Here is a 57,671-nt window from a genome sequence, read left to right as displayed (position 1 = left end):
GGACCGGTATTGGGGCTGGCCGGCGCGGCCTCGGCCCAGTTCCGGTGGTTCGACTACCTCGCCGTCCTGGGCTTCCTCCTCGAGCCTGTCCTAGCAGGGCTCGTCCCAGGCAGTTCCTACCTACCCCGCACCACGACCATCCCTGGGTACTTCGCCGCTGCGACTCTCTGGCTCATCGGTGCGGGCCTCTTTTTCTGGCTGCGCCGTCTTTCCCGCTGAGTGCTTCTTCGGCGGCCCACCACCCCGGCATACCGTGCACGCCAGCACCGGGAGCGGCGGAGCTAGAGGCCATAAATACTCCCGGCGCGAGACGATGCAGATGGGGTGAAAGGCGTGGCCGCAGCAGAGTTTGCAGCCCGGTCATGGCCCCGCCGGCAATATCGCCGCCCACCAAGTTGGGATTCCACCGCTCCAGTTCGGCCGGGCTAGTGGCGTGGGTAGCCAAGATGGTATCCCGAAAACCGGGGGCAAAGCGTTCGATCTGAGCGCTAATCAATTCGGTTACCTCGCCCGGATAGCGCTCCACATAACCATGTGGGACGTGCGCATAAGTCCACAGCGTAAGCCCCCGGGAAGGGTCGGCCACGTATTGTTGGCAGGCCAATACTAGGGGTCGCTCGGGCATGCGCTGCTTGCCGACGTCCCCCTCTGCCCTACAGATCTCCTCCACTGTGCCTCCCACATGCACGGTGCCGGCCTGGCCCACGCGCGGGTCGGTCCACGGCACGGGCTCGCTGAGGTGGAAATCCACTTTGAAGACGGCGCTGCCATAGCGCCAGCGCGCCAGGCTCCGGCGAACATGACTGGGAAGCTCTAGCCCTCCGAGGCTCAGAAGCTGGCGCGGGGTCAGATTCACAATAGTCGCCTCGGCCTCAGGTAATTCCCGCAGGTCGCGAACCTCGCAACCGGTATGGAGGCGGGCATGGTGGGAGCGGAGGAGGCTCAGTAGGGCGTCGATAAGAGCACCGGTGCCGCCCTCCACTACGGGCCAACCGCGGGTCATGCCTAGCCCGCCAAAGAGCAGGCCGAACGCGGAGGTAAAAGGCTTGGTGGGCGAAGTAATAGCATGCACCGCGCTGCCGGAAAAGAGCGCGCGGGCCTGTGGGGTGCGAAATGCCGCCCGGGCGAGCTGACTGGCGGGCAAAATGCCGGCCGCACCGAACTGTGCCAAGCGCACGGAGCGATCGGGCCAGCGCACCAGCGGAGTAAGCGCGTTTTCCACATGCTCATCGATGTGGCGGACAATGTGTCCGTGCAACCGTGTCCACGCCCGAGCATCAACGCCCAACTCCGCTACCGTATTCGCCAGCGAATTGTGCAGGATCCCGGCCGGGGCACCCTCTAAGGGGTGGGCCATGGGATAAGGAGCGTTTCGCCACCGCAGGCCATGGGATTCCAAATCAAGGGAACGGAAAGCCGGACTCGCTATGCCAAAAGGGTGACCAGCCGCCCCGAGATCCACAATCGTGCCCGGGAAAATCTCCGCCGAGGAGGCCGCCGCACCACCGGCCCAGCCGGCCCGCTCATAGATATCCACACTCCAGCCAGCCATGGCCAAACGCGCCGCGGCTGTGAGCCCATTAGGTCCTGCGCCGACAATCACAGCGCGGGGTTGGTAATCCACAATGCTCCTTATGCAGGTCAGTACCCAAATTTATCAGTCTTGTTAACACAATGGGTAGAAAGTTATCCACAGGCTGTGGAGAAAACCTGTGAAATGTGAATTTCACACAATTATTAACACCCTGTGGATAACTGTTTTCACGGGCTTCCACAGGTGGATTTTCCCACTTTCACACGCCCTAGACCAGCGTGATCAGGGAAACCTCCGGAAAGACGTTCGGTAAATTACAAAAATGTAGTTATCCACAATGTGGATAAACATTGTGGAAATTTTTCGCACATGCTTTCCGGTGATCAAATTCCACAGTTATCCCCAAACCCCAGCTTGTTGGGCTAAGAACGCGAGGAGCACCGCGGTCACCGCAACAACACCGCTCCAGCGAAAAACTGGGCTTTTTCGATAGAGGAAAAGGCTCAACACGATGCCTGTGCACAACCCGCCGAGGTGCCCCCACAGAGATACGCCATCGGCCAGGAAGGTATAGGCCACATTCGCCACAACGAGGGCGATGGGCGCGCGGAGATTGAGTCCGCGCTGCCGGTAAGCGCCCACAAGCATGACCATGAGAGCGAAGAGAGCACCGGAGGCGCCAACAGTGGGGGTATTGAAGTCGAATTTCAAGATCATGGCGGACGCACCCAGACAAGAGGTGAAATAAGCGGCGAGATACAACCCAGTACCAAGCGTCCGCTCCACCTCCTTGCCTATGAGCAAGAGCATGATCATATTCACCGCTAAGTGGCCTGCGTCTAGGTGCATGAACTCCGAAGACAGCGCAGCCTGAGGGCGGAAGGGATAATCCGGTCCCCACAGTCCCCAATCCGCTGCAAGCGGGGAATCATAGAAGGTGGCACCTAGCGTGCGCGCCTGCACCGCGGTAATCAGCCAAGCAATAATGCAGACGGCGGCGATGAGCGCGGTCGCCGGGGTAGCGCGGACATAGTTTCTCACCATGGTCATGAAGTTGTCAGTCCTTTAGGCGGGGTCTAGCTGTGGATAGCTCGGGGAAAACTGCAACGAGCCCGCCGCCGCACGAAAATGCGGTGACGGGCTCGAAGGAAAAGGCGATTACGCGATATCGATGGACTCGATAACGACGTCCTCGTGCGGACGGTCCATGCGGTCGGTATCAACCTTGGCGATCTTGGACACAACCTCCTGAGAGGCGGCATCGGTAACCTCACCAAAGATGGTGTGGTGGTTATTCAAGTGCGGGGTTGGCGCCACGGTGATGAAGAACTGAGAGCCGTTGGTGCCTGGGCCGGCATTGGCCATAGCCAGCAGGAATGGGCGGTCGAACTGCAGCTCCGGGTGGAACTCATCCTGGAACTGGTAGCCCGGGCCACCGCGGCCGGTGCCGGTCGGGTCGCCGCCCTGGATCATGAAGTTATCGATAATGCGGTGGAAGATTGCGCCGTCATAGAACGGGCCGGACTGCTCGCCCTTTGCGTTCTGGGTGGAGTAGTCCTTCTCGCCCTTGGCCAGGCCGATGAAGTTTTCAACGGTTACCGGTGCATGGTTACCGAAGAGATCGATAACAATGTCACCGTAGTTGGTATGCATCGTTGCAGTTGCGGTCTTCTGAGTCATGCCAGCCATTGTAAAGAATTTAGCGCGCGCCTGCCGTACATGACATAACGCTGTCAGCGATCGCGCTAACCTGAAGGCATGATTCGCGCGTTGCTTTTTGATCTGGATGACACTTTGCTCGATCACACCGGCGCGGCCCGAGACGCGGTGGATCAGTGGTGCCGCGAACTCGGCCTGCCCGAGGGCCAGCATGCGCGTTTCGCGGCCATTGAACGAAAGTGGTTTCAAGCCTATGAGCGCGGCGAGGTCTCGCACCACGGCCAGCGCGCGGCGCGCTGCCGCGAATTCCTCGGCCGGAACATGAGCGATGCCGAGGCCCTGACCGCCTACGACGGCTATCTTTCCGCCTACCGGGAGCAATGGCGCGCTTTTGCCGACGCCCTGCCCACCCTCACCTGGGCCCTCGAATCCGGTTTTCAGGTAGGCGTGCTCACCAACGGCGAGCGAGAGATGCAGCAGGCGAAGCTGGAAGCAACGGGCCTTGCGCTTGCCGACGTCCACCTCATCCCCACCGTTGACCTCGGCTGCCCCAAACCACAACGGGAGGCCTACCTCGCTGCTTGCCGCCAGCTGGAAGTGGACCCCGCGAACACGCTCATGGTGGGCGATTCCCTGGCCAATGATGTGCAGGGTGCGTGCAAAGCGGGGCTGCGCGCCCTCCACCTCGACCGTGCTGGTGAGGGAGATCTGCGCTCGCTTAGCGCACTGAGAGAGGTTCTCCCCCAAAGAGCCAGCTGACCACGATCGCGCCCGGATCGATAACGCCCTTGCTGCGATCGCCCAGGTAGGAGGCGCGGCCCTTCTTTGCCGCGAGGTCTTCGGTGTCGAGGGCGCCGGCATGGGCGGCTTCGAAAAGCGCCTGCAAGGTTTCCGCGTCCGGGTTCTTCGCTCCTAGTTCGCGGGCCTTTTCTGCGGCCGGGATAAGAGCATCGAGCATGGTGCGATCCCCGCGCTGGGCGCCGCCGAGCTCGTGGATGAGGTCAGCCGCTGCATTGAGTCCGTCGTCCAGCGACTCCGCCCGGGCCAGCTCGTTGAAGAGCGTGCCGAAGACGGCGCCGGAAGTGCCACCTGCGAGGACGAGCAGGCGCTTAGCCAGCCCGGTGAGGATCTCGGTATCGGTGCCACGCAGGGGAAGCTCGATGCCCCCGAAAGCCGCCTCCATGTTCTGGCCAAAGTCGCCGTCGCCGGCCTTGCGGTCCAGCTCCGTAAGCGCCTCGAAGGAGGCTTGGAGACGCTCCACAAAGGCGGTGAGCCACTGATTCTCCTCGCCCTCGGTGGGAAGTTCATCCTGGAAGGTGATGGTGGCGGGTTCCACCGCCTTCGCGCGGCCCAGGGTGTGTGGCCAGGCGGGGGCGGCAGTGGGGGCGTCGATAAGCTTGAGCAGCTCCGCATCGGCTTTGAGCAGAGTAAAGGAAGCACCGTGCATATTGACCGCGGTGACATAGGATCCCACCAAAGACCGAGCGACGGTGACGCCACGCTGGGCCAGCTGCGCGGAGGCCTCACCAAAGAGCAAACTCAGCTCCAGCGGGGTGGTGCCGCCTAGGCCGTTGACCAGGCACACCACTTCATCGCCTTGGCCCAGGTCAAGGGCTGGCACGATCTTATCTAGGACCTGATTCACGATGGCGCTCGCGCTATCTACCTGCTCGGTGTGCGTGCCCGGCTCACCGTGAATACCCACTCCCACCTCCATCTGACCGGCTGCAAGGTCAAAGGTCTCGCGGCCGGTAGTCGGCATGAATCCGGCGCCCAAGGCCACGGACATGCTGCGGGAATTATCCGCGGCACGCTGCCCTAATTCAGCAACCTTATCCACGTCGTCGCCGCGATATGCAGCAGCGCCGGCGACCTTTTCAACCAAGATCGTTGCGCCCGTGCCGTGTCGGCCGGGGCCATCTTCATGGCCATCAGTGGCAAGATCATCGGCTACCAACACCGTGCGCGTGGTTACCGCCTCGGCAGCGTTGCGGGCGACGGTGAAATTCATGACGTCCCCGGTGTAGTTTTTCACTACGTGCACTACTCCCCTGCCCTGGTCCGCCCACTGGGTGGCCTCACTGACTTGCACCGCGTTGGGGGAGGTAAAGAGCAGTCCCGGACAGGCCGCAGCGAGCATGCCTTGACCGACGAACCCGGCGTGCATCGGTTCATGACCGGAACCACCACCGGAAATCACCGCCACTGCTGGATCACCGTCCGCGGTGTGCAGTGATGTGGTGCGGCCGATGAATCCCACGTCGTGCCAGCAGGCATCGGGGTGGTTTGCGATGAGCCCGGCAAGGGCATCGGAAAGGAAGGTATCTTGACTATTGCGGAATGCGGAGTGCTTCATACTCCCACGCTAGTGATGTTCCTAACCTAGAAGCTAGAACGAGCAAAGAAACATACCGATTCCATTCGGACACCCAGCTGATTCGCAGCAAGTTCGCAATGTGCAGAGGATACTAAAGAAATCGCTACGAAAGGATCCACACATGGATTTCTTGTCCTCCCTGCACAACCTTATGGACGCAGGCTCGCTGCTCCAAAGTTTCGGCCCCTATATTCTACTCGGCGTAGCCGTGGTCATCTTCATCGAATCCGGCGTGCTTTTCCCCTTCCTGCCGGGTGATTCGCTGCTCGTTACCGCCGCAATCCTGCGCCACGAGCTAGACATCATTGCCTGGCTGCTCTTTGTCGTAGCAGCAGTGGCTGCCTTCGCGGGCGACCAAGTGGGCTTCTATTTGGGTCGCCGCTTCGGGCGCAAACTCTTCAAGGACGATGCCCGCATCCTGCGCACTGAGCACCTCGATAGCGCGGAAGACTTCTTCCAGCGTCACGGTCCTTTGGCCCTGGTATTAGGCCGCTTCGTACCAATCGTGCGCACTTTCGTCCCCTTCGCCGCCGGCACCACGGAAATGGGCTACAACTCCTTCTTGCGCTGGAATATCCTCGGCGGCATCGGCTGGGTAGGCTCCATGCTGCTGGTCGGCGTACTGTTGGGCGGCATCCCGGGCATCGCCCACTCCATCGACATCATTATGCTCATCGTCGTGGCAATTTCCGTGCTGCCGATGATAATCGGGTGGATCAACAAGCGGTATAAAGCAAAGCACGAAATCCCGGCCAGTTAAGGACTTTTTGCCCATTTCCCCGCCGGGATTCCGTGTGATTATGAGGTTTTAGAGGGATTCACGTACCTCATCGCGGGCCAGCACCATATTGCGCAGGGAGGCCTCGGTCTCCTCGTAGCCGCGAGTCTTAAGGCCGCAGTCCGGGTTAACCCACAGGCGCTCAACCGGTACGTGCTTGAGCGCAGCACGGATAAGCTCGGCCATCTCCGCTACAGATGGCACGCGCGGCGAGTGGATATCATAGATTCCCGGTCCGATCTCGGAGTGGAAGGTCTCGTCGATATCCTCCAGCAGCTCCATGCGGGAACGGGCCGCCTCGATAGAGGTGACATCGGCGTCCAGACCAGCAACGGCATCGATGATCTGGCCGAACTCCGAGTAGCACAGGTGGGTGTGGATCTGAGTGGTCGGCTTGGCCTCGAGCGCTACCAGGCGGAAGGAGCGCACGGCCCAATCCAGATAGGCCTTGCGATCTTCTTCACGTAGCGGCAGCAGCTCGCGCAGAGCGGGCTCATCGATCTGAATGATATCGATGCCGGCCTCCTCCAAGTCACGGACCTCATCCGCCAGCGCAACGCCAAGTTGATCAGCGGAGACGGACTGGTGCACATCATCGCGGACGAAGGACCAGGCCAGGATAGTCACCGGGCCGGTGAGCATACCCTTGACGTGGTGCTCCGAGAGCGATTGCGCGTACTTGGACCACTCGGTGGTCATCGCAGCCGGGCGTGAGATGTCGCCTACGACTATTGGCGGGCGGGTGCAGCGGGAGCCATAGGACTGGACCCAGCCGTTTTCGGTAACCACAAAGCCTTCGAGCAGCTCGGCAAAGTACTGAACCATGTCATTGCGCTCTGGCTCGCCGTGTACGAGTACATCGAGGCCGAGACGCTCTTGCAGCTCGATGACGGACTTGACCTCATCCTTGAGGGCGGCGTTGTAGTCGGCGTCGGAAAGCTCGCCCTTGCGGTGCGCCGCACGCGCCTGCCGGATCTCCTTGGTCTGTGGGAAGGAACCGATGGTGGTAGTCGGCAGCTGCGGGAGGCCGAGTTCCTTCTGCGCCTCGTTGCGCTCGGCAAAGGCAGGCTCGCGCTTGACCTCGCCGGCCGGCAGCTTCTCGATGCGCGCCTTCACCGCCGCATTGTGGATGCGCTCGGAATCAGCACGGGTGCGCACCGCGCGGTCGCTGATGCTATACGCCTCCGGTACCTCCAGCGGGCCCTGGGACAGGGCGACGACTTCCTTGACCTTCTCGTTGGCGAAGGAGAACCAAGTAGCAACGTCGGCAGGCAGCTTGGTTTCTGCCTCCACGGTGTGCGGCACATGCTGTAGGGATACGGAGGTAGATACGGAGGGGGAGTCGAGGCTTGTCTCTAGATCCTCGTACTTGGAGCGCAGGTCACGCAGGTTGGCGGCCCAGACATTGCGACCGTCGATAAGCCCGGCAACCACGTGGGTGTTCAGGTTCTTCACGCGCTCAAGGTAGCCCTCATCGAGTGCCAGGGTGCCCACGGAAAGGTCCACCTGGACGGCCTCTGGCTTAAGTTCCGCCAGAACGTCAAGACCCTTGCGCGCAGAGCCGTAAGGCGTGGTGAGATATACCTGCGGGCGGTTGTCCGCACTCAAAATGGCCTCATAGGCTCGCTTGGTGTGGGCGGCTAGCTCCTCATCGGTGGCAACGGTCAGGTCTGCTACCAGGGCAGGCTCAGCCAGCTGTACCCACTTCACGCCGGACTTATCCAGCTCGGCCAGTATCTCCTGGTAGGCCTTTACGGCATCATTCAGGCGGTCGAGCGGAGATTTAGTAGCACCCTCAGCCTGCTTGGATAGCGCCAGCAGGGTGACTGGACCGACGAGGTACGGGCGCACGGTATGGCCTGCTGCGCGGGCCTCTTCCACCAGCTTGATAACGCGCTGTGGATGCGCCGTGAAGTCCTGGTCATCGGAGATTTCTGGGACGATGTAGTGGTAGTTGGTATCGAACCACTTGGTCATCTCCAGCGGCGCGGTGTCCTTATTGCCGCGAGCCAAGGTGAACTCATCATCCAGGGTTTCGCCAGCCACCGCGCCAACGGTCAGTGCGGTCTCGAGCACCTGGTCGTAGTAAGCGACGTCGGCTGGAATGGCATAGTCCTCAGTAAGACCGAGGTCGCGCAAGCGGTTATAGGTATCCAAGCGCAGGGAGTGCGCGGCAGACTCGAAGGTCTCCGCATCGATGCGGCCGGCCCAGTAGGATTCCAGCGCGCGCTTGAGTTCGCGATTAGCACCGACGCGCGGATAGCCCTCAATCGTCGCCTTGGGGAAGTTAGTGTTCGTCATTGTCTACTCCGATTCGAGATAACAGGTCTTGGGTAATGTCCGGATTGTTGTGGGTATAGATATGGAGGCCGTCCGCGCCGCCGGCCACGATGGTGCGGGCCAATTGGGCGGTAAGCTCCATGCCGATTTCGTATTCCTCTTCTGGGGTTTTCGCTGCCGCGAGCTGAGTGCGCACCCTTTCGGGTACGGTCAGCCCGGACAGCTGGCCCATTCGCTCCAACCGGCGCAGGCTGGTCATGGGCATAATCCCCGGAATAAGGGGGATTTTTACCCCGGCCAACTTGGCCTTTTGGGCGAAGCGGAGGAAATCCTCGGCGTCAAAGAAAAGCTGGGTGATGGCGAAGTCCGCGCCAAGGCGCTGCTTATTGAGCAGAACGTCGAAGTCCTCGTCCTCGTTTTTGGATTCGGCATGGCCGCTGGGGTAGCAAGCTACGCTTACCGCGAGACGGCCGGCGGCAAAGCGGGCTGCCTGGTGGCTTTCCAACTCACGGATGAGGCGAACCAGTTCATCGGCATGCTGCAGGTAGTGCTCTGGCATGCCGCCTTCGGGAAGGTCGCCGCGCAGAGCTAGCAGACCGCGCACGCCAGCATCTACTAAGCGATTAATCCATTCGATGAGCTCATCGCGCGATCCGGCTGTGCACGCCAAGTGCGCCAGCGGGCGCATGGAGGTGTTCTGCGAAATCTTCTCAATGAAGGCCGCGGTTCCTTCCAACCACCCGGAGCGCTGAGAGCTGGTCACAGCGATGTAATCGGGGTGATAGCTTTCCAGGACCTCTAAAAGGCGGTCGATCTTGGCGGCATCGGCATTGTGGCGCGGCGGGATTACCTCGAAAGACAGGGCAAGGCGCTGGGGCACATTTGCTTCTTCTTCGCTCTCATAATCCAAGGGTGCGGAAGCAGATAGTCGCGGGCTCATGGTCACCTCCTTTGCTGGTCGTCGTTGGTGTGTTGAGAAAAACGTACCAAGCTGTTCAGTTTGCGCGATAGCAATCTGTCAATGGTAATACCTTTGCAGCCCTGCAAACTGCGAGGTTGGCGAAAAATCGGCTGAATAATAATCCCGCAATCTGAACCAAGCGGTCTATTTCCGGTGCGTACCCCCAGCACGCCACAGCGCCAACGGTGGTACACCTCCCACCGCGTCACTATGCTGGGTGAAAACGAATTGATAAATCTGAGTTAAGGAGTGTTCCACCCCATGAACCCCACCACGCTAAACGTGGCTTTCAAGACCGCATCGAACCTGTGGAGCCAGTTCAATAACTACCGCGAGGAAAAGTCCCGCGAGGCCTATACCGCCTTGGAAGAAGCCGCACAGAAGATGGACGAGCGCGATAATGACACCTTCGCCGAATCCCGCCGCCAGGCCGGCGCTGTTACCCGCGCCGCACACTCTCGCCTCGAGCGTGCTCTGGAGGAATTCAACGACTACCGCGAAGACGCCACCGAGCGCTTGAACGACGCCAAGGAAGAAGCCACCAAGAAGGCTAAGAAGGCCCGCAAGCAGGCCAAGAAGGATTCCCAGAAGGCACAAAAGAATCTCAAGAAGAAATCCGCCAAGGTAGCCAAGAAGCAGAAGAATAAGAAGTCCTCTAAGGGCTGGATCTTCGCCGGCATCATCGCTGTGCTGTCCGCTGCGGCCGGTGCCGCCTACTACTGGCTGCGCTCCAATGACAAGCCATCTCAGACCCCGCCGCGCGTGGATGACTTCCAGTCCGATTCCCATACCGCTCCGGAGTCAACCTTGGTCTACACCTCCACCAGCGAGAATGACAACCAGTCCGACCTCGTTGAAGAAGGTGCCGTACGCGATGAGGAACTTCTCGGTTCCATCGACGAACAGCTGGCCAAGCACCGCGAGGAAGAAGCTGCTCAGCCAGTTGATACCACCCGCGTTACCGATGACCACCAAAACGAGGGCAAGCACCGCCTGCAAACCGATGAATAAATACGCTTATCACCCCGCCGTGGGGGTATGTATAGCGTTGTCTAGATCTCATTTCTTTGCTTAGACAAAAGTCTCTTGATTGAATTCCCACATTAGGGATCTTTCTACAAGGAGATGAACAATGAGCTTTGAGTCTCTCACCGTCAAGCTCAAAGACGGCTCAACGTACTACTTCCCGGCGGGCGCGGTGTCCAAAGACCCTTCCTCTCGCGTGGACAACCTGCGCTTCGCCATCGATAACGGAACCACCTTCCACTCCGTGGATGAGGCCGGCATCGAGCGCGAGTTCAACGGTCACGACGTCCGCAATTACCACCTAGCCTAAGCGTTAGCACAATCCCTTCCCCGCAGTTCACCAACCTGTGCGGAGGGGATTTTCGCATGCCCACCCCCACGCTGCTGCCTCGCCGTCTATCGTGGATCTTATGGAACTTCGCGCAACGCAGGAATCTGACCGCACCTACCTCGCCCGCCTCAACTTTCTTACCGATACTTTCGGTGACGAGCACGGCGAGCTCTCCCCCGACTTCGCCGATGATTTCGCCTTCTACGTGGAAAATTGGGATCCCAACCAGGGCGGTTTCATCGCCTGGCAGGAGCTCGTCCCGGCTGGCGGCGTGTGGCTCAACTGGGGTACGGAGGACAATCACGGCTTTGGCTTTGTCGAACCCGCCATTCCGGAGCTCGCCATCGCGGTCGAGGCCCGCTATAAGGGCCAGGGCATTGCCACCGCGCTTATCGACGCCGCCATTTCCCTCGCCCAGACCCTGCGCGCCCCCGGCATCTCGCTAGCCGTCCACCCCGATAATCCCCGCGCCAAGGGCCTCTACGAGCACCTCGGCTTCGAACACGTAGGCAGCCACAAGGATCATTTTGTGATGGTCAAGCGCTTCTAAATCGAACGCAGGCGGGCGTGGGTGACGTAGATCGGCTCGTTATCCACGGCCGTCTTAAATTCTTCGGTCAGGCCAGCCATAACTGCCTCACGCGCCTCTTCGCGGGTGCTGTGAAAGCTCACAACCTCACCATCCACCGCGGCTTCGCCGCGCTTGCGCACTACAACGTATTCTGCGCCTTCCGGCGCCGAGACTTTCTTCTCTGTGGAGGTAAAGGGATCACTGTAGCGAACATTGGCGGTCATGGTTGGTCTCCTAGTGGTATCGCGGGACAGTAATGATTCCCCGTTCACTGTACTGAAAGTTTCTCCCCCGCGACCTTGCACACTTCCGCCCTCTTCTTTCACCGTTCACGATTTTCGTCCATGTAAACCGGCACAACCGTCGACGGAAACCACAGTTTGTATGGACGAAAATCGCTAAATCAACCCCCTGAACCCCTCCACATAGAAAAAGTCCGGCCCCTCCGAAGAGGAAACCGGACTTCATACTGTGGAGCATAGGAGAATCGAACTCCTGACCTTCTGCTTGCAAAGCAGATGCTCTACCAATTGAGCTAATGCCCCAGTGCCTAAATACTTTACTACCGCAGGCGAAGTAACTCCAAACCTGAACCACACAAACCACCTTGGTCACTTTAGGCATGTCCTATCACTTCTGTAACACGCAGGCGCTAGAGTCATGGGCACATCGTGTCCACTTTCCCTCATCCTTAGGAAGACTATGCGCCGCATTCTCACCTCTGCACTCACCGTGCTTATTGCCGCCGCCATGCCAGCAGCCGCTCATGCACAGTTACCGCAAATCCCACGATTGCCTGCGTCTTCAAGCGCGGATATTCAAGGAGAAATCAACCATCGCCTCGAGGATGCCCGCGCACAGGTCGAAGATTTCAGCTCCCAGGCATTTCCACACACTGCCCCCGGGAAGAAGGCACCCGCCGCCCCAGCTCCAAAGAAGCCGCAGCCGCGCAGCGAAGGTGGCGTCGACTGTGCCAACTGCGTAGCTATCACCTACGACGACGGCCCCGGCGCCGAGACCAACCGCCTGCTGGACAAGCTCAAAGCAAAGAACGCGCACGCAAGCTTCATGGTGATCGCCCCCAGTGCTGAGCAGCACCCTGAGCTCCTCAAACGCATGAAGGCCGAGGGCCACACTATCGGCAACCACACCAAGAGCCACCGCCAACTCAACACGCTGTCCTACGAGCAGGTATCCCAAGAGATAGACGCCGGTAACGCCGCTATTAAGAAGGCCACCGGCCAGGGGACGCGCTGGGTACGCCCGCCCTACGGAGCTACCAACGCCACCGTGGATCAGGTAACCCGCGATAAGGGCGTCTCCCAGGCGCTATGGGACGTCGACACCGTGGATTGGAAGGACCGCAACTCTGAGCACGTCTGTTCCTCGGCCGTGCAGGGTGCCCGCGCCGGCTCCATCGTCTTGATGCATGATATCCACCCCACCACCGTGGACGCTGCCGATTGCGTCATCGATGGCCTACGCGCCAAGGGCCTCGAGCCTGTGAGCATGGATCGCCTCCTGCGCACCCCTGTGGCAGGTAAGCGCTACTACGCTCGTGGTTAATGATTGATTTTGCTCTGACTGCCGACGCCGTCGCTCCCCAACTCCTCGGCTGCACCCTCACCCATGCCGGAGTGAGCATCCGCCTCACTGAGGTCGAGGCTTACCTAGGCGCCGAGGACTCCGCGGCACACACCTTCAATGGCAAGACCCCGCGCAATGCGGCCATGTTCGGTCCGCCGGGCAGGTTCTACGTCTATATTTCTTACGGCATCCACCGCAACGTCAATATCGTCTGTGCCCCTGAAGGGACTGGCCAGGGCTGCCTGCTGCGCGGCGGTGAAATCATCGAGGGTGCCGATATCGCCTTCGCTCGCCGCGGCACCACTGATTTTCATAATCTCGCCCGCGGACCAGGAAATTTGGGCAAGGCCCTAGGCTTCACGTTGGAAGATAACCACCAACCGATTCAGATTGTAGAGCGAACCTCCGAACCAGAATGGGTACGCGGACCGCGTATCGGTATCTCTAAAAACCAAGAAGCGGCCCTACGGTTTTGGATCCCTTTCGATAAAACCGTCTCGGCCCGCCGCGGCTATCCCAAGCAATAGCCCCGCAAAGTGCGCTGCTTAATAGCGCCCACCATAACGCTCATCATTCTCAATGGCCTTTATGATCCGCTCATTGATCTGCAGCATCTGGCGGATCTGCGTGCGGGTCAGGTTATCCATCACGGACCTCCTCGCCTGCTTAGCGTGTCTAGGCGCGGTCTCTACTACTTTGTCCCAGCCGCTATCCGTGAGCTTTGCCATGGTGGTGCGGCCATCAGTCGGGCACGGCTGGCGCACGACCCACCCCTGCTTTTCTAGGCGCGTAACGACCTGGCTCAAGCGGGACAAAGATCCATTGGCCGTAATCGCCAAATCACGCATACGCATCTCGCGATTTTCCGCCTCAGATAGCCGAGAGAGCACCGTGTATTCAAAAAAGCTCAGGCCTGCGTCATCACGCAGCTGAGCATCCAAAATATTGGTCAAGCGAATATTTACGCTCATTAAGGACATAAATGATGCGAGCTCTTCATCATTTAGCCAGTAGTCATCGCGCTCGGTCATGGGATTTATTCTATCAACATGGCTTTAATTTTAAAGTGACTCGCCATTGTCCTTAATACAAAGGGCTTTAGTGCACAGAGGACGGATCGATCGGCCGCCGCCCTCTCGGCAGCTTTTCCACCACCAAACGATAGGAGTCCGTGACTAACTCCTCTACCAGCCGTTCGTGCAGATCTGCGTGTGGATAGACAGAAACCCAATGCCGCTTATTCATGTGGTAGCCCGGCGCAATGAATGGATACTGCTGCTGTAGCGCTTGGCAGTCCTCCGGCTCGGCCTTAATGATCATTTGCTGTTGACCGGTCACCGCTGTCAACAGCAAGAAAATTTTGCCGCGTACTTTAAATACGTCCCAGTCGGGACCAAAAGGATGCAGCACCTGCGAACCGAGCATCTCTTCGGCGCGCTGCCACGCAACCTTGTAGATGCCGCTCCCGTCCAACATCGCCCCCCATTTCGTTGTTAGCAGTTCCACCTCAGAGCACCGAAGATTCATAGCCTGTCCACCCGATTGGGCGGGTTATGTTTATTTCCGTTCCCTCCGTCTGAAAGGACAGTAGAACTAGTCGCTGGCTTCGGTATGGCTTATTCCCGCCCCTGTCTGAAAATGATCCGGGGGTGATGCCGCCGAAGACAGTGACATACTCAAACAGCTCAATAGGAACCTGACCCAGCCCAGGTGGTATGAGGTCTCACAGTAATGTAGATGCCAGTACTAAGTATGTCCGACCACCCCCAGCGATGAAGCTCAAATAGTCCAACTTCTAATTCATCGCTAGGAGGAACACACCCATGGCCTATGACTTCGTCATTGGCGTGGACGTCGGCAAATACTTCCACCACGCCTGCGTCCTCGATCCCCAAGGCAGGCAAGTCCTGTCCAAACGCATCAATCAGCATAAAAGCTCGCTCCGCAAGCTCTTCGGCCAATTCCTCGCCGACAACACCTCAGTCCTTGTCATTGTCGATCAACCCAACAACATCAGCCGATTAACCGTCGCAGTCGCCCAAGACATGGGGGGCAGACGATCGCTATCTACCAGGGCTTGCGATGCGACAGCTCTCTCGCATCCACGTCGGCAACTCAAAGACCGATGTACGCGACGCCTACGTCATCGCCCATGCCGGTCTTAACCTTCCAGACGCCCTGCGCAACGTCGACCGCGTTGAGGAAGTCTTTACCCAGCCAAAAGTTCTCAACGGTATCGACGAAGACCTCGCCCGAGCCTACACACGCCAAATTAACCAGATGCGATCCGCGCTCGTGGGAACCAATCCTGCATTCGAACATGTCCTGCGCGGACAGATGATTCACCGAAAATGGATCCTCCACCTACTTGCAAAATACGGCGGCCCCACCAAGATTCGACGCATCGGTAAAACACGCCTAGCAGCCTTTGCGCGCAGTCACAAAGCACGCAATCCCGAGCCTGTCATCAATGCCATGCTTGCTGCCATCCACGGACAGACCATGTCCATTGCCGGCGCAGAATACGCCGAACTTGGCGTAGCAATGTCCGCCAAAGACGCACTGGCCAAACTCGAGCATCGCAAGGAAATCGAAGCACAGGTACTCAAGCTCATTCAAGACATTCCTCAAACCGAGATTCTTTTATCCATGCCCGGCATCGGCCCACGTAGCGCCGCGCAGATCCTCATGACTGTTGGCGATATGTCCGACCTCCCCGATGCAGCGCACCTAGCGTCCTATACAGGCCTATCACCACGGACAAATCAATCAGGAACGTCCATTATGCCGAATTCACCCAACCGCGCTGGCAACAAAAATTAAAGAACGCCCTATGGCAATCGTCTTCTGCATCGACCAGATTCCACGAGCGTTCCCAGCAATTCTATGAACGAAAACGCAAAGAAGGCAAAAGACACAACGCCGCAGTCGTCGCACTCGCACGCCGACGCCTCAACGCTCTCTTCTCCATGATGCGAAACGGCGAGCACTACCGAGACATCTCTACAGCTCAGGAGGCTGCAGCAGCCTAAAGCCAACAGACCCCCATCCAAGCCGATTGCACAGCAAGCCCAACCGGCTCCTCAAGGTACCCAAAACAACATCTACGAGACGAAGCAGAAACCCTTCACACCCCCAACAAGCCCACCCACGGAGTTGACAACCTATATAGGAACACCCCCGACGAGGTAACGAGAATCCCCTCGTCGCTGTCGGACGGCGGTTTCCCGACCGGTGGCCCGGCCGCCGGCAAACCTCACCCGCGGCCGCCCGGGCCCTGTCCATGGCCAAGCCCGGTCTGGTGCCCCCGGCGCCAACGACTTCCGGTGCCGCCCCGGGACGGTGAATTGCCCGTCATCCTCATTCCCGGGACCCGGGAGGACGCCTACGCGAAATGGGCGGGCCTCGCGTCCCGCCTCGCCCGGGCCGGGCTCTGCGCCTACACGTTCACCGACAACCCGCTCGTCGTCGATGGACACCCCGTCGAATGGGCTGTGTTCAGCGGCGACATCCGCCACAGCTCGAAAACACTGGATTCCGTCGTCGACCGGGTGCTGGCCGCGACCGGAGCCCCGGCGGTTAACCTCGTCGGGTATTCGCAGGGCAGCGGACCCCTGCCCCACCACTACATCCGGGAGCTGGGCGGGGACCGGGTCGTCGAACAGCTCATCGGTACCGGTGCCTCGAACCACGGGCCCCGGGCGCACAGCGCAGCCGATCGCTTTGACGTCCACCCCGAGATGCGCCACGGATACTCCCGAAACGCCGGCAAAACGAACGCGCTTGCCTGGGAACAGCAGATCTCCGGTTCCATGCTGCTGAATGAGCTGACCATCGGCGACATCACTCGACCGGGCGTGCGATACACCTTCCTGGGCACGCGGCACGACAATGCCGTGCTCCCCCACTAAAACTCCTTCGTGCGGGAACCCGGCGTCACCAACATCACCGTCCAAGACGTGTGCCCCGCCCACCGCACCGAGCACTACGGCTTCAATTACGACCCTGTCGCCCAGGGCATCGTCGAGGACCCGCTGACCGGGACGGCGTGGCGGGACCACTGCACCGGTACCGGACCGGAGCGATGGTCCTCGACGGACGAGGATCAGGCGCCCGGGGAGCCTCCCGTCCGGCACGTCCACGACTCGGCGTAGCGGCCGCCCTTCGCCAGCAATTCATCGTGCGTGCCCCGTTCTGCGACCGTCCCGTCCTCCGAAAGCACGACGATGAGGTCGGCATCGCGGACGGTGTGCAGGCGATGGGCGACGACGATCACGGTGCGATCGCCGCGCAACGCTTCCATCGTGCCAACAATCGCCCGCTCAGTGGCCGCATCCAGCGAGGACGTCGGCTCGTCGAAAAGCACCACCGGGGAATCCTTCAGAAGCGCCCGGGCGATGGCGACGCGCTGCCGCTCGCCTCCCGACAGCAGCGTCCCCTCCTCCCCCACCGGGTTATCCCACCCGGAAGGCAGCAGCTCCACGATGCGGTCCACCCCGGATCGCCGGGCGGCCTCGCGCAAGCGGTCTCCGTCGCCGGGCCCGGAACCGAATCCGGGGTCGGCGAAGACCACGTTGTCCCGCACGGACGCGTCGAAGAGGAACGTCTCCTGGAACACCGGGGTCACCAGCGAGTTCACGCCGTCGGTGCCGATCCGAGGCAAGGGCACCCCGCCAATGAGGATCTCCCCCGAGTCCGGATCATGAAACCGCGACAGCAGCCGCATGACCGTCGTCTTGCCCGCCCCCGAAGGTCCCACTATGGCGACCAGCGCTCCCTGAGGCGCACGGAAGCTGACGCCGTCGAGGACCTTCTTCTCCCCGTACCCGAAGCTCACGCCGCGGAACTCCACGTCATGCCCGTCGGGCAGCTCCGGTGCGGCAGGCTCGGGAAGGACGGGGATCGCCCGCAGCTCACGCAGCGCAGCCAACGTGTTGCGGCCCGCGCCGAAACCGCCGGACAACGCTCCCGCCGTGGTGATCGGTCCGGTGAACTGGACGACCACAATGAGCATCGGCGCCAAATGCGCCGGTGACATCCCGCCCGTCGCGGCGACCGCCACGGCGACGACCACCGCCGCCGTGAACACCGCATGGACGACCGAGCCCAACCGTCCGATGGCCGCGCCTTGCGTCGACGTCGCCTTCGCGAACGCATCGTGTTGGGCCTGGATCGCCTCATCCACCATCGCGTCCGCCGCCGAACCGTCGCCCGCGGCGCGAATCACCTGCTGGCCGCGGGTGAACTCGATCAGCCTGCCGGAGACGGCAGCGACGGCGTCAGCATGCGCTTCGTCCGACTCCCCGCCGACCCGGCCAATGGCCCGGTAGGCGAAGAAGAGCACCGGCGCCGACGCGACGAGAACCAACCCGACGCGCCAATCCATCGCCAGAATTCCGAGAGCGATGACGGTCGGCGTAACCACAGCGGCGATGACGGGCCGCAGGATCACGTGCGGCACGGACGCCGCGAACGCCATGCCCGAAGACGCCATCTCCGAAAAGCGGCCGGCCGTGGACTTGGTGACGTACCCGAGTGGCAACGTCAGCACGCGTTCGCCCAGGGAACGCAGCAGGGACGACAGCACCGCTGCGGAATTCGCCCTGCCGACCGTCCCCGCGGCGAGGGACAGCACCGCATGGGCGGCCGCGAGGCCGGCGATGACGCCGGTGAAACGCCACGCCGTCGCATCATCTCCCTCGGCCAGAGCCGACAGCAGCGGCAGCAGCGCGACGAACGCCGCTCCCTGTGCCAGCGCGGCAAGCGCGGCCAACGCAATGAGCCACGCCAGCGTCATCTTCGAGTGCCGATCCGTCATCGACCACAAGTCCCGGATCATCGGTTCCCTGCCTTTTCATCGTCTGCTTCAGTGCCCCGCGGGGCGGATGGTTCGTCGTCGAGGGCGAACGCGCGCCACAGATCCCGGTAGCGGCCACCGCGCGCAAGCAACTCGTCGTGGGTGCCCGCCTCCGCGACCGCTCCCCCATCGAGAACGAGGATGCGGTCAGCGTTGCGGATCGTGCTCAATCTGTGCGCAATCACGATCACCGTCCGCGAACGAGCCAAACGCTCGATTGCGGACTGAATGAGGGCCTCGGAAGCCGGATCCGCGTAAGCGGTTGCCTCGTCGAAGATGAGCACCGGCGCGTCCGTGACAATCGACCTCGCGATGGCCACGCGCTGCGCCTCACCACCGGAAAAGGTTACGTCGACGTTGACCACCGAATCCAGGCCCTTCGGCAGCGCCGCGATGACCGTATCGAGGTTCGCGAGCTTCGCGGCCGCCATGATTTCGCCGTCGGTGGCGTCTCTCCTGGCCAGCCGGATGTTCTCCCGCAAGGGCAGCGTGAGCAACTGCGGATCCTGGAACACCACCGACACCGAACGGTGCACGTCGCGCACGGCGATGTCGCGAAGATCGTCGCCGCCCAGCAGCACCGAGCCTTCGACAGGGTCGTGGAAACGCGCCAACAGCCGGGCGACGGTGGACTTTCCGGAACCGGAGGGTCCCACCAGCGCCGTGAGGGCCCCCGATTCGAACGTCGCGGACATCCCGTCGAGGACCCGCGGCCCATCCCCGTAGGAGAAGACCAGGTTCCGGACCTCGAGCGCGCCTCCGTGCACGGGCACCGGCTCGGCGGACTCGGTGATCGGCGGCGTGCCCAGCACCTCCGCGATGGACTTCAGGGCGGCGATCCCCGCGATGATGGGTTCGGAGTTCATAGCCACCCTCACGATCGCCGCGGAGAGTCCAAGGCCGAGAACCAGCCCGGCGACGAGACCCTCCGGTTTGCCGCCCGCGGTGTCCCTCAAAGCGAGGCCGGCGCCGCACACCACTGCGAGGACCGTGATCGGGGACGTCACCACGTCGATGAGCCCGAGATAGATGTTCGACTGCCGGGACCAGGCGGACCACGCGCGGACGAACGACGACGCCGCGGCATCGTAGCGGCCCGCGCCCTGGCTGGCGCGTCCGAAGGACTTCATCACCGGGATGCCGCGCACCAACTCGATGACCGCAGCCGTCACTTTTTCAGAGGCTCGCTCGTAGTCGCGCTGAAGACCGGCTCCGCGCGAAATCATCACGCCCATCAGGGCGAAGGTGACCAGCACCGGGACGACCGCCACCGCCGCGATCCGCCAATCGACCGCGACGAGCGCGATGAGGGAAAGCAGGGGAACCAGCACCGCCACCACGGTCTCGCCGACGGTGTGGCCCATGAGCTGGTGGACAGCCGCGACGTCCTTCTCAACGGACCCGATGATCCCCGACGAGCGCCGGGCGTCCAGCCAACCCAGCGGCAGCTTCCGGATATGGGCAACCAACCGGCGCCGGAGGTGGAGCTGCAGGTCGTTATCCGCCCGGTGCGAGAGCATGCCGGCGGCGCCGTCCGCAGCCATTCGCACCGTCGCGGCGACGACGATGACAACCACGGCCAACCACGTCCGATGCACCGGGGCCTCCGGGTACGTCATCGCGATGTCGATGATGCCGACCAGCGAAGCGACGGTAGCCACCGACGACAGGACGGACAACGCGACCACCGCACGCATCCGGGTCCGGATCGGGGCGAGCAGCGACCACGGGCCGACGGTCCCGTCCACGGCGCTCACTTCCCCGCCTCCCCGATCGCGCTTTTCTTCGCGAGAGTGCAGAAATACACCATGCCGGCGCGTGAGGCTCCGTCCAGCTTCAGCCCGTTGGCTTCGGCGAGGTCCTCGAGCTCGCTGCCCCGGAACACCCGGTGGCCCATCTTCGCCATGACGGCCATGTCGACCCGCTCGTTCACGTCGGGATCCTCGACGAACGTCTGCACGTAAGCGATGCCGCTGTCGGCGAGCAGCCCGGAGACCCTGCCGAGCGCGGCTCCCGCATCCTTCATTTGGTGGAGCGCGCCACACACCCAGATTTCACAGGCCCCGCCGGGCTCTCCCGCGAGCGGCGTGAGGATGTCGGCAACGTGGAATTCCGTCCGGGCCCCGAGCCCGTCGGCGGCGGCGCGTTCGCGGGCGATGCGGATCGCATTGGGCGACAGGTCGTAGCCGACGATGTTCGCCCTGCGATAGCGAGACTCAGCGGCGAGCGTGCGGGCGAGCCACCCGGTTCCGCAACCGAGGTCGAGGACCCGGGCCGGCGCATCCGGCCCGGGATCCAGCGCACGGAGCTTCCGGTACACGGCGGCGGCGTCCATCGGTTCGCGCGCATAGCGGCTTAGGAACCTCGGCTGGACCTTGTCCTCGTAGGCCGCGAGGAGCCTGCGGTTGTTCTGGACGATCTGGGCGATCGACTTCATCTGGTTCTGTCTCCGGGTGTGTGGGCCGCGTCCACGCGGCGGTTTCGGGTTAGATGCTCGGATTCGCGGGCCGTCATGCAGACTCCCCCGGCCTCGTTTTCACGGCGATGCCCCACGCCGCGAGCACGGCGATACCAAAGAACCAGGCCGCGCAGACCACCAGACCCGCAGCCCCGGTACCGTTGACGGCCTCGCCGGCCGCGGATACGGGGGTGTGCCCGGCGATTCCGCGCAGGAGGGGACGGAAGTGGTCGGCGGGCATGAGCACCGTGTTGACGAACATCGCAACGATTATCAACGGGATAAGGGCCACGGATCCCTGGGGGCTGGTGATGGAGAACGCGATGTACGTGCCGGTGCATGCGGCCGCCGCGGCAACCATCGCGCCGGTCACCGTGATCCTCCACCACCAGGACACCTCCAGGGGGCCGTCGGAAAGCAAGGCGGCCACCGCCGCGACGACGATCGTCATCGCCATGATCCGGATGAACTCGGCGATTATCCGTGCGGTCGGCACGGCCGCGTACGGTGCCGGCATTGTGATCAACCGCTCGTGGAGGCCATTGCTGCGTTCAACGAACACGGTGGACGATCCCGTGATGGCCAAGATGAACGCCCACGCCGTTACGACAAGGATGACCGCGTTCCGGAGTTCGAACTCTCCGGTGAGCTGCCTGACCAGGCTACCGAACATGCGGTTGACGATGAACAGGTACACGAGCGGAGCAATGAACGTCATGAACCAGAAGTCAGGGCGCCGCAGCCAAGTGTGGACGATGCGCCGCAGATGCACGAAAATGGCGTCGATCATGATTCGCTCCTCGAGGTGAACAGGCGGATGAACAGGACGATTCCGACGACCGTCGCGACACCGAGCCACAGGGCGGCCTCTTCCCCGGCGTGATTCGGGAAGGCGCCCGGGGACGCCGCCCTGATCACCTCGATCACCGGCGAAAAAGGCATGTGGCGCACGATGTCGCGCAGGGAGCCGTCCACAGCGGTCGTCGGAATGAACGCGGTGGAGAACATGAGCAGCAGCATTTCCAGCGCCTGGATCGATGAGGCCGTCGACACCGGAGCGGGCACCATCAGGATCACCCCGTCCGTGACCAGGGACAGGACCGCGGCAGCGAGCAGTGACCACAGGACTGTCCACGCGACGTCACCGAGAGCCATGTCGAGGCCACAGGCCCACGCGACGATCAGCAGCGCCGCGATCGACGCGGACATCCGCAGCACATCGGTGGCGAGCCTGCCGGCGACATAGCCGCCCGTGGCCCCGGGCAACACGCGCACACGGTCGACGAGCCCGGATTCGACGTCCTGTCCCACCGCCATCGCCGACGCCGCGGCGGTGAACATCGCCGCCTGGAACAGGCAGCCGCCGAGCACGAAACGCAGGTACCCGAAGCCGGATTGCCCTGCTGAGTACCCAAACACCGCGTACAGGCACAGCAGGAAGAGGGGAGGAACGACGAACATGGAGATCAGCGACGCGGTGTTGCGTCGCAACAGCAGCAGATCCCGACGGAGGAACGCCGCGACCGACGTCGCACTCATCGCGCCGCACCCCCCGCGTTCATCGATATGAACACCTCGTTAAGGGTGGGCGGCGACACGCTCAGCGAATCCGGCAACGCTTCCGAGGCCTCCATCGCCCGCGCCACCGCCTCGAGGACCTGCGGTCCGGGGTCGACGTCGAGGGACACCATCTTCCCCGCGACGCGGGCGCGGTCCAGACACGCTCCCCTTAGGCAGCGGGCGAATGCCTCCGCCCCGGCGGCGGTGGCGAAGGACACGCGGAGCACGTGCGACCCGAAGTCGCGACGCAATTCCTCCGGCGTTCCGCTGGCGACGATGCGGCGGTCCTTGAGCAGATGGACGTGGTCTGCCAGCGCCTCCGCCTCTTCCAGGTACTGGGTGGTCAGCACCAGGGTCATTCCGTCGTCCCGCAGTTGCCGGATGAAGCCCCACAACTCTTCGCGGCTGACCGGGTCCAGCCCCGTCGTGGGTTCGTCGAGGAACAGCAACCTGGGCACGACGCACAGCGACGCGGCGATGTCGAGGCGGCGCCGCATACCACCCGAATAGGCCGACGCCAACGTCGAGGCACTGTCCGCGAGCGAGAATTGCGCGAGCAGTTCCGTCGCGCGGGCGGCCGCGTCGGCGCGGTCGAGTCCGCGCAGACGCCCGAAGAACTCCAGGTTCTCCCGGCCGGTGAGGTTCTCGTCGATCGCCGCGAATTGGCCGGTGGTGGCAATGTCGGCGCGCACGCCCGCCGGATCCTCTTTCACATCGCGCGAGAAGATGCTCACCTCGCCGGAGTCTGCGGTGATGAGCGTCGACAGGATTCGGATGAGGGTGGTCTTGCCTGCGCCGTTGTGGCCGAGGAACGACACGATCGACCCGGCGGGCACGGTGAAACTCACGCCGTCGAGCACATGCTTGCGCATCCGGGCGCCGCGCTTTCCCTTACGCCCGCCGTCCGGCGGAGCACCTGCCCCGCCTTCGGGCGCGGTGCCGGCTTTGCCCGCAATCGGGTAGCTCTTCGTGAGGTCGCGGACGACGATCGCCGCACCCCGTTCAGCTTGATCCGTCATCGTTTCTCCTTTTCTTTGGTGTCGCAGTGGGCCGCTGCCGGCAGTGGCCCCGTGGTCAGGTTGTCATGCGGCGTTTCGATATGGATGCCCGCATCGCGGGCGAAGGCGAGGACCGGTTCGAGGAGCCGGGGGTGGCCGACGAGATCCCGGCACCCCGGCGCGACCGGCTTCCCCATGACCGACGCAACGGTGGCGGCGGCAATGGCCGCGGTCATTTTGTAGGAACCCGGGCCAGTCGCCCGGACGACGGTTGTCTCGGCCGCCGACCCCGCATCGCCCGCGCCGGCGGAGGACAGTGCGACGACCAGCTCGGCGGGTTGCGGAGTGCCCTTCGCCCGCGCCTTCCGCGACGTCACGGCCGCCCCGAGACGGGCGAGCAGACCGGAGACGACGGGCATCGCGTACAGTCTCGACGTGCGGATCTTCTCCACCGACTCATCGGGGAGAGCATCGAAGGCGACGTGGTAGGAATATCCGAGGATCGAGGGGCACACCTCGCGTACGACGTCGATGTCCGGGCATTCGTAGCCGATTCCGCTTTGCGACGACACCAGGTTGCGCCGCACTTCGACGATGGCGCCGCCGAGCATCGCGCGGTATCCGCCGCGAATGGTCCGGAACATCGACTCGACGGACGCGGCCCCGGATTCCTGGTCGGCGCCAATTCGCAGATCGACCCGCACATCGCGGACCTCTTCGGCCCCCGCAGCGCGGGCCCCGAGCATCAACAGGGCCGTCGACAAGCCCGGGCACAGGCCGAACCCGGTGAGCACGGGAACCCCCTCCCGCCGAGCATCCCCGTCGAGGGCCATGATTGCGCGGCGGGCGTCGATCGAATCGTTGACGTCGATGTACCCGGTGCCTGAGTCGATGCAAGCACGGGCGAGTGAGTCTGCATGCACCTCGAACGGGCCGGTGCAGTTGACCACCCAATCGTGTTTGTGGAAGACCCTGCAGATCTCGTTGTGGCCGGCGGCGATCCTCAGCGGGAAGTGCCGCCCCGGGCCATCGTCCGGTTTCTGCCGGGAAGTGTAGGCCAGCTCAATCCCATCGACGACGCCGAGCATCCCCCGGACGAGCCGTCCGGTGACGCCGGTACCTCCGGCCACCAGCACTTTCACGGGTTCGCCCCCGTCGCGGTCCCGTGCTTCCCCGCCGTTTCGTCGGTCAGTCACTTTCTATCTCCTTTCCCCGGTCCCGCGACCGGTCGATTCCATCGGACGACGGGTCCACTGCCCTGTCATCCGTTTCCGGTGCCCGGCGCCGGCGTTCGATGTACTCCCCGATGAGAGCCCCAGTCAGCGCGGCATCCTCTCCGAGGACGAACGAATAGTGGTTTCCCGCGACGCCGGCAACGCAGAGGTCATCGACGAGGTGGTCCCGCCACTGGTCGTGGTTGTGGGCCTCGCCGTCATCGGGGAGAACGAACAACGCCTCCCTCACCCGCCCCTCGGGCCGGTACCGGGTACGGGCATCGATGAGCGAGCGCAGCGAGTTAAACTCCGTAGCCGTCACCCGGTCGCCGGAAAGCCCAAGGTCCTCCAGGAGCGTCGGTGCGACCGCCGCGGCCAGGGCACGCAGGCGAGCCCCCCGTTCCCCGTCGGTCTCGTCGACCCCGTCGAACTCCGCCCAGAGGCGGGAAACCGGCGTTCCGTGCGGGAGATTGGCGATCGAGGGCACCACCCGGGACAGCAGCCCCTTTTCGGATTCCGCGTCGAAATCCCCGACGTCGACCGCGATCCCCGGAGCCAGGCTGTCGAGAAATACCAGCGCGGGATCGAGATCGGCCAAACGGAGCACCATCTCGGCTGCGATGGTGCCGCCGAGGCTCCATCCGACGATCGCCGGGGCGGCACCGTCGACGAGCACCTCGCGGACCCGGCCCGAGTAGTGGGCCGCGATGTCGCCGATGCCGGTAGCGTGGGGGAATGGTCTCTCGAACTCCGCGAAGCCGACACCCCACACCTGCCCGCCACCGGGGATCGCGAGTGCCAGGTCTCGGTAGATGTCGACGGTGCCGAATCCGCCGTGGACGAGGAAGATCGGGCGCGCCTCATCGCCGCTGCGCAATAGGACCAGCGAACGGTCCGCGGCCGACGCGCCGGGGTCATCCGCGTCCCGCCGGTCGGTCGGCGTGGCCGTCGACTGGTCGACGAGCTCGGCCACGCCACGTGGCGTCGGCTTGGCCAGCGCTTCCGCGAGCGGCACCGACGCCCCGGTGATGTCCTGAATCCGCTGCATTAGCTTCACGAATCCCAGGGAGTCGTAGCCGAGGAGGAACAGGTCGTCGTCCGCGCCGGCTTCGGCGCCGCCGAGATCGGCCCGGACCATCCCGGTGATGACCGTCAGGTATCCGCGAGCTCGGCCCAACAGGTTCCCGGATGCGATCCTCGAGATCGCGCCCGACCTGTCGCGCTCCGCCGATGACGCGCCCGCGACGCCGTCGTCGATCGCCCCACCGCCGGAAGAAGTGCCCCCGACCGCCAGGCGCAGGTGCCGAACCTGGCCGACGCTCAGCGGCGCCGCTTCGGGGCAGCCCCCGGCGAAGCCCGACACCGACCTGATGTAGTGGTCGAAGATGTCCTCCACCAGTTCCGGTTTCAGAATCTGCTCGACGAAATCCCAGGCGACGTTGATACGCCCGTCGACCTCCATCACCTGGTTGTCCAACAGCACCTGCGGGGTCTGGGAGATGGCGTAATCGACGTCTCCCAGGACGTGGGCATCCCTGCCCGAGCCATCGCCTGCCGCGGAACCCTCGCCGAACAGCAACGAGGTGTACACGAACGGCGCTACGGCCTGTCCGACGGGCAGACCCCGGTGGCGCGCGATGGCGCCGAGCAACGACACCCCGGAGTACCCGGCCGCTATGTGCCCGAGCAGCCGGTCGCGCAGTTCCGCCGTCCACCAACGGAGATCATGGTCGGCGGCCGCTTTCACCGGCATCAGAATCACGCCGGTGAAATCACCGAAGACGCCGGCGACGTCGGCGATTTCGGGATCACGATTGTACGTGGTGATGTTGATGCCGACCGAATCCCCCCTCGACCACAGCGACAAGCTCGTCGCATAGCAGGCGAGAAGCAGTGCGGACACGCTGCCGTCGGCGGCGCTGGCCCGTTCCCGCAACAGTGCGGTTTCCGCAGCGGTGAATGTGTACGTCAGGCGACGCATCCGCGGCACATCCACGTCCGCGGCCGCACCGCTTGATGGAAGGGTGTTGCCGGGCGGGAATTCCTCGACCACCGTCCGAGTCAACGTCTCTTCGCCCCGCCCGACCGCCGAAGCTTCCCGGCGCTTCATCTCCAAGACGTACGTGCGGTAGTCGCCAGTGACAGGGGGAAGCTCCATTCCCCGGTACAGCTTGTCCAGGTCGTCGATGAAAATCCGCTGGCTCGCCCCGTCTCCGATGATCATGTCCACGCTGAAGAACAGGCGGTGCCGCCCGTCCGGGAGCGCGAACGCCGACAGATGGAACAAGGGCCAGCTGCCCAGATCGAATACCTGGTGGCTCAGCTCATCGCGCTTGCGCCGCACCGCCTCGACCACGGTCGCCTCATCGGCGGCCCGGTAGTCGGCGACGTCAATGCGGTAGCGCGGAACCTCCGGCAGGATCCGCTGCGTGGCTTGTGCGGTGAACACGACGCGCAACATCGGATGCCTGCGGATTAGATTGTCGAGGGCTTCCTCCAGGCGGTCGATGTCGATACCTGGTTCTGTGACGGATTCGATGTAGTAGTGCTCGGTGACGCCGCCCAGCTCGAACCCGGAGTTCCGGCCAACGTAGTAGGCCTTCTGCATGTCGGTCAGGGGGAACGGCGCGTGGGGGTCGTCCCCGAATTGTTCCACCGGATCCTTCCCGTGGGCACTCGCGGAACATTCTCGGGCGCCTCCTGCGGCTGAACCGGCACCGACGGCGCAATCGAGGGAAGACATTGCCTCGGCGACGTCTTCAGACTCGGCCCTGGACTCCCGCATGGCTTCCGAGACAAGGCCGGCGATGTGCGCGATGGTCGGGTCGGCGATGACGTCGCGGAAACGGAGCCGGACTCCCGTCTTCTGCCGGATCGCGCGCATCATAACCTGGAATTGCAAGGAATCGCCGCCGCGGCGGAAGAAAGACTCTCCCGCGCCACACGTCGGATCCGCGGCACCCGTCGACGGGGCTTCCCCGAGGATCTCGTCGAAGACTCCGGACACCAACTCGATCGCCCCGGGGTCGGCGACGGAACCAGGCGCGCCCACGGCTCCGGCCCCGGCGGCCTCGCTATCGGCCGTTGCCCCGCCGCCCGCGGCGCCGACGTGCCTACGAATTTCCTCCTGATCCAGTTTCCCGTTGACGGTAACGGGCAGGTGCGCCACCGGCAGCAGGACCGTCGGTACCATGTACGCTGGCAAGCAGCGGGCAAGCTCGGCCCGGACGGCATCCCGCGAGCCGGTCATGTCGTCCGCCGGAACGTAGAGGCACGCCAGGAGTCCCCGATCGCCCGATTCGACGACCGCCGCCATCGACGCGGTCACCAGGCCGGACCGCTCGAGGACCGATTCGATTTCTCCAAGTTCGACGCGGAAGCCCGCGATTTTCACCTGACGATCGCGGCGGCCGAGAAATTCCACAAAACCCTCCGCATTGAACATGCCCACGTCTCCGGTCCGGTAGCAGCGCCCGATACCTGGGACATGCCCGAAGGCGGCAGCGGTCCGCTCCGGATCGGCCGCGTACCCCTGCGCGACCCCGAGACCGCTGATGTGGATTTCCCCCGGCACGCCAACGGGGCAATGCACCCCGTCGGGCGCGAGCACGTGGATGCCCTGGTTCGCCAGCGGGTACCCGTAGGGAATGCGGTTTTCCAGGCTGTCGCGTTGCAGCGGGCAGTGGATGGACCAAATGCTTCCTTCGGTCGCACCGCCGAGGCTATTGATCGACGCGTTCGGGAACATGGCCATGGCGCGTGCCGGAAGCCCCGCTGCGATGCGATCGCCGCTGAGCAATACGGTGCGCACATCCGGGAACACGTCGTCGTCCGCCGCCCGGACCAGGGCGAGCTCCAACAGGGCGGGCGCGGAGTTCCACAGCGTGACCCGCTCTTCCCGCAAGACGTCGAGGATTTCATCGGCGTCGCGTTCGTCTCCGACCATCGTCACCGTCGCGCCTGCCGCGAACGCACCGAACACGTCGTAGACCGACAGGTCGAATCCCAGCGACGACAATCCGATGATGCGATCGGCGGAGGTGACTCCATACCGCCGGTTCACGTCGAGGATGGTGTTGACGCAGTTGCGATGACTGATCCGCACACCCTTTGGACGGCCCGTGGTCCCCGAGGTGAAGATGACGTAGGCAAGGTCGTCAGGGGCAGTGCCGGGCGAAGAGTGAGCACCCGCGCTGCCCGCGCGGTCGCAGACTTCCGCGGCTGCGGGCTTGCCGACGCCCGCCACTCCGCTTTGGTCCAGTTCATCGATCATGCCGGTGTCCAGAATCGGGCCCGCCGCACCTGAGGCTTCCACGACGTATTCTTGTCGCTGGGTCGGCATGCCCGCGTCGACAGGCACGAATGCGGCTCCCGCACGCAATACGCCGACCATGTTGACGATGTCGTCGGGATGCTTGGTGTAGCGCACGATCACCGCATCCCCCGCCCCGACGCCGGAATCCGAGAGTTGGCGGGCGATGCGTCCGGCCCGGGCCCAGACCTCGGCGTAGGTGTACGAGATGCCCCGGGCAGCGAGGCGCACGGCCGGTGCGTCCGGAGTCGCCGCGCATGCGGCTTCGACAAGCGAAACCAGGGTGTCATCGTGGATCGGTCCCGCAGCGTCGTTGTAGCGGGCGACGGCCCCCTCCGTCTCCGCATGACGGATGGGCAGAGCCTCTCCACCCTCCGCCACCACGTCCAGGGCCTCCGCAACGGCCCCGAACATCGCATCTACCGCAGGGAAGTAATCGTCGACCACGTCCCACGACAACACCATCCCGCCCGATGCCGGCATCACCTGAATGTCGAGGCACACCTGCGCGGTTTGCGTGTAGACGCGTTCGATGACCGGGCTGCGCCCGCTTCCCCGCTCGCCGCCGAGGTAGCTGGTGAACACCACCGGAGCAGTGGCCTGGGACTGATTGGCCGCGTCCCGAAGGAATCGCTGTAGTACCTCCACACCGGAAACGCCGCGGTGGGACAGCCCTTCGCGGATGTCCAGGTCGATCACCTCCGCCAACCCGTCGATGGTCGCGGCTCTCCCGGCGTCGACGCCGACGAGCATCGATGAAGTGAAATCTCCCATCACCCTCGTGCCCGCAGCGAGGCCGCTGCGTTCGCTGACAGTCACATTGACCGTCAACGCGGATTCGGGCAGCCACCTGCAGACGACGGCGGCGTTGACGGCCATCACCAGCGACGACAGGGTAACTCCAATGCGGCGGGCACGTTCGCCGAGCTTGGCGGTGACCTCCGCGTCAAGCACCGTGCCCAAGCGCCGGGTCGACCAATCGTCGCCACCCTCCACGGCCGCCGGGAACTCCGGGCGCCGCGGCAGATCTGCGGCCTTCTTCTCCCAATAGGCGAGGTCCTCGGGCCGTTTCCCGTCGCGCCGGCGCGCGGAGATTGCCGCCACGGCATCCCCATATCTGGAAGCCGGAGCCGGCGACTCCCCGGCCAGCAAGGATTCGAGCTCGTCGAAGAACAGGTACACCGAACCCGCATCCATGACGATCATGTTGAAGTAGATGAACATCCTGCACCCGCCCGCATCTGCGAGCAGCCTCGCGGCGACCATGGGACCGTCCTCGTTCGACGATCGCGCCGCGGTTCGCATGTCCCGACGGATCTCCCCCACCGCCGCGTCGACATCGTCGCCGGACCCGACTACCTCGACGGTGGCGAGGCACGCGCCGGTCGGGCTCAAGACCCCGGCATCGACGTCGAGCCGATGGAACAGCACGTCGTGACGCCCGAAGACCGCCTGCACGGCCTCCTCCACCTGCGGCAGCGGATGGTCGTGCCGGGATTCCGCGTAGATGTACGTCGCTTGGCCGCCAAGCTCGATGTCCTCGTCCGCGCCGAGCAGATAGGCGGTCTGGATCGGATTGAGCGGGACCGCATCCGCGGGATCGGCCCCATTTTTGCCGGCCCCGCCGTCATCCGACTCATCCGTCGCCGCAGCGGGGTCGGCAGCGGCGCCTGCGGCAGATCCGGCATCAGCGCCACCCCGGGCCGCGTCGATGGTGGCCGCCAAATCAGCGACCGTGGCCCCGGGGTCCATCGCCGCGTAATCGATGCTGACCCCGTACTCATCCTCCAGCGCCAGCAACATCTGGAGGAAAGTCAGGGAGTTCGGGATGTGGTCGCGGAGTTTCACGTCCGCCGAATCCAGGTGCACGCCGATGGCGTCGGCGATGGACTCCGACAGCCGTTCGGGGGCGACTCGGACCCCGGTGCGGGTTCCTCCCACGGCGGTAGATGCGACGGCCGGCGCGATCGTTTCATTGGTCATGGTCATCGCCTCAGAGCAGAGCCTCGAGCTTGCGGCGGAGCTTCTTGCCGTTAGACGCGACGGGCAGCTCGTCGACCCACAGAACCCGGGAAGCGGGCACCCCGGCGACGCGCATCAGCTCGGTCATCGCGGAACGGGCCACCGCCTGTTCATCGATCGGAGTTTCATCCACGTCCGATTGCCCGACACCGGTCGCACCGTCGGCCGCACGATCGGTCGGGGTCTGCCTGGCCAGGAACACGGCGATCTCCTCTTCGCCCGTGGCTGGGTTGCTCCGGCCGAGAACGGCGACATCGCGGTCAAGCACATTCTCCAGCACGGCTTCCAAATCGGCCGAATAGTAGTTCCGGCCGTTGACGAAGATGATGTCCTTCTTCCGGCCGAGGACGAACAACTCGCCGTCGCGGAGAATGCCCATGTCCCCCGTGGCGAACGTCCCGTCATCGGTAAGCTCGTGCTCCACGATCCCCTCTGCCGTGATCGCGGCGCGGGTCATCGGAGCGCCGGCGATGTGGATTTCACCGACGGTGCCGTCGCCGAGGACCCCGCCCCCGTCATCGCGGATGGTCAACGAGATCCCCGGGACGGCCTTGCCCAAGGCGACGAACTCAGCTCCAGACTCGCTCTCGATGTCCTCGAAACGCTGCCCCATGGTGATGCCCTTCCGGTCAAGCCGCACCGTGGACAGACCCGAGTAGATGTCCCGGGTCGTGACCAGCAGGCAAGCTTCAGACATTCCGTAGGCGGAGGTCAGGGCATCCTCCCGGAGGCCCATGGCGGACATCGCCGCGAGGAACTTCCGGGCCAATGGAGCGTCGATGGGTTCAGAACCGCTCATCAGCTTCTGGACGTTGGAGAAGTCATAACCGTGGTCGGGCCCGAGGGGCCGGCGCTCGAGATGGCGCAGGAAGTGCTTGAACGCGAAGTTCGGGCACACGGTCACCGTCGGCCGGTGCCTGGTCACGGCCTCGAACCAACTCCGGGGATCGGCGATCACCTCGGAAACCGGCAGCAACACCTGGTCATACCCACGGAAAAGGGCGTAGACGTGGAAGCCAATCAGCGAAAGGTTGTGGGTCAAAGGCAGCCACGTGAGCATCTTGTTCTCGTACCGGTGCGCGTGGCGTGGGATCGTCGCGCGCAGACCGTTCAGCACGGACTCGTTGGTTACGATGACGCCCTTCGGCGATCCCGTGGAACCGGACGAAAACTGGATAAGGGCTTCGCCGCCCGTCCCACCCCGCACCGGGAACGCGGGGACCGCGCCGGCGCCCTCCCCGGAATCCACGTCCCCCGGCTGAGAGAAGTCCGATTCAGCATCACCCGGCATCGCCGCCCCCGGTTCCGCGGCGGCGTCATTGACTATGGACACGTCGAGCAGCCGGTCCTCGTCCACGACTACGGCACCGTTTGCGCCGGTGAGCAGCGTGTGACTGCGTTCATCGACCAGGATCGGGGCCCCGGGCATCATGTCCAAGAGCGTCCGCACCCTGTCGACGTCAGCCGGGCCCGACACCGGCGGCGCAAGCGCCGGAACCGCGCCGACGTAGACGCAGCCCCAGAACGCCCGGATGAGCCCGCGGTTCTCCGAAACCTGGAAGATTATGCGGTCGTCGGGGCCGATGCCGGCTTCGGCCAACCGAGTCGCAACCGCCACCGCCTCCGCATGGACCCGGCTGTACGGGACGAAGACGTCCCGCCGGTTCTCGACGAAGGTGATCCCCTTCTTCGTCTCATCGGCCTTGTCCCGAAGCACGTCGCTGATGGTCCGGATCGTGTTCACTGGTACCTCTTTCGGTTGTCGGCGCCATGCAGGTGCCGGGCGGACCGGGCCCGCATGGCGTGACCCGGAGGATGTGTCTGAAGGGTTGAAGGGGTGAAGCAACTGGGTGGGGCGCGTCTCCGCACAGGCTCGGAAACGCTCGCGGGCTCGGGGCCCGCCGGTTCCGGGTGCCCGTCAAGTCACTGCGGACACCAGGGCGGCAACGAAGGCCGCGGCGGACGCTGCGGCCGCGAAACCGTCACGCACTCGCCAGGGGTGATCGGTGCGGAAGGTACGCCGCGGATGGCGGCCGAAGTTGCGCATCGCCAGGGTCAGGGACAGCTTTTCGGCGCCGCGCACGGCGCTGACGAACAAGGGGAAGGCGATGCGCGCGGGCGTCGTCGCGCGAATGAAACCGGAGCGGAAAAACTGCCCTGGTCGCATCGAGCGCAATCTAATCGCCCATGTCAGCTGGGGGATTTCGCTGCGCAGGAACGCCGCGATGCTCACCCCGGAAATCGCTATGGTGCACCATGTGTAAGGCACCCGGAGGCGTTGCACCATGGCGTCGAAAAGCTCCTCGACGCGCATGCACGCGGAGACCAGGACCGTCCCCGCGAACACGGCCGTCAACAGCAGTCCGTGATGGATGCCGTGGCGGACGGCCTCCGCCGCATCCCCACCTCCGTAGAACTCGGAGCGCCACCCGATCAAGCCGAAGAACACCCCGCTCAACAGGACGAGGAGGACCTTCCCTGCCGTCGCCCGAACGTCGCGTTCCGCGATCGCAGCGAGTGCGAGGAACGCGACCACCGTCAGCACGACAACGGCGTCTCCGCCGGAGAGTAGCCCGGCGGCGACGACGAGCATCACCGCCGCGACAATCGTGATGGCGTTCAACCCTGCGCGTCTTCGAGAGGCGGATTCACTGGTCCAGGGGTTTTCATTCCCGGACGTCCCTGCGCCGGCCGCGGGCAGTGCGCGATCCCGCCGGGACGGCTCCGGGGCAGCCGGCACGTCGACCGCGGGACCAGACCAGGCGACCTTCCCTTCGGCGACGATGCTCGCCCGATCCGCCCACGTTCGCGCGGCACGGCGGTCGTGGCACGTGAACACAACGGTTCCGCCGGCCCCGGCGTATTCCGTCAGCGCATCCAGTACGATGCGCGAGCTCGGCGAATCCAGGTGCGCCAACGGCTCGTCGAGAAGCAGCAAACGGCGATTGGCCGCCGCCGCTAGGAAGATTCCCAACAGTCTTTTCTGTCCACCCGACAGGACGAACGGCGAGACAGGGTCAAGTGCCCGGGGGCACAAGGCTTCCCGCAGTTTCCTCAGCTCATCGGCGCCGAGTGGTCCGTGCGGGTCCGTGCGGGCCAGCGCGGAGGCGATTTCCGCGGCGACGGTCGCACGGGTGAACTGGTGCTCGGGGTTCTGGAACGCCCACGACGCGAAGGCGTCGGGGGCGCGCCGGGCGGACTCGCCGTCGATCCGTATGTCCGCTCCCGCCTTCATCTGGCCCGACAGCACCGCCAGCAAGGTGGACTTACCGGCTCCGTTGGCGCCGACTAGAGCATGGATCTCGCCCCGTTCCAGTGTCAGATCAGCCCCGTTCAGGATCCGCTCCCCGCCCCGGGCCACGTTGGCTCCGGTCAAGGCCAGCAGCGGAACGGCATCCGCCTCCGAATCCGGATCGGTGCCATTCCCGGCCCTCCGGGACTTTCGCCGCCGGTCCGGACCGGGACGGTCCGGCGCTCCCGTGCCCGGCGTACTGTCGTCCGGCGTTCCGGTGGTCGCGGCCGTCGTCGCAATGCCCTTCACCGCGATGCCCTCCGGCGCTCGTTGGGCGGCGACGCTCCCGTCCACATCAAGGATTGTCACCGTGTCGACCCACCCGTCAAACGGGCGGAGGTCGTGCTCGATGAGCAGGATGACGCGCCCCGGAGCCCGCAATTCACGGATAGCGGCGAACAGCGACCGACGACCATCCTCGTCGACGTGGGCCGCGGGCTCGTCGAAGATCATGACCTCCGGCGCACTGGCCACCGCACCGGCGATGGCCATCCGCTGGCGTTGCCCGCCCGACAAAGCCCACGGATCCTTCTCCGCGAGCTCTGACAGCCCGAGCTCTGACAGGGCCGCGGCTGATCGCTTGGCGACGATGTCAGCTTCCACGAGGGAAAACTCGAGGGCCATGGATACGTCATCGACGACTCGAAGCGTGAGCACCTGCGTCGCTGGGTCTTGCCCGACGAAGGTGACCCGGTCCCCGTCCACGGGGCATTCGGTGCCGTCGGCATCGACGATATGCACGGATCCGGCATGGTCGATGGGGATGTGCGAGGGGATCAGTCCAGCGATGAGGTGGGCCAGGCTCGTCTTTCCGCATCCCACGGGTCCCGTAATGACGTTGATCGTGCCGAAATCGAAGGAGAGATCCACCATGTCAGGTGCCCATCGCCCATCGGCGTGCCGCACGCCCGCGCCACTGACCCGTAACCGGGCCGGGGCCGTCCCGCGTGTCGCACCGGCGCACACGGGTGCTCCGCCGGTCACCGGGTGACCTCGCGGCTGCGAAGACCCTTTGCGACGGCAAAGCCCAGGACCAAAAACACCAGGCTCGATGCCAAGGCTACGCCGAAGCTGATCAGGGTCATGGGCGTGGTCGGCGAGTTGACGCCAACTGCGCGCGGGGCCATCGTTCCCATCATCGCGGAGAACAACATCGCCGACGCCACGAACTGGGGACGCGTCCACCGCCGGTACAGGGTGACCATGAACGGAAGCTCGATGAGCAATCCTTCCATGATCAGCGCCCCGATCGCGGCGACGCCGAACGGGGTGGTCGCCGCGGACACGACGCCCATGGCAAGGCACGCGATGAGGCTCGCGCCAGGCTTGCGGACGACGATGAGGGGAACGACGCACTGCAGGAACCACAACCCGAGCGTCGCCGCGACGAGATAAACGTGGGCGATGCCGGCGAACACCTGCAGGTAGGTCAGGGGCACGACGACGAGAGACCCCGCGACGCCGATCGCGGCGGCGACGAGCATATCGCGGGTGGATGGTCGGCCACCCGCTGCGACCGGTGCGACGTGTACCAACCGCCCGTCGTCCGTCTGCGACGCCACCGCGTCGCCGTCGCCCGTCCCGTCCGGGCCCGCGTCCCCGACTCCCCCTCCGGAGAGGGGTTCTCTGGTCGATCCACATTTTCTGTTCATCGTCGCCGCCTCGCTTCCGTTGCCGATTCCCGATCGGGACCATAACTTGAAACAGTATTAGGTTAGGCAATCCTTATCAACTTATGCCAGACTCGAATTATTGACTTTGCCCCCGTTCCCCCCCATTTCGTTGTTAGCAGTTCCACCTCAGAGCACCGAAGATTCATAGCCTGTCCACCCGATTGGGCGGGTTATGTTTATTTCCGTTCCCTCCGTCTGAAAGGACAGTAGAACTAGTCGCTGGCTTCGGTATGGCTTATTCCCGCCCCTGTCTGAAAATGATCCGGGGGTGATGCCGCCGAAGACAGTGACATACTCAAACAGCTCAATAGGAACCTGACCCAGCCCAGGTGGTATGAGGTCTCACAGTAATGTAGATGCCAGTACTAAGTATGTCCGACCACCCCCAGCGATGAAGCTCAAATAGTCCAACTTCTAATTCATCGCTAGGAGGAACACACCCATGGCCTATGACTTCGTCATTGGCGTGGACGTCGGCAAATACTTCCACCACGCCTGCGTCCTCGATCCCCAAGGCAGGCAAGTCCTGTCCAAACGCATCAATCAGCATAAAAGCTCGCTCCGCAAGCTCTTCGGCCAATTCCTCGCCGACAACACCTCAGTCCTTGTCATTGTCGATCAACCCAACAACATCAGCCGATTAACCGTCGCAGTCGCCCAAGACATGGGGGGCAGACGATCGCTATCTACCAGGGCTTGCGATGCGACAGCTCTCTCGCATCCACGTCGGCAACTCAAAGACCGATGTACGCGACGCCTACGTCATCGCCCATGCCGGTCTTAACCTTCCAGACGCCCTGCGCAACGTCGACCGCGTTGAGGAAGTCTTTACCCAGCCAAAAGTTCTCAACGGTATCGACGAAGACCTCGCCCGAGCCTACACACGCCAAATTAACCAGATGCGATCCGCGCTCGTGGGAACCAATCCTGCATTCGAACATGTCCTGCGCGGACAGATGATTCACCGAAAATGGATCCTCCACCTACTTGCAAAATACGGCGGCCCCACCAAGATTCGACGCATCGGTAAAACACGCCTAGCAGCCTTTGCGCGCAGTCACAAAGCACGCAATCCCGAGCCTGTCATCAATGCCATGCTTGCTGCCATCCACGGACAGACCATGTCCATTGCCGGCGCAGAATACGCCGAACTTGGCGTAGCAATGTCCGCCAAAGACGCACTGGCCAAACTCGAGCATCGCAAGGAAATCGAAGCACAGGTACTCAAGCTCATTCAAGACATTCCTCAAACCGAGATTCTTTTATCCATGCCCGGCATCGGCCCACGTAGCGCCGCGCAGATCCTCATGACTGTTGGCGATATGTCCGACCTCCCCGATGCAGCGCACCTAGCGTCCTATACAGGCCTATCACCACGGACAAATCAATCAGGAACGTCCATTATGCCGAATTCACCCAACCGCGCTGGCAACAAAAATTAAAGAACGCCCTATGGCAATCGTCTTCTGCATCGACCAGATTCCACGAGCGTTCCCAGCAATTCTATGAACGAAAACGCAAAGAAGGCAAAAGACACAACGCCGCAGTCGTCGCACTCGCACGCCGACGCCTCAACGCTCTCTTCTCCATGATGCGAAACGGCGAGCACTACCGAGACATCTCTACAGCTCAGGAGGCTGCAGCAGCCTAAAGCCAACAGACCCCCATCCAAGCCGATTGCACAGCAAGCCCAACCGGCTCCTCAAGGTACCCAAAACAACATCTACGAGACGAAGCAGAAACCCTTCACACCCCCAACAAGCCCACCCACGGAGTTGACAACCTATATAGGAACACCCCCCTTTTCGAGACTGGCTTAGCCGTTGTCTTCAACGATATCGTCCATCCAAAACTCGGTTTTCGTCGACGGTTTTGCTGGTCTATATGGACGAAAATGGTGATCCGAGTAAATCACTCGCCATTGTGTCACTTCTCAGAGTGCTTGAGAATGAGCGCAGAAATGAAAAATGTCCGGCCCCTCCGAAGAGGAAGCCGGACTACATGCTGTGGAGCATAGGAGAATCGAACTCCTGACCTTCTGCTTGCAAAGCAGATGCTCTACCAATTGAGCTAATGCCCCATTGTTCCGTGGTGGGCCTAGCTGGAATCGAACCAGCGACCTCATCGTTATCAGCGATGCGCTCTAACCGACTGAGCTATAGGCCCTTGTGCGGAACGAGAATTAACTCTACATACTATCCCCGGATTTACACAAATCGCCTGTTCAGCAGATATTTCCGGCAACTCAAAAGCGGGGAAAGATTCGCACGAAAGAAAGAAAAATACCGGCACCCGAAGGTGCCGGTATCTTCAAACGCAAGAGAGGCGCTAGCGGCTGTCTAGGTCGACCCGCAGGCCGCCAAAGACGTCCACGATGGCGTTGTAAATAACCGCCATCAGTGGTGCCAGCAACGTAAGGAGAACGGCGAAAATAACGCCGATGAGCGCGGAGGCGGAGATAATGACACCGAAGGTGACCTCGAATCCGCCGCCGACGCCGCCGACGAGGCTATTGAGCGATTCCCAGATGCCCACCTGGTTCAGGCCGATGTAGAGCAGGCATACGGCCAGCATCCAGGCAATGAGTCCGACGAGTGACAAGGCCAGACCAACGCGGAACGCGGAAATGGGCGAGATTCGCGTAATCGTTACGTCTCGTCGTGCCATTAATTACTCCTCATCCTTGGAGGCATCGCCAGCCTTGTGCTCCTGCTGGACCTCATCCACGGTCTTTTCGCCCTTGGCTACAGCCTGAGCGTCTTCCTCACCATCTTCTTCGACGTTGCGGTCGATGGCAAGCAGTTCGACGTCGTCGGCCAGGTTCACCAAGCGCACACCCATGGTCGCACGGGAGGACGGACGAATCTGGTCCACCTCGGTGCGGATGACGCCGCCGGCAGAGGTGATGGCGAAGATCTCGTCATCCTCATCGACGGAGATGGCGCCGATGAGCTTGCCGCGCTTCGGGGTGTACTTGAAGGTCATAACACCCAAGCCACCGCGGCCCTGCGGGGTGTATTCCTCAATGGCGGTGCGCTTGCCGTAGCCGCCAGAAGTGGCTACCAAAAGGAACTCGCCATCGTGGACCACGGACATGGATAGCAGCTGGTCATCGCCGCGGAAGCGCATGCCCTTCACACCGGCGGTAGCGCGGCCCATGGGGCGCAGCTGGTCGTCGTCGGCAGTAAAGCGGATAGCTTGGCCCTGCTCGGAGGTAAGCAGGATGTCATCGCCCTCGGAGACGAGCTGTGCGCCGATGAGCGCATCGCCCTCGTTGAGGTTGATGGCGATAAGGCCAGCGGAACGCGCGGACTCATAATCGGTCAGGCGGGACTTCTTCACGCGGCCCTGCTGGGTGGCGAGGACCAGGTAAGGAGCGTCCTCGTAGGACTGGATCTGGATAACCTGAGCGATCTTTTCTTCCGGCTGGAATTCCAGCAGGTTAGCTACGTGCTGGCCGCGTGCGGCGCGACCGCCCTCTGGCAGTTCATAGGCCTTGAGGCGGTAAACACGGCCGAAGTTGGTAAAGAACAAGATCCAGTCGTGCGTGGAGCAGACGAAGAAGTTCTTCACAATATCGTCCTGCTTGAGCTCAGCGCCGCGCACGCCCTTGCCGCCACGCTTTTGTGCCTTATAGGAATCCACCTTGGTGCGCTTAGCGTAGCCGGTAGAGGTAATGGTGACCACGACGTTCTCGCGGGCGATGAGGTCCTCATCGGTGACATCGCCGGTCGCCGGAATAATTTCGGTGCGGCGTTCATCGCCATACTTATCGACGATCTCTGCCAGCTCATCGTGGACAATCTGGCGCTGGCGCTCCTCGCGGGCGAGGATATCCTTCAGGTCGGCGATTTCGCGCTCGATCTCCGCCAACTCGTCAATGATCTTCTGGCGTTCCAGTGCAGCCAGCTTGCGCAGCTGCATGGCTAGGATGGCATCGGCCTGGATATCGTCGACGTCGAGAAGCTCCTTCAAGCCTTCGCGCGCCTCGTCCACGGTGGGCGAACGACGAATAAGGGCGATGACCTCATCCAACATATCCAGGGCCTTGACCAAACCGCGCAAGATGTGGGCGCGCTTCTCGGCCTCGTTCAAGCGGTACTGGGTACGGCGAACGATGACCTCGATCTGGTGCTCCACGTAGTAGCGCAGCATCTGATCCAGGCGAAGGGTGCGCGGCACGCCATCGACGATGGAGAGCATATTCGCGCCGAAGGACGTCTGCAGCTGGGAGTGCTTGTAGAGGTTATTGAGCACCACGCGGGCCACGGCGTCGCGCTTAAGGGTGACCACGATGCGCATGCCCACGCGGTCGGAGGACTCATCCTCAATCTTGGAAATGCCCGCAATCTTGCCGCTGGCCACGGACTCCGCGATATTGGAGATGAGGTTATCCGGGTTGACCTGGAACGGCAGCTCGGTGATCACGATGGTTTGGCGGGATCCAGACTCCTCGATGGAGGTCACACCGCGCAGACGGATGGAGCCGCGGCCGGTGGTGTAGGCATCCTTGATGCCCTGATCGCCCACAATGAGGCCAGCGGTGGGGAAATCCGGGCCCTTGACGCGTTCCATGCAGGCTTCCAGCGCAGCCTCTTCATCGGCGTCTGGATTATCTAGTAGCCAGTAGATGGCCTCAGCCAGCTCGTTGAGGTTATGCGGCGGGATATTGGTGGCCATACCCACGGCAATGCCGCCCGAACCGTTCATCAGCAGGTTTGGAACGCGGGACGGCAGTACGTCCGGCTCGCTGGTTTTGCCATCGTAGTTGGGCGAGAAATCAACGGTGTTTTCGCGGATATCGCGCACCATCTCCATCGCCAACGGGGTGAGCTTACACTCCGTATAACGCATTGCTGCTGGGCCATCGTTACCGCGGGAGCCGAAGTTACCCTGGCCATCCACCAGTGGGTAGCGCATATTCCACGACTGGGCCAAGCGCACCAAGGTGTCATAAATGGCGGAGTCACCGTGCGGGTGGAACTGACCCATGGTGTCCGAGACCGGGCGGGCGGACTTTACGTAGCCGCGCTCCGGCCGGTAACCGGAATCGAACATCGCGTAAAGGATGCGGCGGTGCACCGGCTTTAGTCCATCGCGCACCTCCGGCAGGGCACGGCCGACGATGACGGACATGGCGTAGTCGATGTAGCTCGACTCCATCTCCTCATTAATGTCAATGGGAAATATGCGATCAAAAAGATCGTCGTTATTGTCACTCATAACGCCAGATTCTACCCTTTAGCGCCTTTCAGGGCCCGAATTGCCGCACGCATGGTATCACCGTGGTATCACTAAGGCATGGCAATGACATTGCGGCTTACGGCCGAACAGGATCACGCTCTCACCCTGCTGGCCTCGGCGCAGGGCACCTCCAAACATGAAGCGGTAGTGCGCGCCATCGTTGCGGCGGCAGCCCGCACGCTTGCCGACGCCCACGTGCAATCCACCGCCCGCGCCCTCCTCCCCGGCCGCGCTGAGTTAGAAGCAGAAATCCGCCGCGCTCGGCCAGCGCAGTCCTAGGCAGTTATGAGTACCGAGCAGCTCTACCTCTTGGCACAAGAGTTTTGCGTACACTTTCACGTCCGTATCACCAACTTTGCCGCCCTTGCGGCCGCCGCAGCCGCCAGTACGGCCAAGGTGGAAGGAATAGCTATCCACGATAGCCACCGCGACGCCGCCCGCGCTATGGCGGAGGTTTTAGCCCGCGTGCCGGCGCTAAGCGGGTATAACGCAGAGTTCGCAAAGTTTAGCGCGCGCGTCTACCTTAGTGTTAAAGAAGTTGCCTAAGTTATTGGCGATAGTCACCCAAGGAAGGAACTGCCCCTACCGTTACTGCAGCTGAGGCGGATTCCTAGAAAGGCAAGGTAAATCCGAACTTTGAGCAGGGGAAAGCCGGGGGTTCCTCTACCGGTTCTTCCCAGCTGGACCTCACCTTGATCATCACCGCCGCAGCCGCGGGCGTCACCGCACTGGCCAGTGCCGTAGCCCTCTACTCCCCCAACGTCAATCTGGAGAAGGCGGCGCGCGATGCCGGCTTGGGTCAGATCGCCGATCAGATTGCCGCCATTCAGGCCAACCTCCCTGGCTTGCCGGGACAGCCAGCTTAACTCGCGTAAGGTGGTGCAGCATGGCACATCTTTCTGAACTTATGTCGGCTCCGCAGCGCACTGCGGTGATAAGCGATTGTGGCGAGCTGGTTGAGGGGGTCGTCGCCAAGCAATCGGGCATTACCGGCATGGCGCTCAAGGGCGCCCTCGCCGCCGCTAAAAAGGTCGACTCCGCCATCGTCACGAAGGCACTAGGCCGCGTGCTACCGGATGTTCTTGATGCCCTCGACCCGCACTGGCAGGAGTTTACAGGCAGCACCAAGCAGGATTTCGGTTCCTTCCTGGAGCCACGCAGCACCGAGGTAAGCGATGCCATCCTGTCGGTGGCCGATAAGCACGCCGAGCAGGTCAACTCCCCCGCACTATCTAAGCCTTATAACTCCCTGCGCGGTAAGGCGTCGAAATTCCTCACCCCTGCGGTCCCAGATTTTGGACGCGTGCTGCAGAAACATATGTAGTTTCCCGGCAGTTGAATCGCTTTCTAACCGCCAGGTATAAGTATGGAAGTGACTACCTCCGCAGCTAACCAAACCGAGTACCCCGCCGGCCAAGATCCCGCCCGCTGGCGGGTACTGATTGTTTTGCTCACGGCGCTCTTTATGTCGCTGCTGAGCGTGTCCATCGTGAACGTCGCCCTGCCCTCTATCCAATCGGGCCTGGGAGCCTCTGATTCCGATGTGCAATGGGTGCTCTCCGGCTATGCGCTCACCTTCGGTGTCATCCTCGTGGCGGCCGGCCGCGCTGGAGATCTCGTCGGCCGCGGCGGCATCTTTCTGGCAGGCATCGCCATTTATTCCATCAGCGCCGCAGTCGCCGGCTTTGCCCCCAATGCGGAAGCGCTCAACGGCGCCCGTTTTATCCAAGGCGTAGGTGCAGGCCTGCTCAATCCACAGGGCGTAGGTATGATTCAACAGTACTTCCGCGGTGCCGAGCGCGCCCGTGCCTTTGGTTATTTTGGCTCCACGGTGGGCATTGCCGTTGCCATCGGTCCGGTACTGGGCGGCCTTCTCATTCGCCTTGGCGGAGCGGACCTAGGCTGGCGGTTGACCATGCTGGTCAATTTCCCCATCGGCCTTGTAGCCATCATCTTAGGATTGATGTGGTTTCCTCGACCGTTATTCTCCCGCGTACACGATGAAGCCGGCAATAAATTGGGCATCTTCAAGGCCCTAGCCACCCTTGATCCTATCGGCGCACTGATCCTCGGCGCTGCCGTATGGGCCATCCTCTTCCCTTTTATGGAATCATCCGCATCACCGGCCGTGTGGTGGCTCTTGCTGCTGGGTGCCGTCCTCCTTGTGGGATGGGTGCTGTGGGAACGCCGCCACAAGGCCACCGGCCATCCGCCGATGGTGGATCTCAATATCTTTGCCACCCCGAGCTTTCGCAATGGCACCATCATCGCCACCTTGTGGTTTATGGGTATTACCAGCATTTGGGTGCTTGTCGCGCTCTACTTCCAAAGCGGGCTCGGGCACTCCGCCCTCGCTGCCGGCTCCGTAGGCATTCCGGCCGCCTTATTGAGCTCCATTTCTGCCACTCTGGCCGGCCGCTCCGTGTCCGTCCATGGCCGCAAGGTCGTTGTCCTGGGCATGCTTGTGACCATCTCGGGGCTCGTAGCGACCATTGCGCTTATCTGGGTCACCGAGCAATGGGGCGCCAGTGAATGGTGGATGGTCCTTTCACTCGCCTTGGTGGGCGGCGGACAAGGTTCGGTCATCTCCCCTAACCAAACGCTCACCTTGGCGCATGTCCCACAGGCTTATGCCGGTTCGTCCGGCGCTGTCCTCCAAACCGGCCAGCGTATCGGCACGGCCATTGGGCTTGCCGTCATCACGGCCATCGTCTTTGCCACCTTGCACGGCACGAGCGCGGACTGGCCGCTTTCCATCATCGCCGGCTTCGGCGTCATCTTGGCCATGTGCCTTGCGTCCTTGGGATTCGCGATAGCAGACCAGCGCAGCTCCCAGGCTTAGAGCTAGCGCTTTACGACGCCACAATTAAAGCCCACCGCGGGAATTCCACGGTGGGCCTTGTGCTGCGCTTTAAATATCCAAGAAGCGGACGTCCTTTGCGCGGCGGGTAATGAAGGAGCGGCGGGCCGAGACATCGTCACCCATGAGGATGGAGAAGAGCTCATCGGCACGCTGTGCGTCTTCCAGATCCACGCGGCGCAGGATGCGGGTGCTCGGGTCGAGCGTGGTCTCCCACAACTCGGCGGCGTTCATCTCGCCCAGACCCTTGTAGCGCTGGATGCCGTCATCCTTGTTGATCTTGCGGTTCTGTTCCAGGCCCTCGGCCAGCAGCTTATCGCGCTCGTCGTCGGAAAAGGCATAGCCCGGAGTACCCTTAGACCACTTGAGTTTATACAGCGGCGGGTTAGCCAGGAATACGTGGCCATCTTCAACCAGCTGCGGCATGAAGCGGAAGAGCAGGGTCAATAGCAGCGTGGCAATGTGCTGGCCGTCAACGTCGGCATCGGCCATGAGTACGATCTTGTCGTAGCGCAGCTTCTTGATGTCGAATTCCTCGTGGATGCCGGTACCCAGTGCGGTAATAATCGCCTGGACCTCGGCATTCTTGAGGACCTTATCCATGCGGGCTTTCTCCACGTTCAGGATCTTGCCGCGCAGTGGCAAGATGGCCTGGAACATGGAATCGCGTCCGCCCTTAGCGGAACCGCCTGCGGAGTCACCCTCCACGATGTAGAGCTCGGAAATCTTCGGGTCCTTGGAGCGGCAATCCGCGAGCTTGCCCGGCAGACCACCAAGGTCGGTGGCGGACTTGCGGCGCACCATCTCGCGGGCCTTGCGGGCAGCCATGCGAGCATGCGCGGAGGAAACGGCCTTATTAATAATGGCCTTAGCCTCAGCCGGGTTGGCATCGAACCAGTCATTAACGTGCTCGTTGACCGCACGCTGGACAAAGCCCTTAATCTCGGAATTGCCCAACTTGGTCTTGGTCTGGCCCTCAAACTGCGGATCAGCCACCTTGACCGAGATAACGGCGGCCAAACCCTCGCGGCAGTCATCGCCGGAAAGGTTGCCGTCCTTTTCCTTGATGAGCTTATGCTCCTTGGCATAGCGGTTCATCAAGGAGGTCAGGGCCGCGCGGAAGCCCTCTTCGTGCGTGCCGCCCTCGTGGGTGTTGATGGTATTGGCAAAAGTGTGAACGGACTGCTTATAGCCCTGGTTCCACTGCAGTGCTACTTCCACCTCATGATCTTCGCCCTTGGCATCGAAAGAAACGATGGTCGGGTGGATCGCAGTCTTGGACTTATTGAGGTACTTGACGTAGTCGGTCAAGCCCTCTGGATAGTGGAAGGTGACTTTCTTGCGGCGCTTCTTTTCCGCCGCAGCTTCCTTTGCATCGCCGGATTCTTCGTTGAAAGTATCGCCAGCGTCTGGACCATCATCGAAAGAGGTTTCATCCGCATTGCTCTCGCCTGATTCTGCATCGGCGATTTCTTCCAGCTCGATCTGCTCTTCGGTGACGCGCTCATCGATGAGCTCAATGGATAGGCCCTTATTCAAGAAGGCCATTTCCTGCAGGCGGCGGGCGATGGTGTCGTAATCGTAATCGGTAGTTTCGAAGACTTCCGGATCCGCCCAGAAACGGATCTTGGTGCCCGTACCGCGGGCATTGCCGCCTTCAATCAACTCGTCCGGGATGGCGTTGTGGAAGTTTTGGTACCAGTGCTTGCCATCGCGCTTGATTTCCGCCTCTACGCGGGTAGATAGCGCGTTCACCACGGAAATACCGACGCCGTGCAGGCCGCCGGAAACGGCGTAGGAATCGGAGTCGAATTTACCGCCGGCGTGCAGCTGGGTCATGACCACCTGGACGGTAGGTGCGCCGGAGGCGTGCATTTCTACCGGGATACCACGGCCATTATCGATGACCTCGACGCCGCCATCTTCTAGCAGCTTGACGGTAACCTTATCGGCGTAGCCGGCCATAGCCTCATCGACGGAGTTATCAACGATCTCCCAAATGAGGTGGTGCAGGCCGCGCGAACCGGTTGAACCAATGTACATGCCGGGGCGCTTACGGACGGCCTCGAGGCCCTCCAAGATCGTAATTGACCCGGCATCATATGCGTGTTCTTCAGCCACGGATTCGTGCTCTCCTTTTGGCTATAGCTAATTCTAAGACCCTGACTATTCTACACGGATACCCCCTACTGAAAGACACCCCACACCCGTGAGAGATAGGAATCTGGCGCGCTCTGAGGTTATTTAGAATTTAAAGGTCGGATCCAACTGCAACCTATTAGCCATACGTATCTTGCGATCCTTGTGGTCTCACCCACTGCCGCCCCTCATAGTTGCGCCTTTGCTTAGGGCCATGAATGCGCAGCTCAACGATGACATCCGGCCCTAGGCGGTCAGAGATTTTCCGCAGGATTTGGCGCTGCAGATAGCGCAACTCCGTAGCCCAGGTGGAGTTATCGCAGGACACATAGACAACCTTGTCCTTAATCTTCTGCGGCTGCGTATGGGCGGCGATACGCTCGCCCACGAGATTTTCCCAATTCCCCATCACCCAGCCATTGGCCAGGCCATGCTCCCAGCCACGATTGACTACCTCGCGGCTGATTTGGGCTCCCAGGCTCGGCACCGCCAGCGTGCGCCGTTTCTTCCTGCCATCCGGTCCTGTGGGAATACCCCGTTGATAGCCCATATACCCCTGCTTTTGTGCCTTCTCCAGAGAGGGCACCGGCATCTTCGGCACAGGGCGGGTTAGCTTCGGCGGGTTCTTGGAGGTGGAGCGGACCAGCTTAAAGTACTGGGTGACTGGATCAATGCGCTGCTTGCCGACGCCCCCTTCTATCTCACTCACTTCCCTCACCTTCCTCGGCAGCGTCCGCACCAGCATCCTCAGCGTTGAGCTTGGAAATGCGCCCGGCATCGGTATCTTCCACGCTCACGCGATAGCGCACGATGGGCTCCAAATTTCCTGGTAGATCCTCATCTACCGCCGCGGTGATGAGCACCTGCTCGGCCTCGGCGGCCAGGTGGACGAGCTGCTTGCGGCGCTTGGCGTCCAACTCAGCAAAAACATCATCCAAGATGAGCACCGGATCCGATCCTCCCTCCTGGCGCAGGAGATTAAACTCCGCTAGGCGCAGCGCGATGGCATAGGACCACGTCTCGCCATGGCTGGCAAAGCCCTTGGCCGGCTGTTCACCCAGATTAAGCACCAGATCGTCGCGGTGTGGGCCCACGAGGGAAATGCCGCGTTCGATTTCGCGTTGCCGAACGTTCGCCAATTCGGTAAGCATCACTGCCTCGAGCACCTCTCGGTCCGCGGTGTCGATCGTGGATTTATACTCCACCTGCGCTGGGCGCGATTCTGGTGCTAGGCCGGAATAGGCGGCGGGAATGTGGTCTAAAAGGGCGTCGACAAGCGCAAGGCGCGCGGCAATAACCTGGGCGCCGAGGCGGGCTAACTGCGCATCCCAGGTATCCAAGGTGGCCAGTGCCGCGGCACCATCGCTATCGGAATAGCCGCGGCGCAGGCTGGCGGAGCCAGATTTGAGCAGGGCATTGCGCTGCTTGAGTACCTTGTCATAGTCGGCCTTTACGCCCGCAAGGCGCGGGGTCCGCGAGGCAATGATGCTATCGAGGTAGGCGCGGCGCCCAGCCGGCTCGCCGCGCACCAAGGCCAAATCTTCCGGGGAAAAGAGCACCGTTTTTACCACGCCCAGAAGCTCACGGGGGCTGCGCAGGCGCGTGCGATTGATCTGCGCTTGATTGGCCGCGTGGGGCTTAATCAGCAAATGGGTGGTGAGCTCGCGGCCTTGGTTCACCGCGGTAATGGACACCCGCGCACTACCCGCACCCTGGCGCACCAGCGGCGCATCATGAGAAACGCGATGGGAAGAAAGATGGGCAGTATAACCAATGGCCTCGACGATATTGGTCTTGCCAAAGCCATTGCGCCCGACAAAAAGGGTGATCCCCGGCCCTAGCTGTACTTTAAGTTCGGGCCATGAGCGAAAATCCCGAACATCGAGATCCCTGACGTACATTAGCCCGGCAGGCGAACCGGCATGAGCAGGTAGGTGAAGTTAGTCTCCGGCGTGGGGAAGTTGCCATCTTCATCGGCCTCAGGCAGCTCTTCCGGTTCTGGGATCATAATGGCCGGACGAGAAGGCTCGGTAAAGCCAAAGACCACCCGGTCGGTGTTGATAACGGCCAAACCATCCTTAAGATAGCCCGGGTTGAAAGCGATGAGGAATTCATCACGGCCATAGAACGCACATGGCAGGGTCTCGGTGGCGTTACCGGCATCCGCGCCGGCAGATAGGGTTACCTGACCATCAGCGAATTCCATCCGGATCTGCGCGTTGCGATCCGTCAGCAAAGAAACGCGGCGGATCGCTTCCTGCAGTGGTGCCACCTCAATGGAGGCAATATTGGTGTGATTCTTCGGCAGCAGCGGCTGCACATTGGGAAAATCTGCATCCAGCATGCGCGTGGTGGTTTCACGATTATCCGCGTGCAGGCCAAAGAGGCCTTCGGCACCAATATTCTCATCGGTGCCCACGGCGATCTCCACTGGAATGTTGAGATGCGGATCCAAGGAACGGCCAGTTTCCTGCAGGGTCTTAGCAGGTACCAGAAGCTTGGCTTCCACGTCTGGGGACTTCGGCTCCCATTCCAAGGTGCGCATAGCTAGGCGGAAGCGGTCCGTTGCCGTCATCTCAATGTCTTTGCCATGGATATCCATGTGCACACCGGTGAGCATTGGCAGGGTGTCATCCTTGCCGGCCGCGGCAGCGACCTGGTGGATGGCCTCGACGAATAGCTGTGGCTGGATGGTGCCGGTAACCTCCGGCAGGGCCGGAAGCTGTGGGTAATCATCCAGGGGAATTAGCGGCAGTTCAAAGCGGGAAGAACCGCAAGTAACCAGGGCCTTGGAATCTACCTGGGAGATCTCTACTTCTTTGTTTGGCAAAGAAGCGACGATATCGGAAAGAAGCTTGCCAGCTACGGCGATTTGCCCGGGTTCATCCACCATGCCGGCGATGCGGACGCGGGTAGAGACTTCGTAATCGAAGCCGGTGAACTCAAGACCATTGTCATCCGCGGTGATCAGCATCGCGCGCAGCACGGGCTGGGTGACCTTGGAGGGCAGGCTGCGAGCAACCCACGCTACGGCGTTGGCAAGATCATCTTTGGCAACGCGAAATGACACGGCTTCATCCATGGTGCGAAGAGCTCCTCTAGGGCAAGTAGGAAAATTGTTACTTACAAAAGACTGGCTTCCAACTTACCGCATCGGGCACGGTGCGCCACAACATGTAATTCCATCTTCGCCCGTTCGATTCGCGTTTGGCCGAAGGCAGGCTGGGGCGAATTCCACACACCCTCTTTCTTCTAGGTAGATCAGAGAAATAATTTAGTAGTAGTAATAAGCGCTGTGGTATCTGTGGGTAACTTGGTAAATGACAAGTTCACGGCACAGATCCGGGGTGTGCCAAATCTTGTGATCTTGCTGTGATCAATCGGGGCGAATTGTGGACAACTAGTGGGACCGCCGTTTTATCCACAGGTTTTGTCATTTGATCACCGATCTACACACAGGGCTGATCACAGGGCGGTTCTTCCAGCATAGGGCTTGTGGAATTTAAAACTGTGAGCAAGATCCATGAATTACAAAGATGAAATTACACAGGTGTGAACAACGCTGTGGATAACTCTTTTCCCAGTTAAACGCTTAGTTCCAGGAGCGGTTTTGAATTCTTTGTGAAATTACAACAATGGGTAGCGGTTGCGCGGAGGTTTGTTTTAGCCTCCTATTCGGCTTTCGTGCGGATTTCCAGTTTTGTCGTTCTGGCTTGAGCTCCACGTGGGGCCGGCGGAATCAGGGAAGTCTAAAGGGAAAACTAAAAACGCCCTCCTTTATATAAGGAAGGCGTTGAAGTAGTGCGGTGAGAATTAGGCGCGACCGCGATTCTTGATGCGCTGGGTAAGTGCCTGGATCTCGTCGTAGGTATTGCGCTTTTCAGTCATCTCTTTGCGGATTTTGCGATCTGCATAGATGACGGTGGTGTGGTCCTTGCCGCCGAACTGCTCACCGATCTTAGGAAGGGATAGCTCTGTAAGTTCGCGGCATAGATACATAGCCAACTGGCGAGCATGCGCTACCGCGCGCTTCTTGCCGGCGCCGCGCAGTGTTTCTACATCAATATCGAAGAACTCTGCCGTGACCTCCATGATCGAGGTAGCGGTGATCTGTCGATCTGCGGAATCAGGGGCCAAATCGCGCAAAGCGATTTCAGCCATCTCCACATTGATTGGCTCATTAACCAAGGAAGAATAGGCCGAAACACGGATGAGTGCGCCTTCGAGTTCGCGAATAGAAGACTCGAAGCGTGAGGCAATGAGCTCAAGTACGGAGCGATCTACCTCGGTGCCATCATTGGCTGCCTTCTTCATCAAAATCGCGATACGCGTTTCTAGATCTGGCGGCTGAATATCGGTGATCAGACCGCCTTCAAAGCGGGTGCGGAGGCGATCCTCTAGCGTGGTGAGCTGCTTTGGCGGGCGGTCCGAAGACAAAATGATCTGCTTATTGGCTTGGTGCAGCGCATTGAAGGTATGGAAAAACTCCTCCTGAGTGGATTCCTTGCCCTCCAAGAACTGGATGTCATCGACCATCAAAATGTCGAGATTGCGGTAGCGGCGTTTGAATGATTCCTGGCGGTCATCGCGCAAGGAATTAATGTAGTCATTCGTGAATTCTTCCGAAGACACATATTTTACCCGCAGGCCCGGATGCAGTACCTGGGCGTAATTGCCAGCGGCGTGCAAAAGGTGCGTTTTACCTAGTCCAGAGCCGCCCCAGATAAAGAGTGGGTTGTAGGCACGCGCGGGATTCTCGGCCACGGCAACGGCTGCACCATTGGCAAAACGATTCGAAGAACCAATCACAAAGCTATCGAAGGTGTGCTTTGGATTGAGTGAAGTTTCACGATTGGGATCATGCGCCGGAGCCTCGCGCGGGATGCGGGCGGAATTGGTGGCAGCACCCGAGAAATTTCCCGCGGCCTCCGCCTGCTGCTGGTTATAGTGTTCGGCCAACTCATCCAGGCTTGCTGGGGCGTGGCTGGACTGCCAGTTGTTCTGGATAGGAGCCTGTTGCGCAGCGGTATCTGGTTGCTGCGGGCGCGGAATGTAGTTCGGGGTAGCTTCCGTGTTCTGCTGTGGTTGTGCTTGTGGGGGTTGTTGCTGCTGAGGGGGAGCTGCTTGTGGGGCCGGTTCAGCGGCCGGTGGCTGCGGCTCTTGCGGGGTCGCGAGGGTAACCGCGAAGGAACACGGGCGGCCGAGGTGCCGGGTCAATGCCTTGGCGATATGCTCGCCAAGCTCGTTTTCGACCACATTTTTGGCATCCAGGTTCTCGGCGGCGACAAGGGTGTATCCCTCGACCATCATGATGGGGCGAACTAGCTGGAGATAAAGGCGCTGTGAATGCGAAAAACTAGGGACCTCGGAATTGGGTTGCTCGGATTGTGCGAGCAGGTCATCAACGACCGCGCGCCAAACGGCATGCAGGTTCGCTTGTGGGTCAGTCACTACAGGCTACCTTTGTGGAATTTAGTCGGGGACGGGTGGACATTGAATAACAATTTTCACCGCGGATTCCACTGTGGTTTTCACATTGGTTTTTATCGAGTCACCTCGAACTCCACAGAGTTATCCACAGGTGTGGATGAAATAGTTATTCACAGCTTAGTTCATGGCTGTGGATAACTCTCAATTGGCCAGTCTATGGCCATACGCTGCGAAAACTGCAAAAGTCTCGAGTGTTGATTTAGAGTTATCCACATGGTCGGTACGGCTGTGGAATTTGATTCTTCTGTTGTACCGCCGAAATGGCAGGTGTGTCTAGCGAGAAAAATTCACTACCCGGGTGCGGGTTGGGGTCGACCCTCCGGTGTGGTGGATTAGGTGCAGTAAGGGCCTAGAATCTGGCCTTCTAGCTGCAAGAAAAAACATTTATGTAATTTCGGGTGTACCCGGGTGTCGATTTGTTTCCAGCGGCAGAAATCACGTAATCTGGCATGGTCTATTGCAACAAAGAGTTGCGCGTGAAAGTGACAGCGTCACCTCGCACTGGCTGGGCCCGTCGGCTCGCCGTGTACCGGAGAGACTGTGATGCGTCAGGTTCATGGAATCTATTCATCAGTGGGTACACCACTGCCTAGCGGTAGTGTGCCTACGCACAACTTCAAGGAGAATTAACGTGGCAAAGGGTAAGCGCACGTTCCAGCCGAACAACCGTCGTCGTGCTCGTAAGCACGGCTTCCGCACCCGCATGAGCACTCGTGCAGGTCGCGCCATCGTTGCAGCTCGTCGCAAGAAGGGCCGCGCAAAGCTGACTGCATAAGTTATGCTTCCGGCCCAGCATAAGCTCACATCACCGACGCAGTTTCGGCGCACGATGAAGGGCAGCCGCCGGGCGGGCACTCGTACGATCGTCGTGCATGCACGCGATAACGCAGGTACGGACAAGGCAGCCGATATCGCCGCCACTGGGCCGCGATTTGGGCTGATTGTTTCTAAAGCCGTCGGGAATGCAGTGGTTCGCCACCGCACCTCCCGGCGGCTTCGCCATGTGTGCATGACATTCATTCCCAAGCTGCCCGCCAGCGTGGATGTGGTCATTCGTGCACTGCCCGCTAGTGCTACTGCTAGTAGTGAGCAGTTAGAAAAAGATCTTGCCAAAGCACTTCGCAAGCAATGGGATATCTAAATTCCCGCGGGGAAGAAATTCCCCCAGCCAGAGGATTGGCCAAACCAATGGTCAGAGTGGTTCGTTTCTACCAAAAACATGTCTCTGGCTTTAAGATGGTATCGACCTGTCGGTTCGATCCGACATGCAGTGCTTATGCTCTAGAGGCGCTTTCCAAACACGGCGCTTCCAAGGGTACGGCGATGGCAATAGCCAGGGTTTGCAAATGCGGCCCCTGGCATCCGGGCGGGTTCGATCCGGTCCCGGATACCAACAACAATTGAGGATTAAACACTCGTGCTTAATTTCATTTACTGGCCAATTTCGGCCGTTTTATGGTTCTGGCACTGGCTGCTATCTCTCGTGATGGACCCGGCGTGGGGAATTACGTGGATTCTGTCCATTGTGCTGCTGACCTGGACGCTTAAGGCGTTGATGGTCAAGCCGACTATCAGCCAGATTCGCTCCTCGCGCAAGATGCAGGAAATCCAGCCTAAGGTGCAGGAAATCCGTGCGAAGTACGGCAATGACCAAACCAAGGCTGCACAGGAGATGCAGAAGGTTTATAAGGAATCTGGTGTACGTCCGATGGCTGGCTGCCTGCCGGTCTTCGTGCAGATTCCAATGTTCATTGGTCTGTTCCACGTGTTGCGTTCCTTCGACCGCACCGTTGCGGTTGCCGGTGGCATTGGCCATCCCAGTGGCGATCCAATGTCCATCGAGGAAAATGCCAATACTGCGAACTACATCTTCAAGCCTGACCTAGTGCAGCAGTTCTTGGACGCCAAGATTTTTGATGTTCCGCTCGTGACCAACTTGCGCTTGAACTCCCCAATCGTAGAGGGCGTAACCACTAGCCAGGCAGCTGTCATCATCGTTCCGATGATTGCCATCATTGCGGTCATGACGCACTTCAATGCGCGTATGAGCTTAAACCGCCAAGAAAAGCGTCGCGCTGCCGGTAAGACCCAAGCGCCGCAGGGGCAGAATGCGGAAATGATGCAGCAGCAAATGGCTATGATGTCCAAGATGATGCTGTGGGTTATGCCGGCCATGCTGGTCTTCTCCGGCTTCATCTGGCCAATTGGTTTGCTGTTCTACATGATGGCCAATACGGTCTGGACTTTCTTCCAAACCCGCATCGTCTACGCCAAGATGGACCGCGAGGAAGAAGAAGAGGAAGCCGCTAAGATTGAGGCCAAGCGCACTTCCGCGCCAAAGCCGGGTGCCCGCAAGAAGGACAACCGCACTAAGAAACAGCGTAAAAACAAATAAACACGGAGGAGAACCCCATCGTGTCCGAGATGGACCCGTCAGTAGTATTCGGCTCTCGCTTGCCCCTCGCGCAGGCTTACCATGATTCGCTCGCTACAGACGGGTCCATTCGTGGTTTTATAGGCCCCCGGGAGGTACCGCGTTTATGGGATAGGCACATCATTAATTGCGCCGTCGTCAAGCAGGCAATCCCCGAAGGTGCCACGGTAATCGACGTCGGCTCGGGTGCTGGGTTGCCCGGCATTCCGCTGGCCATTGCGCGCCCAGACCTGCAAATTACTCTGATCGAGCCGCTGCTCAAACGCTATAACTACCTCAACGAGGTGGTAGAACAGCTCGGCCTGGAAAATGTCACGGTCCTGCGCGGCCGTGCCGAAGAAGGCCCGATTAAAAAGGCAGTGGCGGGGGCCGACGTGGTTACCTCCCGTGCCGTCGCACCCCTAGGCAAACTTGCCAAATGGTCGCTGCCGCTCGTGCGCAAAGGGGGCGAGATGATCGCGTTGAAGGGTTCTTCGGTACATGAGGAATTGGAGCGCGATGCCGCTGATATTAAGAAGGCCGGCGGCGGAAAGGCCGAGGTCAGCACCATCGAGGGAACCACGATCATTCGTGTCCCGCGCGTGAACTAAAGTAGACGGCATGACTAATCCGCGCCTTATCACCATTGCTAACCAGAAGGGCGGCGTAGGCAAAACCACCTCCGCCGCCAACTTGGCCGCAGCGCTTGCCGCAGAGGGCAAGAAAGTGCTGGTGATCGATCTTGACCCGCAGGGAAACGCCTCCACGGCCATGGGCGCGGAGCATAGCTCCGGCACCGATTCCAGCTATGAGGTGCTCCTTGGGGATTGCAGCGCCGAAAAGGCCATGCAGCCCTCTTCGCACAACGAAAACCTTTTTTGCATTCCCGCCACCATTGATTTGGCTGGCGCGGAGATCGAAATGGTGTCCTTGGTACGCCGCGAATTCCGCCTCTATGACGCTTTGCATAATGGCTTCCTTGAAGAGCATGGCTTCGAATATGTCTTCATTGACTGCCCGCCTTCGCTTGGGTTGCTCACCATCAATGCAATGACGTGCGCTGAAGAGGTCATCATCCCGATTCAATGCGAGTACTACGCCTTGGAGGGTGTGGGCCAGCTGCTGGGAAATATCTCCATGATTCGCGAGCACCTCAATGAGGATCTGCATATTTCCGCCGTGCTGCTGACCATGTATGACGCCCGTACACGCTTAGCAGAAGATGTGGCAGATAACGTCCGCGAACAGTTTGGTGCCGTAGTTCTGGGCAATGTTATCCCACGCTCCGTGCGCGTTTCCGAGGCACCGGGGTACGGTACTACGGTTATTGATTATGCTCCCTCGTCCACCGGTGCCCGCGCCTACCTTGCGGCGGCGCGCGAGCTTAACCGGCGTGGCGATTACCGCCCGCACCCGACCACCGGGGCGATTGGCGTGAGCCCAGAGATTTACGCGGAATTGGAAGGATAGGAACTCATGGCAGAACAGAAGCAAGGCGGCCTTGGCAAAGGTCTCGCCGCACTCATCCCATCCGGTCCCGATGCCCCTACCCGCAAGCCGCGCCTAGGAGACTCCGCTGCGGATATCATCTTGGGAAACTCCACTCCGCAGCCGGGCCATAAGGGCGGCGAAGGCAAGCGTGTCAAGGGCGCCCCCACCATTCAGCAGAGTTCTGGCTCCAAGTCCTCGAAGAAGCGTCAGGCTACCCCGGCTCCTATCGGTGCGACCTATCGCGAGATTTCCATCGGCGATATTATCCCGAATCCGAAGCAGCCTCGCACCGTCTTCGATGAGGATGAGCTGGGCGAGCTCGTCCACTCGATTCGCGAGTTTGGTTTATTGCAGCCCGTTGTCGTCCGTCCTTCCGAGGAGGGTGGCTTCGAGCTCATCATGGGTGAGCGCCGTTGGCGCGCTTCTTCCAAGGCGGGTCTGGCTACGATTCCGGCCATCGTGCGCGATACCAAGGATGACAACCTGCTGCGCGATGCCCTGCTGGAAAACATTCACCGTGTGCAGCTCAACCCTCTGGAAGAGGCACACGCCTATCAACAGCTGCTGGAAGAGTTCGGCGTTACCCAGAATGAGCTGGCGGATCGCATTGGCCGCTCCCGCCCCCAGGTGACCAATATGCTGCGCCTGCTCAAGCTACCGGTAGAGGTACAAAAACGTGTAGCCGCTGGTACCTTGTCTGCTGGCCACGCGCGTGCGCTACTGTCTTTGGATGACACCGAGGCCATGGAATATATTGCCAACCGCATCATCGCGGAAGGTCTGTCCGTACGCGCTACTGAGGAGGCAGTCACCCTTTATAAGCGTGATGGTAAGCCGGCCGAATCCAAGAAGAAGCAGCCAGCGCCACAGCCGCAGTATTTCACTGATTCCGCCGAGCGCTTGTCTGATCGCTTTGACACCAAGGTCACCGTGACTATGGGCAAGCGCAAGGGCAAGATGGTTGTGGAATTTGGTGACCAAGAAGATTTTGAGCGCATTATGGCACTAATACAACTAGGTGAATGACTGTGGGAAAAGTGGAAAGCTTAATCAAATCTTTGGTTCGGGGGCCAGCGTGTTGTCTATTTTGAACTCCTATTTGTCTGAATGATCCTTACGGCGGGTGTTGTTCGATTTAGATCGTAGTGTGAGACCATGGTTATCGTAGTCTCGTCGTTTGGCGCTACCCACTCCGGTGATAGCAGGCGGTCACTTAAAATATTCGGTCTTTTAATCCAAAGGCAAAGTTGGTAGCAGCACTGATTATTTAACGCTTAAAGGCTACGGCTAACAGCCTTCTGAATTTTTGATTGACTCCGCCTTCTATTTGGATGTGATACGAACGTAGACCTCTGAGAGGTCTCTCGTGTCGTCTGATTTGCTAACTTGGGTATGACGAATTATTTGCGAATACTGCATTTCTGCCGAGTTTGCTTTATATATTCAAATCCCTGTGCGTAAGTCTAGAATCCACCTGTGAGGGATTCGGCACTCTTCATCAATGCCAAAAGTAGTAGAAGTAATTAGCACACCCCAAAATTACG

48 protein-coding genes, 3 tRNA genes and 2 pseudogenes (1 of these 53 running past the window's edge) are annotated in these 57,671 nt (G+C 61.3%); 23 read left to right on the top strand and 30 right to left on the bottom strand.

The features are described 5' to 3' along the window. Positions 1–219: part of a hypothetical protein coding region (locus tag L8V22_RS09615; protein WP_269966485.1), annotated on the top strand (this coding region is incomplete at its 5' end). Its footprint begins 311 nt before the window's first position; the window shows 219 of its 530 annotated nt. On the opposite strand, the gene L8V22_RS09610 is transcribed toward L8V22_RS09615, so the two are convergent. The 3 genes from L8V22_RS09610 to L8V22_RS09600 all read right to left on the bottom strand — a co-directional run bounded on the left by L8V22_RS09610 (position 173) and on the right by L8V22_RS09600 (position 3,223). Beyond that, positions 173–1,624, bottom strand: coding sequence for a phytoene desaturase family protein (locus tag L8V22_RS09610; protein WP_238801880.1), 1,452 nt, complete (start codon positions 1,622–1,624; stop codon positions 173–175). The genes L8V22_RS09615 and L8V22_RS09610 overlap by 47 nt on opposite strands. A 306-nt stretch (positions 1,625–1,930) precedes the next feature. Further along, positions 1,931–2,584, bottom strand: a complete 654-nt coding sequence (locus L8V22_RS09605; RefSeq protein WP_238801881.1) for a rhomboid family intramembrane serine protease — start codon at positions 2,582–2,584, stop codon at positions 1,931–1,933. A gap of 108 nt (positions 2,585–2,692) precedes the next feature. After that, the gene (locus tag L8V22_RS09600) at positions 2,693–3,223 is read right to left on the bottom strand and encodes a peptidylprolyl isomerase (RefSeq protein WP_005326254.1); all 531 of its coding nucleotides are present in this window, start codon (positions 3,221–3,223) and stop codon (positions 2,693–2,695) included. Positions 3,224–3,292: 69 nt separating this feature from the next. Here L8V22_RS09600 and L8V22_RS09595 point away from each other — a divergent pair, with 69 nt between their 5' ends. Next, the gene (locus L8V22_RS09595) at positions 3,293–3,952 is read left to right on the top strand and encodes an HAD family hydrolase (protein WP_238801882.1); all 660 of its coding nucleotides are present in this window, start codon (positions 3,293–3,295) and stop codon (positions 3,950–3,952) included. Here the strand turns inward: L8V22_RS09595 and L8V22_RS09590 are convergent. Further along, positions 3,912–5,549 (bottom strand): dihydroxyacetone kinase family protein, encoded by a 1,638-nt coding sequence (locus L8V22_RS09590; protein ID WP_238801883.1) that lies wholly within the window; start codon positions 5,547–5,549, stop codon positions 3,912–3,914. The genes L8V22_RS09595 and L8V22_RS09590 overlap by 41 nt on opposite strands. A gap of 142 nt (positions 5,550–5,691) precedes the next feature. On the opposite strand from L8V22_RS09590, the gene L8V22_RS09585 reads away from it, so the two are divergent. Next, entirely contained in the window at positions 5,692–6,330 is a 639-nt protein-coding gene (locus L8V22_RS09585) for a DedA family protein (RefSeq protein WP_238801884.1), read from the top strand. A 48-nt stretch (positions 6,331–6,378) separates the two neighbouring features. Here the strand turns inward: L8V22_RS09585 and metE are convergent, their stop codons facing one another. Together metE and L8V22_RS09575 are read right to left on the bottom strand one after the other, a co-directional pair. Beyond that, positions 6,379–8,649 (bottom strand): 5-methyltetrahydropteroyltriglutamate--homocysteine S-methyltransferase, encoded by a 2,271-nt coding sequence (gene metE, locus L8V22_RS09580; RefSeq protein WP_238801885.1) that lies wholly within the window; start codon positions 8,647–8,649, stop codon positions 6,379–6,381. Beyond that, positions 8,636–9,568: a methylenetetrahydrofolate reductase gene (locus L8V22_RS09575; protein WP_238801886.1), complete on the bottom strand. Its 933-nt coding sequence runs from the start codon at positions 9,566–9,568 to the stop codon at positions 8,636–8,638. Before L8V22_RS09575 ends, metE begins: the two co-directional genes overlap by 14 nt. Positions 9,569–9,850: 282 nt before the next feature. Between L8V22_RS09575 and L8V22_RS09570 the strand changes: the two genes are divergently transcribed. From L8V22_RS09570 to L8V22_RS09560, 3 genes are all read left to right on the top strand, one after another. Next, complete coding sequence (locus tag L8V22_RS09570; RefSeq protein ID WP_238801887.1) at positions 9,851–10,600, top strand: hypothetical protein; 750 nt, start codon at positions 9,851–9,853, stop codon at positions 10,598–10,600. A gap of 121 nt (positions 10,601–10,721) precedes the next feature. Next, positions 10,722–10,925 (top strand): hypothetical protein, encoded by a 204-nt coding sequence (locus L8V22_RS09565; protein ID WP_005326240.1) that lies wholly within the window; start codon positions 10,722–10,724, stop codon positions 10,923–10,925. A gap of 100 nt (positions 10,926–11,025) precedes the next feature. Next, on the top strand, positions 11,026–11,496 hold the full coding sequence (locus tag L8V22_RS09560; RefSeq protein WP_238801888.1) for a GNAT family N-acetyltransferase: 471 nt from the start codon (positions 11,026–11,028) through the stop codon (positions 11,494–11,496). Here L8V22_RS09560 and L8V22_RS09555 read toward each other — a convergent pair. Then, positions 11,493–11,741 carry a hypothetical protein gene (locus L8V22_RS09555; protein WP_238801889.1) on the bottom strand — a complete coding sequence of 83 codons (249 nt, stop codon included), beginning with the start codon at positions 11,739–11,741 and terminating at the stop codon, positions 11,493–11,495. The two genes, L8V22_RS09560 and L8V22_RS09555, sit on opposite strands and share 4 nt — an antisense overlap. A 248-nt stretch (positions 11,742–11,989) precedes the next feature. Further along, positions 11,990–12,062: transfer RNA gene (locus L8V22_RS09550), tRNA-Ala, on the bottom strand. A gap of 157 nt (positions 12,063–12,219) precedes the next feature. Here L8V22_RS09550 and L8V22_RS09545 point away from each other — a divergent pair. After that, complete coding sequence (locus L8V22_RS09545) at positions 12,220–13,083, top strand: polysaccharide deacetylase family protein (RefSeq protein WP_238801890.1); 864 nt, start codon at positions 12,220–12,222, stop codon at positions 13,081–13,083. Further along, complete coding sequence (locus L8V22_RS09540; protein WP_238801891.1) at positions 13,083–13,631, top strand: DNA-3-methyladenine glycosylase; 549 nt, start codon at positions 13,083–13,085, stop codon at positions 13,629–13,631. The genes L8V22_RS09545 and L8V22_RS09540 overlap by 1 nt, the downstream gene beginning before the upstream one ends. Positions 13,632–13,649: 18 nt before the next feature. On the opposite strand, the gene L8V22_RS09535 is transcribed toward L8V22_RS09540, so the two are convergent. Beyond that, positions 13,650–14,135 (bottom strand): MarR family winged helix-turn-helix transcriptional regulator, encoded by a 486-nt coding sequence (locus L8V22_RS09535; RefSeq protein ID WP_238801892.1) that lies wholly within the window; start codon positions 14,133–14,135, stop codon positions 13,650–13,652. A 67-nt stretch (positions 14,136–14,202) separates the two neighbouring features. Then, positions 14,203–14,580, bottom strand: a complete 378-nt coding sequence (locus tag L8V22_RS09530) for an MmcQ/YjbR family DNA-binding protein (RefSeq protein WP_238801893.1) — start codon at positions 14,578–14,580, stop codon at positions 14,203–14,205. Between the two features lie 347 nt (positions 14,581–14,927). Between L8V22_RS09530 and L8V22_RS09525 the strand changes: the two are divergent. Next, positions 14,928–16,136, top strand: a pseudogene (locus tag L8V22_RS09525) (IS110 family RNA-guided transposase). Positions 16,137–16,451: 315 nt separating this feature from the next. Then, positions 16,452–17,015, top strand: a complete 564-nt coding sequence (locus L8V22_RS09520; protein WP_143339263.1) for an esterase/lipase family protein — start codon at positions 16,452–16,454, stop codon at positions 17,013–17,015. 194 nt (positions 17,016–17,209) lie between these two features. Here the strand turns inward: L8V22_RS09520 and L8V22_RS09515 are convergent, their stop codons facing one another. From L8V22_RS09515 to L8V22_RS09465, 11 genes are all read right to left on the bottom strand, one after another. After that, on the bottom strand, positions 17,210–18,943 hold the full coding sequence (locus tag L8V22_RS09515; RefSeq protein WP_238801894.1) for an ABC transporter ATP-binding protein: 1,734 nt from the start codon (positions 18,941–18,943) through the stop codon (positions 17,210–17,212). Next, on the bottom strand, positions 18,940–20,718 hold the full coding sequence (locus tag L8V22_RS09510; RefSeq protein WP_238801895.1) for an ABC transporter ATP-binding protein: 1,779 nt from the start codon (positions 20,716–20,718) through the stop codon (positions 18,940–18,942). The genes L8V22_RS09515 and L8V22_RS09510 overlap by 4 nt, the downstream gene beginning before the upstream one ends. Next, entirely contained in the window at positions 20,715–21,398 is a 684-nt protein-coding gene (locus L8V22_RS09505) for a class I SAM-dependent methyltransferase (protein WP_238801896.1), read from the bottom strand. The genes L8V22_RS09510 and L8V22_RS09505 overlap by 4 nt, the downstream gene beginning before the upstream one ends. Positions 21,399–21,471: 73 nt before the next feature. Then, on the bottom strand, positions 21,472–22,209 hold the full coding sequence (locus L8V22_RS09500) for an ABC transporter permease (RefSeq protein ID WP_005325972.1): 738 nt from the start codon (positions 22,207–22,209) through the stop codon (positions 21,472–21,474). Further along, the gene (locus L8V22_RS09495) at positions 22,206–22,958 is read right to left on the bottom strand and encodes an ABC transporter permease (RefSeq protein ID WP_005325973.1); all 753 of its coding nucleotides are present in this window, start codon (positions 22,956–22,958) and stop codon (positions 22,206–22,208) included. The genes L8V22_RS09500 and L8V22_RS09495 overlap by 4 nt, the downstream gene beginning before the upstream one ends. Continuing rightward, positions 22,955–23,998 (bottom strand): ABC transporter ATP-binding protein, encoded by a 1,044-nt coding sequence (locus tag L8V22_RS09490; protein ID WP_086589202.1) that lies wholly within the window; start codon positions 23,996–23,998, stop codon positions 22,955–22,957. The genes L8V22_RS09495 and L8V22_RS09490 overlap by 4 nt, the downstream gene beginning before the upstream one ends. Continuing rightward, complete coding sequence (locus L8V22_RS09485; protein WP_238801897.1) at positions 23,995–25,173, bottom strand: saccharopine dehydrogenase family protein; 1,179 nt, start codon at positions 25,171–25,173, stop codon at positions 23,995–23,997. The genes L8V22_RS09490 and L8V22_RS09485 overlap by 4 nt, the downstream gene beginning before the upstream one ends. Then, complete coding sequence (locus L8V22_RS09480) at positions 25,166–31,486, bottom strand: non-ribosomal peptide synthetase (RefSeq protein WP_238801898.1); 6,321 nt, start codon at positions 31,484–31,486, stop codon at positions 25,166–25,168. Before L8V22_RS09480 ends, L8V22_RS09485 begins: the two co-directional genes overlap by 8 nt. Positions 31,487–31,496: 10 nt before the next feature. Beyond that, entirely contained in the window at positions 31,497–33,269 is a 1,773-nt protein-coding gene (locus tag L8V22_RS09475; protein WP_238801899.1) for an AMP-binding protein, read from the bottom strand. A gap of 174 nt (positions 33,270–33,443) precedes the next feature. Next, a complete protein-coding gene (locus L8V22_RS09470) occupies positions 33,444–35,690 on the bottom strand; it encodes an ATP-binding cassette domain-containing protein (protein ID WP_238801900.1) in 2,247 nt (748 codons plus the stop codon). Between the two features lie 107 nt (positions 35,691–35,797). After that, positions 35,798–36,301, bottom strand: a complete 504-nt coding sequence (locus L8V22_RS09465) for an ECF transporter S component (protein ID WP_236587136.1) — start codon at positions 36,299–36,301, stop codon at positions 35,798–35,800. Between the two features lie 631 nt (positions 36,302–36,932). Between L8V22_RS09465 and L8V22_RS09460 the strand changes: the two are divergent. After that, a pseudogene (locus L8V22_RS09460) lies at positions 36,933–38,141 on the top strand (IS110 family RNA-guided transposase). Positions 38,142–38,497: 356 nt separating this feature from the next. Here L8V22_RS09460 and L8V22_RS09455 read toward each other — a convergent pair. From L8V22_RS09455 to gyrA, 4 genes are all read right to left on the bottom strand, one after another. Next, positions 38,498–38,570: transfer RNA gene (locus L8V22_RS09455), tRNA-Ala, on the bottom strand. A 9-nt stretch (positions 38,571–38,579) separates the two neighbouring features. Then, a tRNA-Ile gene (locus L8V22_RS09450) sits at positions 38,580–38,656 on the bottom strand. Positions 38,657–38,818: 162 nt separating this feature from the next. Then, positions 38,819–39,157 (bottom strand): DUF3566 domain-containing protein, encoded by a 339-nt coding sequence (locus L8V22_RS09445; RefSeq protein ID WP_238801575.1) that lies wholly within the window; start codon positions 39,155–39,157, stop codon positions 38,819–38,821. Positions 39,158–39,160: 3 nt separating this feature from the next. Next, a complete protein-coding gene (gene gyrA / locus L8V22_RS09440) occupies positions 39,161–41,713 on the bottom strand; it encodes a DNA gyrase subunit A (RefSeq protein ID WP_238801574.1) in 2,553 nt (850 codons plus the stop codon). Positions 41,714–41,791: 78 nt separating this feature from the next. Here gyrA and L8V22_RS09435 point away from each other — a divergent pair, with 78 nt between their 5' ends. The 5 genes from L8V22_RS09435 to L8V22_RS09415 all read left to right on the top strand — a co-directional run bounded on the left by L8V22_RS09435 (position 41,792) and on the right by L8V22_RS09415 (position 44,576). Next, positions 41,792–42,013 carry a CopG family transcriptional regulator gene (locus L8V22_RS09435; RefSeq protein WP_238801573.1) on the top strand — a complete coding sequence of 74 codons (222 nt, stop codon included), beginning with the start codon at positions 41,792–41,794 and terminating at the stop codon, positions 42,011–42,013. Positions 42,014–42,019: 6 nt separating this feature from the next. Beyond that, on the top strand, positions 42,020–42,280 hold the full coding sequence (locus L8V22_RS09430; protein WP_238801572.1) for a cell filamentation protein Fic: 261 nt from the start codon (positions 42,020–42,022) through the stop codon (positions 42,278–42,280). A 146-nt stretch (positions 42,281–42,426) separates the two neighbouring features. Then, positions 42,427–42,600 (top strand): hypothetical protein, encoded by a 174-nt coding sequence (locus L8V22_RS09425; protein WP_238801571.1) that lies wholly within the window; start codon positions 42,427–42,429, stop codon positions 42,598–42,600. A gap of 20 nt (positions 42,601–42,620) precedes the next feature. Continuing rightward, the gene (locus L8V22_RS09420) at positions 42,621–43,058 is read left to right on the top strand and encodes a DUF6918 family protein (RefSeq protein ID WP_238801570.1); all 438 of its coding nucleotides are present in this window, start codon (positions 42,621–42,623) and stop codon (positions 43,056–43,058) included. A gap of 42 nt (positions 43,059–43,100) precedes the next feature. Continuing rightward, positions 43,101–44,576 (top strand): MFS transporter, encoded by a 1,476-nt coding sequence (locus L8V22_RS09415; protein ID WP_238801569.1) that lies wholly within the window; start codon positions 43,101–43,103, stop codon positions 44,574–44,576. A gap of 69 nt (positions 44,577–44,645) precedes the next feature. Here L8V22_RS09415 and gyrB read toward each other — a convergent pair whose 3' ends face one another. From gyrB to dnaA, 5 genes are all read right to left on the bottom strand, one after another. Beyond that, positions 44,646–46,715: a DNA topoisomerase (ATP-hydrolyzing) subunit B gene (gene gyrB, locus L8V22_RS09410; RefSeq protein ID WP_238801568.1), complete on the bottom strand. Its 2,070-nt coding sequence runs from the start codon at positions 46,713–46,715 to the stop codon at positions 44,646–44,648. Between the two features lie 157 nt (positions 46,716–46,872). Further along, positions 46,873–47,442: a DciA family protein gene (locus tag L8V22_RS09405; RefSeq protein ID WP_238801567.1), complete on the bottom strand. Its 570-nt coding sequence runs from the start codon at positions 47,440–47,442 to the stop codon at positions 46,873–46,875. Further along, positions 47,435–48,634, bottom strand: a complete 1,200-nt coding sequence (recF, locus tag L8V22_RS09400) for a DNA replication/repair protein RecF (protein WP_238801566.1) — start codon at positions 48,632–48,634, stop codon at positions 47,435–47,437. The genes L8V22_RS09405 and recF overlap by 8 nt, the downstream gene beginning before the upstream one ends. Next, positions 48,634–49,815: a DNA polymerase III subunit beta gene (dnaN, locus tag L8V22_RS09395; protein WP_238801565.1), complete on the bottom strand. Its 1,182-nt coding sequence runs from the start codon at positions 49,813–49,815 to the stop codon at positions 48,634–48,636. Before dnaN ends, recF begins: the two co-directional genes overlap by 1 nt. A 731-nt stretch (positions 49,816–50,546) precedes the next feature. After that, a complete protein-coding gene (dnaA, locus tag L8V22_RS09390) occupies positions 50,547–52,184 on the bottom strand; it encodes a chromosomal replication initiator protein DnaA (protein ID WP_238801564.1) in 1,638 nt (545 codons plus the stop codon). A 670-nt stretch (positions 52,185–52,854) separates the two neighbouring features. Between dnaA and rpmH the strand changes: the two genes are divergently transcribed. From rpmH to L8V22_RS09355, 7 genes are read left to right on the top strand one after another with little or no spacing between them, the layout of a single operon-like run. Beyond that, positions 52,855–52,998 (top strand): 50S ribosomal protein L34, encoded by a 144-nt coding sequence (gene rpmH, locus L8V22_RS09385; protein WP_003847033.1) that lies wholly within the window; start codon positions 52,855–52,857, stop codon positions 52,996–52,998. A gap of 3 nt (positions 52,999–53,001) precedes the next feature. Further along, positions 53,002–53,364 carry a ribonuclease P protein component gene (rnpA, locus tag L8V22_RS09380; RefSeq protein WP_238801563.1) on the top strand — a complete coding sequence of 121 codons (363 nt, stop codon included), beginning with the start codon at positions 53,002–53,004 and terminating at the stop codon, positions 53,362–53,364. Further along, the gene (gene yidD, locus L8V22_RS09375; protein ID WP_420839991.1) at positions 53,352–53,627 is read left to right on the top strand and encodes a membrane protein insertion efficiency factor YidD; all 276 of its coding nucleotides are present in this window, start codon (positions 53,352–53,354) and stop codon (positions 53,625–53,627) included. The genes rnpA and yidD overlap by 13 nt, the downstream gene beginning before the upstream one ends. Before the next feature lie 13 nt (positions 53,628–53,640). Further along, entirely contained in the window at positions 53,641–54,618 is a 978-nt protein-coding gene (gene yidC, locus L8V22_RS09370) for a membrane protein insertase YidC (RefSeq protein WP_238801562.1), read from the top strand. A 29-nt stretch (positions 54,619–54,647) separates the two neighbouring features. After that, positions 54,648–55,247 (top strand): 16S rRNA (guanine(527)-N(7))-methyltransferase RsmG, encoded by a 600-nt coding sequence (rsmG, locus tag L8V22_RS09365; RefSeq protein ID WP_238801579.1) that lies wholly within the window; start codon positions 54,648–54,650, stop codon positions 55,245–55,247. A gap of 10 nt (positions 55,248–55,257) precedes the next feature. After that, positions 55,258–56,106, top strand: coding sequence for a ParA family protein (locus tag L8V22_RS09360; protein WP_238801561.1), 849 nt, complete (start codon positions 55,258–55,260; stop codon positions 56,104–56,106). 6 nt (positions 56,107–56,112) lie between these two features. Then, positions 56,113–57,153 (top strand): ParB/RepB/Spo0J family partition protein, encoded by a 1,041-nt coding sequence (locus tag L8V22_RS09355; RefSeq protein ID WP_238801560.1) that lies wholly within the window; start codon positions 56,113–56,115, stop codon positions 57,151–57,153. Positions 57,154–57,671 lie beyond the last annotated feature (518 nt).

The sequence above is a fragment of the Corynebacterium yonathiae genome (genome assembly GCF_027570195.1).
Classification (GTDB): domain Bacteria; phylum Actinomycetota; class Actinomycetes; order Mycobacteriales; family Mycobacteriaceae; genus Corynebacterium; species Corynebacterium yonathiae.
The sequence above is the reverse complement of the archived record's forward strand: the minus strand, read 5'-3'. Positions and strand labels throughout refer to the sequence as shown.

Excerpts from the sequence above, each read along its gene's own strand:
- L8V22_RS09480 (WP_238801898.1), bottom strand. The coding sequence starts at position 31,486 with ATGACCAATGAAACGATCGCGCCGGCCGTCGCATCTACCGCCGTGGGA.
- L8V22_RS09430 (WP_238801572.1), top strand. The coding sequence starts at position 42,020 with ATGAGTACCGAGCAGCTCTACCTCTTGGCACAAGAGTTTTGCGTACAC.
- rsmG (WP_238801579.1), top strand. The coding sequence starts at position 54,648 with ATGGACCCGTCAGTAGTATTCGGCTCTCGCTTGCCCCTCGCGCAGGCT.
- metE (WP_238801885.1), bottom strand. The coding sequence starts at position 8,649 with ATGACGAACACTAACTTCCCCAAGGCGACGATTGAGGGCTATCCGCGC.
- L8V22_RS09515 (WP_238801894.1), bottom strand. The coding sequence starts at position 18,943 with ATGATCCGGGACTTGTGGTCGATGACGGATCGGCACTCGAAGATGACG.
- L8V22_RS09540 (WP_238801891.1), top strand. The coding sequence starts at position 13,083 with ATGATTGATTTTGCTCTGACTGCCGACGCCGTCGCTCCCCAACTCCTC.
- L8V22_RS09535 (WP_238801892.1), bottom strand. The coding sequence starts at position 14,135 with ATGACCGAGCGCGATGACTACTGGCTAAATGATGAAGAGCTCGCATCA.
- L8V22_RS09595 (WP_238801882.1), top strand. The coding sequence starts at position 3,293 with ATGATTCGCGCGTTGCTTTTTGATCTGGATGACACTTTGCTCGATCAC.
- L8V22_RS09355 (WP_238801560.1), top strand. The coding sequence starts at position 56,113 with ATGGCAGAACAGAAGCAAGGCGGCCTTGGCAAAGGTCTCGCCGCACTC.
- L8V22_RS09565 (WP_005326240.1), top strand. The coding sequence starts at position 10,722 with ATGAGCTTTGAGTCTCTCACCGTCAAGCTCAAAGACGGCTCAACGTAC.
- L8V22_RS09575 (WP_238801886.1), bottom strand. The coding sequence starts at position 9,568 with ATGAGCCCGCGACTATCTGCTTCCGCACCCTTGGATTATGAGAGCGAA.
- gyrA (WP_238801574.1), bottom strand. The coding sequence starts at position 41,713 with ATGAGTGACAATAACGACGATCTTTTTGATCGCATATTTCCCATTGAC.
- L8V22_RS09415 (WP_238801569.1), top strand. The coding sequence starts at position 43,101 with ATGGAAGTGACTACCTCCGCAGCTAACCAAACCGAGTACCCCGCCGGC.
- L8V22_RS09545 (WP_238801890.1), top strand. The coding sequence starts at position 12,220 with ATGCGCCGCATTCTCACCTCTGCACTCACCGTGCTTATTGCCGCCGCC.
- L8V22_RS09360 (WP_238801561.1), top strand. The coding sequence starts at position 55,258 with ATGACTAATCCGCGCCTTATCACCATTGCTAACCAGAAGGGCGGCGTA.
- yidD (WP_420839991.1), top strand. The coding sequence starts at position 53,352 with ATGGGATATCTAAATTCCCGCGGGGAAGAAATTCCCCCAGCCAGAGGA.
- L8V22_RS09470 (WP_238801900.1), bottom strand. The coding sequence starts at position 35,690 with ATGGTGGATCTCTCCTTCGATTTCGGCACGATCAACGTCATTACGGGA.
- L8V22_RS09555 (WP_238801889.1), bottom strand. The coding sequence starts at position 11,741 with ATGACCGCCAATGTTCGCTACAGTGATCCCTTTACCTCCACAGAGAAG.
- L8V22_RS09530 (WP_238801893.1), bottom strand. The coding sequence starts at position 14,580 with ATGTTGGACGGGAGCGGCATCTACAAGGTTGCGTGGCAGCGCGCCGAA.
- rnpA (WP_238801563.1), top strand. The coding sequence starts at position 53,002 with ATGCTTCCGGCCCAGCATAAGCTCACATCACCGACGCAGTTTCGGCGC.
- L8V22_RS09465 (WP_236587136.1), bottom strand. The coding sequence starts at position 36,301 with ATGCTCGTCGCCGCCGCGATCGGCGTCGCGGGGTCTCTCGTCGTCGTG.
- L8V22_RS09420 (WP_238801570.1), top strand. The coding sequence starts at position 42,621 with ATGGCACATCTTTCTGAACTTATGTCGGCTCCGCAGCGCACTGCGGTG.
- L8V22_RS09505 (WP_238801896.1), bottom strand. The coding sequence starts at position 21,398 with ATGAAGTCGATCGCCCAGATCGTCCAGAACAACCGCAGGCTCCTCGCG.
- L8V22_RS09570 (WP_238801887.1), top strand. The coding sequence starts at position 9,851 with ATGAACCCCACCACGCTAAACGTGGCTTTCAAGACCGCATCGAACCTG.
- L8V22_RS09605 (WP_238801881.1), bottom strand. The coding sequence starts at position 2,584 with ATGACCATGGTGAGAAACTATGTCCGCGCTACCCCGGCGACCGCGCTC.
- L8V22_RS09490 (WP_086589202.1), bottom strand. The coding sequence starts at position 23,998 with ATGACGGATCAAGCTGAACGGGGTGCGGCGATCGTCGTCCGCGACCTC.
- L8V22_RS09600 (WP_005326254.1), bottom strand. The coding sequence starts at position 3,223 with ATGGCTGGCATGACTCAGAAGACCGCAACTGCAACGATGCATACCAAC.
- L8V22_RS09560 (WP_238801888.1), top strand. The coding sequence starts at position 11,026 with ATGGAACTTCGCGCAACGCAGGAATCTGACCGCACCTACCTCGCCCGC.
- L8V22_RS09435 (WP_238801573.1), top strand. The coding sequence starts at position 41,792 with ATGGCAATGACATTGCGGCTTACGGCCGAACAGGATCACGCTCTCACC.
- L8V22_RS09590 (WP_238801883.1), bottom strand. The coding sequence starts at position 5,549 with ATGAAGCACTCCGCATTCCGCAATAGTCAAGATACCTTCCTTTCCGAT.
- recF (WP_238801566.1), bottom strand. The coding sequence starts at position 48,634 with ATGTACGTCAGGGATCTCGATGTTCGGGATTTTCGCTCATGGCCCGAA.
- dnaN (WP_238801565.1), bottom strand. The coding sequence starts at position 49,815 with ATGGATGAAGCCGTGTCATTTCGCGTTGCCAAAGATGATCTTGCCAAC.
- L8V22_RS09445 (WP_238801575.1), bottom strand. The coding sequence starts at position 39,157 with ATGGCACGACGAGACGTAACGATTACGCGAATCTCGCCCATTTCCGCG.
- L8V22_RS09495 (WP_005325973.1), bottom strand. The coding sequence starts at position 22,958 with ATGAGTGCGACGTCGGTCGCGGCGTTCCTCCGTCGGGATCTGCTGCTG.
- L8V22_RS09585 (WP_238801884.1), top strand. The coding sequence starts at position 5,692 with ATGGATTTCTTGTCCTCCCTGCACAACCTTATGGACGCAGGCTCGCTG.
- L8V22_RS09500 (WP_005325972.1), bottom strand. The coding sequence starts at position 22,209 with ATGATCGACGCCATTTTCGTGCATCTGCGGCGCATCGTCCACACTTGG.